Here is a 50648-nt window from a genome sequence, read left to right as displayed (position 1 = left end):
TCCTCCAGTTGTTCCAACAAGTACCAGTATCATACAGCCAACTTGTGGAACTCCATCAGGAAGTATAGCGATAGTAACCCAATCTGGTGTTGAATACAGTTTGGATGGAATAACGTATCAATCATCGAATACCTTTACAGGATTGGCACCTGCAGATTATACATTGTATGTAAGAAATTTTACTGACAATACATGTGTTACTTCCTCAGTCACCAATATAACAATTAATGCAGTGCCAGTAATATTAGTTCCAACAACTGCTAGTGTTATTCAACCAACATGTGCAACTCCATCAGGAAGTATTGCAATAACAACTCAGTCTGGTGTTGAATATAGTTTGGATGGAGTAACTTATCAGTCATCGAATACGTTTACAGGATTGGCACCTGCAGATTATACATTGTATGTAAGAAATCTTGCGGACAACACATGTCTAAATTTATCAATCTCACCAATAACAATTAATCAAATACCAAATCCTCCAGTTGTTCCAACAATGGTAAGTACACTTCAACCAACATGTGCTGTACCCTCTGGAACTATAGTAGTGGCTGCACAATCTGGTGTAGAGTATAGCTTGAATGGAACAACTTATCAAACTTCAAGTATGTTTTCTGGATTAGCTCCAAATGATTATATCTTATATGCAAGAAATATTACTGATAATACATGTTCTGTTCAAAGTACTTTAAGTGTAACAATCGATCCTCTTCCCCCATTACCGCTAACACCAACATTGGCACAAATTACACAGCCAACTTGTTTACAGCCTATGGGTAGAATTCAGATTACTGCACAAGCGAATGTCCAATATAGTTTAGGAAATGGATATCAAGATAATCCAGAGTTTTTAAATTTAGCACCTGGAAAATATACAATGAGTGTGCGATTTACAAATAGTATTGCTTGTATAAGTACTGGTTCTCAAATAACTATTAATCCTATTCCGCCACAAATTCAATTTCAAATTTCAGGAGAATGTGATTCTAAAGATTATGTTTTAACTGCAAGTCCAATTGCATCTTCGTATGATTCAAGCAATGTTGATTATCAATGGAAAGATAGTACTGGAGCTCTTATTGGAACAAATTCTAATGTTTTAAATGTATCTGATGTCATTGCATCTACCTCAGGGCAAGAGGTATTTCCTATTAAGTATAGTTTAACTGTAAAATCGATTGCAACTGGTTGCGAAACAACTGATAATGTTACAATTGAATCTATTTATTGTAATATCCAAAAAGGAATTTCTCCTGATGGTAATGGGTCAAATGACTATTTTGATTTAAGATTAATGGATGTAAAAAATTTAGAAATATTTGATAGATATGGTATTAAAGTTTACAATCAGACTAATTATACTGATCAATGGAAAGGTCAGTCCGACAAAGGAAATGAGCTTCCAAGCGCAACCTATTACTATGTGATACAATTCAATAATGGAGAAACAAAAACAGGTTGGATTTATTTAATCAGAGAAAAATAGTAATTAATAAATTTATAGGTTATGAAATTTTCATAGACTAATAAATCGAAAAATAAACAGATATGAACAAAATATTTTTGACGTCTCTTTTGGTTCTTATTACCTATATGGATGTAAAAGCGCAACAAGATCCACATTATACCCAATATATGTATAATATGAATGTAATTAATCCAGCGTATGCAGGATCAAAAGAAAATATTTCTTTTGGTCTTTTGTACCGAAAACAATGGGTAAATATAGAAGATGCTCCAACGACTTTTAGTTTTTCGGGACATACACCCGTAGGTAAAAATGTCGGTTTAGGGTTGTCGTTTATTTCTGATAAAATAGGTCCGGTTACGGAACAAAATGTATATGGCGATTTCTCTTATACTTTGAAATTAGGAGATGTACAACGATTAGCTTTTGGATTGAAAGCTGGTGCCTCTTTTCATAAAGTAGGACTTAGGGATATACAATCTAGTTTGCCAGATCCTTCTGAAGGTATTTTTGGAGAAGATATAAATGATGTGGCATTAAATTTAGGAACAGGTATTTTTTATTACACGGATAAATATTATGTATCATTATCGGTGCCTAATATGTTAAAAGCAGCACATTTGGATTATAATGGGCGCGAATACGGTTCAGATGTATCTCACTATTTTTTAACAGGAGGATATGTGTTTGACCTTAATTATGAGTTGAAATTTAAGCCTTCTTTTATGTTGAAGTCTGCATTTAATGTAAAACCTTCTCTCGATCTTTCTGCCAATTTTTTATACCAAGAAAAATTTGAAATAGGTGCTACATATAGATTAGAAGATAGTTTTGGAGCAATGATTAATTTTGCAATAACACCGGAATTAAGAGTAGGCTATGCTTACGATCATGTTATTTCGGATTTAAAAGTTACTGCGCCATCTTCTCATGAATTCATATTATTATATGATTTGTTTGTTCCTAAAAAAGTTTCACGTTCTCCAAGATTTTTCTAATATTAAATTTATAATTAATGAAAAAATATACCCTATTGTTCTTTTTTGTGCTTAATGTAATTTCCCTTACAGCACAAAATAAAGATACTAAGAATGCAGATGAGTTATTTGACAGATACGAATATGTTCAAGCGGTTAAAGAATATTTAGCTTTAGTTGAAAAAGAGAAAGCAGATTTATATGTGTATAAGCAACTTGGAGATAGTTATTATAACATGTATAATTTTGTTGAAGCTGAAAAATGGTATAAGCAAGCTGTAAAAACTAAACAGGATGCAGAAACATATTTTAAATATGCTCAGGTGTTAAAATCTAACGGTAAGTATGCAGAATCTGATGTTCAAATGAAAGTATTCGCAGTTATGTTACCAAATGATGAAAGAACCAAGGTATTCAATGAAAACCCAAATTATCTCTCTAAACTTGAACAGAAAGAAAAATTATTTATACTGGAGAAAATAAATATTAATTCTGAAAAATCTGATTTTGGAGCTATACTTTATAATAATGTGCTCTATTTTGCGAGTGCAAGAAATGAAAATGGAAAAATCTATGGATGGAATAACGAACCTTATTTGGATCTTTATCAATCAAATTATAAAGAAGAAAACGCGACTTATTCAGAGCCAACGCTAATTTCAGAATTAAACACACCTTACCATGAAGGTCCTTTGACGATGACTAAAGATGGGAATACAATTTATTTTTCCAGTGAAAGTTTTAAAGACAAGCTATTTGAAAAAGATAAAGCAAAAAAAATAAAATACGGACAGGTAAGTTTGTATAAAGCTGTTAAAGAAAATGATAAATGGACTGCGATTACTGCACTTCCATTCAATAGTAAAAGTTATTCTACCGGAAATCCATCTATTGACAAAGAAGGAAAATTTCTTTATTTCGCTTCAAATATGCCAGGATCAATTGGAGGAACTGATATCTGGAAAGTAGCAATAAATTTAGATGGGAGCTTTGGTTCACCCGAAAATTTAGGAAATAAAATAAATACAGTTGGGGATGAAAACTTTCCTTTTGTTACGGACGATTCTGTTTTGTATTTTTCTTCGAATGGTCTAACAGGTTTTGGCGGTTTAGATGTTTTTGCTATGGACTTGAATAAAAATGAGATTCCAAATAATATTGGAAATCCTGTAAATACAGAAAAAGATGATTTTGCATTTACATTTAACAAGGAAAAAAATATTGGATATTTGTCCAGTAATCGATCTGGTGTAGATCATATTTATAGTGCAGTGCCAGTTTGTAAAGGGCATATTTTAACTACAGTAAAAAATGCAAAAAACAATGCTATTTTAGCTGATTCCAGAGTAATTATTTTAGATGGAAATAATACTATTTTAGATACTAAAATATCTAATGAAAAAGGAGAAGTGTCATATGAAGTTGATTGTCAAAAACCATATTTATTAGAAGTTCACAAAGATGGATTTATTACTAAATCATTTCCGGTTTCTAAAATTGAAAAAGGGACTGTGAGTATTGATGCTGCTATAGATCCAATTGAGGTTATAGTAACTGAAAAAGAAATCATATTGAATCCTATATATTTCGAATACAATAAAAGCAATATAACTAAACAAGGAGCTACGGAACTCGATAAATTAGTTTATGTAATGTCACAAAATGATAAGTTGGTTATTTATGTTAAGTCTCATACAGATTCAAGAGGTAGTGATGTTTATAATTTAGATCTTTCTGATAGAAGAGCTAATGCTACTATACAGTATATCATTTCAAAAGGAATTAGTGCTGATAAAATATCAGGAAAAGGCTTTGGTGAATCTGAACCAAAAGTGGCTTGTGGAGATAATTGTACTGATGATGAGCATGCGTTAAACAGACGTTCAGAGTTTATGATTATTAAATAAAATTCAATCGGAATTTTAACAAAAAGAGGATGTTCAATTGAACATCCTCTTTTTGTTTATTGTTAAATTAGTTAAATTTTTATAGTTTATTAACCATGAATGGTTTCGTTTTTACCATAATTGGTAATGATGGAAGTTTCAAATTCAATCCATGCCGCCCATCGTTTGTCTACATCAATATTATCTGCATATTTTCGTGCAAAGCCCAAGAAAGTGGTATAATGTCCAGCTTCCGAAATCATAAGATCACGATAAAAAGTTGCTAATTCTGGGTCTTTTATGTTTTCGGATAGGACTTTAAAGCGTTCGCAACTTCTGGCTTCAATCATGGCAGAAAATAACAATCGATCGCATAAAGCATCTTTTCGACTACCATCTTTTTTCATGAATTTGAAAAGTTCATTTACATAATGGTCTTTACGCTCTCGTCCTAAAGTTAAACCTTTACTTTTTATTAAGTTATGAACCAATTGGAGGTGATCTAATTCTTCTTTTGCTATAATCAACATTTCGGTTACTAATTCCTCTAATTCAGAATTGTAAGTAACTAAACTTATCGCATTTGAGGCTGCTTTTTGTTCGCACCAAGCGTGATCGGTCAAGATTTCTTCAATATTTGATTCAACTATATTTACCCAACGTGGGTCTGTGGCTAATTTTAATCCTAACATCTTATTGGAATTTATTTAATGCAAAATTAGTCTTTTCTTACTGATTTTTCTTTGAAATGATGTAATTGCCATCTAAATAGTATTATTTTGCAATTGAAATATAATAATTATGAACCAGGTTCAAAAGCTTTTAATTATCGGTTTTGTTTGGCCAGAGCCCAATTCATCAGCTGCAGGGGGAAGGATGATGCAATTGATTTCACTTTTCAAAGAGCAAGGATTTAGCATAACGTTTGCAAGTCCAGCACAGAATAGTGATTTCATGGTCGATTTAGAAGTTTACGAAGTTGATAAAAAATCAATTGAGTTAAATAATTCTAGTTTTGACATCTTTGTAAAAGAACTAGATCCAACAGTAGTTTTATTTGACCGTTTTATGATGGAAGAACAATTTGGTTGGCGTGTTGCCGAAAATTGCCCTAATGCATTGCGATTATTAGATACTGAAGATTTACACTGTTTGCGTTTAGCACGACAAAAAGCATTTAAGGGAAATCGGTTATTTAGTGTGACAGATTTGTTTGTTGAAGATGTTGCTAAACGAGAAATTGCAAGTATTTTACGTTGTGATCTGTCTTTGATGATTTCTGAATTTGAAAAGGAACTGTTAGAATCCGTATTTAAAATTGATAAAGGGTTGTTGTATTATTTACCTTTTTTATTGGAACCAATCGTGATTGCCCAGCTTCAAGAATTACCTTCATTTGAAGAACGAAAAAACTTTATTTTTATTGGAAATTTTCTTCATGAACCTAATTGGAATGCAGTTCAGTATCTTAAAGAAACGATTTGGCCATTAATTAGAAAACAACTGCCAGAAGCTATTTTGCATATTTATGGAGCATATCCTTCGCAAAAAGTATTGCAATTTCATAATGTTAAAGAAGGGTTTTTAATTATGGGTCGAGCGAATGATGCACAAGAAGTTGTAAAAAATGCCAGATTAGTTTTGGCTCCTTTACGTTTTGGTGCTGGAATAAAAGGGAAATTATTGGAAGCGATGCAGTGCGGAACGCCAAGTGTTACTACAATTATTGGAGCTGAATCAATGCTTGGTGATTTACCTTGGAATGGTTTTGTTACGGATAATATAGCTGATTTTGCTGATGCGGCAGTGCGATTGTATCAAGATAAGATAATTTGGCTTAAAGCCCAACAAAACGGAATTACAATTGTCAATCGACGGTATTTGAAGGAATTATTCGAGGATGATTTTGTAAAAAAAGTTAAGATGCTACAAGCCGATTTACAAAAACATCGTTTGACTAACTTTATGGGAGCTATGTTACAACATCATACGTTGAACAGTACAAAGTATATGTCACGTTGGATAGAAGCAAAGAACAAATAAAAAATCCCGTCAAGTTCTAAAACAAGACGGGATTTGTATTCTTAAGACCAAGTTATTACGCAAGCATCGTAACTGGGTTTTCTATGAATTGTTTCAATGTTTGTAAAAATTGAGCTCCTGTAGCACCATCAATTGTTCTGTGATCGCAAGCTAAAGATAACATCATTGTATTTCCTACTACAATTTGACCATTTTTTACAACCGGTTTTTCTACAATAGCTCCTACTGAAAGGATTGCAGAGTTCGGTTGGTTGATGATAGAATTAAATTCAGTAATACCAAACATTCCAAGATTAGAAACGGTAAAAGTACTTCCTTCCATTTCAGTAGGTAATAATTTTTTGTTTTTAGCTCTTCCTGCAAGATCTCTTACGCTACCGCCAATTTGAGATAAACTCATAGCATCTGTAAATCGCAATACTGGAACTACAAGTCCGTCTTCAACAGCAACAGCAACTCCAATATTTACGTGATGGTTAATGATGATGACATCTTCTTTCCATTGTGAATTTATTTTTGGATGCTTTTTCAGTGCTAATGCACAAGCTTTTATCACCATGTCGTTAAAAGATACTTTTGTATCCGGAACGCTGTTAATGATTGTTCTTGATTTCATTGCTTCATCCATAGTTACCTCTATTACTAAGTTGTAATGTGGAGCTGTAAATAGAGATTCTGCTAGACGTTTAGCAATGATTTTTCGCATTTGCGAATTCTTGATTTCTTCTGTGAAAACTTCTCCTGCCGGAACAAAAGGTTTTGCAACAGCTACAGTTTCTGTTTTCGCTGGTGCAGCAGTTGTTGATGCCGCAGCCGAAACTTGTGGTGTGAAGTTTTCAATATCGCTTTTTACGATACGTCCGTTTTCACCAGAACCTTTCACTTGAGTCAGTTGTATTCCTTTATCACTTGCAATTTTCTTTGCTAATGGCGATGCTAAAATTCTTTGTCCGTCAGTAGATGCTTCTTGTACAATAGGATCTGCTGCTTTTTCAGCTGGTACTGATTTTGCTTCTTCAGTTGCAACAGGAGCTTGTGGAGCTCCTCCAGTTTTATAATTTTCAGCAATACCGCTAATGTCAGTTCCTTCAGGTCCAATAATGGCTAAAAGACTGTCAACAGGTGCAGTATTCCCTTCTTGAATTCCTATGTATAATAAAGTTCCTTCGTTGAAAGATTCAAATTCCATTGTTGCTTTATCCGTTTCGATTTCAGCAAGAATATCACCTTCGGAGACTTTATCACCTACTTTTTTCAACCAAGTAGCAACTGTACCTTCGGTCATAGTATCGCTCAATCGAGGCATTGTAACTACAATTACTCCTTTTGGTAAAGAAGCTGCAGGAGCAGTTGTTTCTTCTTTTTTAACTTCTGGAGCTGCTGCAGTTTCAGCAACGGCAGGTTTAGCTTCTTCAGTTGCGGGAGTTGCTTTTCCAGCTATTAAAGCTGAAACATCTTCACCTTCATTTCCTATTATTGCTAATAAAGAATCTACCGGTGCTGTTTCTCCTTCTGGAATACCAATATATAAAAGAGTTCCTTCATTAAAAGACTCAAATTCCATTGTTGCTTTATCGGTTTCAATTTCTGCAAGGATATCTCCTTCGCTGATTTTGTCACCTACTTTTTTTAGCCAAGTCGCTACCGTTCCTTCCGTCATCGTATCGCTCAAACGAGGCATTGTTATTATTGTTGCCATAATTGATTTATAGTTTATGAGGTAAAAATGGATAGTTTTCTTGATCGTATACTACGTCGTATAATTGTTGGATTTCAGGGTAAGGTGATTCTTCAGCGAATTTTACGCATTCTTCAACTAAATCTTTTACTCTTTGATCAATTGCTTCAATCTCTTCCTCAGTAGCATATTTCTGATCTTTAATTACATCTAAAACTTGTGTAATTGGATCTATTTTTTTGTATTCTTCTACTTCTTCTTTCGAACGGTATAATTGTGCATCAGACATGGAGTGTCCTCTGTAACGGTATGTTTTCATTTCAAGGAAAGTTGGTCCATCACCACGACGTGCTCTATCAATAGCTTCTGTCATTGCTTCAGCCACTTTTACAGGATTCATTCCGTCAACTGGTCCGCAAGGCATTTCGTATCCTAAACCTAGTTTCCAGATATCAGTATGGTTTGCAGTTCTTTCTACAGAGGTTCCCATAGCGTAACCGTTGTTTTCAACGATAAATACTACTGGAAGTTTCCATAACATAGCCATGTTGAACGCTTCGTGTAAAGAACCTTGACGAGCAGCTCCATCACCAAAATAGGTCATAGTAACACCACCTGTACCGTTGTATTTATCTCCAAATGCCAATCCGGCACCTACAGGTATTTGTCCACCTACAATTCCGTGTCCACCATAAAAACGGTGTTCTTTTGAGAAAATGTGCATAGAACCACCCATTCCTTTAGATGTTCCTGTAACTTTTCCCATTAGTTCAGCCATTACTCGTCTTGGATCAACACCCATTCCTATTGGTTGAACGTGATTTCTGTAAGCAGTAATCATTTTGTCTTTTGTCAAGTCCATGGCGTGTAATGCACCTGCCAGAACGGCTTCTTGACCATTATATAAGTGTAGAAATCCTCTAACTTTTTGTTGTATGTATAATGCTGCAAGTTTGTCCTCAAACTTTCTCCAAAGCAGCATGTCTTCATACCACTTTAAATAAACTTCTTTTGTAACTTCTTTCATCTGAATTAATTCTTTTGCTAAAGTGTTATTGTATTATCAATTGGTACCATAACGCAAAATAGTTTCCTCCCACAAATTTGCGAATCGCAAAAATAAGACATTCCAACTAAGAAGTAAAATTTATACGCTAGTTTTTGGTTTTTTTTACAAGAACTTTTTATCAAACATAAATGGGAGCAAGTTTTTTAGGGATGCAGATTTGTAAATAGCTCCTATTTCTCCCATAAAATAGATTTCTATAGGGGTGTCTTGTTTTATTTCATATTCTGCGATTGATTGTCTACAGGAGCCACAAGGAGGAATGGGGGTAGTCGTTTTATTTGTGTCTGAAGCAGCTGTTATGGCCATTTTTAAAATTTTTGCATCAGGATAAATTGCCCCTGCTTGAAAAATTGCCACACGTTCTGCACAAAGACCAGAAGGATATGCTGCATTTTCTTGATTTGAGCCGAGTATAATTTTTCCATTGTCTAAAAGAATAGCGGTGCCGACTCTGAATTTAGAATAAGGAGCATATGCTTTCTTTCTGACAGTTATAGCTTGTTCCATTAAATTTATTATGTCATTTGGCAAGTCTTCAACGGAATCAAAGACATTGAATTGTGTAGTAATGGTAATTTCTTTCATTCTTTTTACAGGAAAAAAAATCCAAATTTCAACGATATGAAATTTGGATTTGTTGTTATATTTAAAATTTACTTTATTTAATATTCATCATACTTGTCGCCAAAATTGAAAGTAAGTGAAAATCTAAGTGTGTTTTCCAAAGGGTTTTTTACTTTCGATGCAGAGAACAAATAGGAGACATCCACTTTTACAATTGTATATTTAAATCCTGCTCCAAGAGAGAAAAATTGTCTCGCTCCTTTTAAAGGACTTTCGTGAAAATATCCCATTCGCATGGCAAATGAATCTTGGTATAAATATTCAGCACCTGCTGCATAGGTGAATTCTTTTAATTCTTCTTTAAATCCATCTGGAGCATCACCAAATGATTTAAATACACCGGATACCCAACTAATAGAACGATAATCTTGTTGGTTTTGAGCTCTTTCCTCACTGGTAACTGTTCCGTCTCCATTTAAATCTGGGTTTTGTGGAGTGGGTACTAATAATTTATTGAATTCTAGATTTAAAGCTACTTTATTATAATCATCTAATATGAAATCAAAACCAGTTCCTATTTTTAAATTTGCGGGAAGAAAATTAGTGCTAAATTCATCATTGTCATAACTTATTTTTGGGCCTAAATTTTGAATGTTAAATCCTGCTCTCCACCTTCCGTTAAAGTCAGTATAAGCTATTTCTTCTGATTGATAGAATCCTGCCACATCAACTGCAAATGAACTTGCTGGTGTAGCATCACCATTGTCAGATGCCACTTTTAGACTGGAATGAATATAGCGTCCGGCAACAGCCATAGAGAAACGTTCACTTAATTTTAAAGAATATGATCCGTCAAGAGCAAATTCATTTGGAGAAACTATCCTTGGAACTTCATCTGGATTACCAGTTTCACGAAGTTCTATGTTACCTAAACCAAAGTATCTAAAGCTTCCTGCAAACGCGCTTCGCTCGTTCAGTTTGTTATAATAAGTTAATTGTCCTAATGAAATATCGTTTACTAAATCAGTAAGGTATGGGGTGTAACTCACAGAGAAGCCTTGCTTGTCTATTGCAAAAGCATATTTTGCTGGATTCCATTGTTGTGAAAAAGCGTCTGCGGATGATGCAACACCTATATCAGCCATACCTGCAGCTCTTGCATCAGCAGATACTAATAAAAATGGAACTCCTGTTGTTATGACTCTATCTTGTGCTTTAGCTAATGAAACTATAAATAAAAAGATAAAGACCGACGTAATTTTTTTCATTATTGTAAGAATATGGGTTAAACAAATATAGTATTTTATTAAAGTATTACAAGTTTTTCAAACTTTTCAACCTTTTTATTTGTCAAGTTCGATTTTACCGTGAGTTTGTAAATATAAACTCCTTTCCCAATTTTGCTGCCAAAATCATCTTTACCATCCCAAGTGATTTCTTTTGATAAAAAACCTTCGGTTAAAACAACCTGGTTTTTAGTCCAAACCACTTTTCCTGTTATCGTCATAACTTGAACCTGGACGTCTAACGCTTCATAAGGTCTGTTATGAGTAAACCAAAATTCAGTGTAATTCACAAATGGGTTGGGATAATTCAAGACATGAGTCAATGTTATCGTTTCATCACCAACTACTACAAACTGAATCTCAGTAATTATGGGGTTATTATACACATCCCATGCTTTGAAAGTTATAGTATGCAAGCCGACTGATAAATTACGTAGCGGAAACCGAAGTGTTCCACTAGTATAATCATCTAATTTTGTTTGATAATAATCATTTAAAATGTAAGGATTATTCACATCGCCATCTAATATTGCAACAATGTCATGACCAATTCCACTGGCTGTGTTTATACCATTTTCATCTTCAAGAAAAGCAAGTAGGAAAGGCGATTCATTAGTTGTGCCTCCCGAAACAAAAGTCTCGTCATTCATATATAACTTCACTCTTGGACTAATATTGTCCGCAACTGCATTTTCATTAATTCCTCCCACTTTTATACTGGTATTATAGCCCGTTTCATTTTCTAATATTTGATTTTTTTTGGCGTAAAAACTGATTCTTCCGTTGGCTAATGGAATTCTAATGTCTCGAGGAACAACAAAACTAAATTCAAATTTACCATTAGTGACAGATGCATTTCCTCTAAAAATGGTTTCACCCAAAACATTAAAATTTATCGGGGTACTATTTCCATCATTATTAAGTGTTGTTCTTGGAATGATTTTGTCAAAAATGGTTGTGGAGACTTCTCCATTGTAGTTTGTAAGCAGATTGTTGTTTTCGTCTGTAATTTCTCCAGTCAATTTAATTTTGGCTAATGATTTGAAATCATCAACGGGTTGAGAAATTGAAACGTCATTTACTTTAGTAAGACTTATTTTAGGTTTGGGTATAGCAAGCATTAATGCGGGATCGCCAATATAAAAAACTACATTAGTCGCTGAATTTGGATTGCTGTTTTTGGAAAGTCGCAATGTTTCAGCAATGGAAGTATATTGGTTAGAGCCAAATGACAATAAATTTTCAGAAAGAATATCATTGAAATTTTCCGCGTTATATTGGCCTATTGCCCGTATGGTTGTAATCATTGCAATGGCTCCGCCTTTGGGGTTCCAGTAGGTATATTCGCCAGCAGTTGGTCTGGAAGGATTGTCAAAACGGGAAAATTCACAAGTGATGGTTATAAATAAAGGATATTTGTATTGGTTACTTAAATTTTGGCCATCTGATTTTTCCCAAATGCGTTCGCTTGATAAACCATCTTCTCCGCCATGTCCTAAATAATTAAACACTAATGCTCCTTTTTCGAAAGCATTAAAAAGATCAGTTCTCGCTTTTGGATATCTAAAACCTCCTGCGGAAGCTTCTTGAACATAGGAATCCAATATTATTTTATTGACATTCAAAAATGGTTTTTCGGTAGCAATGATATCTGCTAAGTTGTTTTGACGGGTTTGAAGACTTGCGTCCGAAGATTTATCAGCATCGTCTGAAATTAAAACAAAATTATTTCTCCAGCTTCCGTATGATTTTAAATCATAGTATTCTATAACTTTATTTACCATTTCATCAGCTTGTGCAGCATCATTTATGAGCATTCTTCCAACTGCAATGTCAATTCCTCCAAAATAAGAAACTATATTTCCTTCATTAGCATCCATCAGCCCAAAAAAATCATCGGAAGCAAAGGAAGTTTCCCCCGAAGTATTGCTGTTTAAGGAATGATAAATAGGAACTACATTGGTGTTGTTTGTAATTCGGTTTTTGAAATCATAGGATGCATCGCCAAAAAGGTTTACATATTTTATTCTTTTATCAGCTGTCGATGCGTTTTCATAAATATATTTCACACAATTCCTAATAGCAGAAATGTCCTGTTTTCCTGATGAAAATTCTTTATAAATAGATTCAAGAGATATTACTTTTACATTTAGATTAGAATTGATACGATGGAAATTAGCTAATTTTTCAGCTTGTGTCGTTAGGGAATTTGGAGTTATAATTATATAATCAATATCTTGAAATTGGCCTTGATTATTTTTAAAAAGTGTTCCTTTTAAGTTTTGATTGGCAATTTTTGTTTTACTGTCTTTTAAAGGAGTATAATAGTCTGAAGCATCGACTGCAATGTATTTTCTGAGTTCGCCCAAATTAGCTTTGAAAGTAAAGGAACTTTGATTTGAATTTTCAATTTTGGTTACATTGAATAAATCGGTTACATCCCAAACTTGAGAAATTCCAGTTGCATTAGAAACGGAATAACTTACAATACCGGAACTAGAATTTGACAAGTCGTATTGAAAAATAAACTGTTTTCCATAACCTTGAAGTTTTCTTTTGGCGATAAGTCTAATGTAGTCTAAATATCCTTTTGAACCAGGAACGCTATTGTTGTTATAGGTTAGCTTTATTTTTACGTTTTCGGAACCACTAAAAGTTGTGTTTTTTGGTAAAATGGCTAAATTAAATTCGGTATCTGAATTCGTATTTAAAGATGGAAATGATATGTTTCCTATTTCTTGGCCATTTGCCGCTACCTTGAATGAAGTAGGAGTGAAAGCAGCAGAAGCAGTTGTTGCCATAATTTTTATTGGCGTTGTTGAATCGTAGTTTGGAAAATTAAACTCAAATTCTTGCTCTTGATTGATGTCAAACGATTCTCCGAACCATTGCCGACCAAGATGTGCAATATTTACAAGATCTAATTCATGGTATTGATGATCGTCAAATGTGTCTAATGTTAATGAGCTGTTTCCTGTAGGTTGGGTCATTTCAGGAATTCGTTTTCCATCGTCACCTTGAACGGTTATATAATAGTAGGACTTTGTATCATACAAGTTATTGAAGGTTTGACTTTCTTCATTCCAAGTATCTAATCCTTCGGCATAAAATAAAATATAATCATCGTTATTTAAAACACCGTCGCTTTCGCCAATAATTTGAATTGGATTTTCAGTTAAATCAGATGGATAATCAATATTATTTGACAAAGGCAACATTTTACCGCCGTTGCCGTAAATTTTTATTTTTTTTGGGTCAATACTGTTTGTGTTGAGTCCTAATTGCTGCAAAAAGCTTTTTGAAATTTTATAAACACCGGATTTTTCAACGTAAAATTGATACCAATCTCCGGAAGCTAAAATGGAATTAGAAATGATATTCGTGCTTTTGTTCGATTGAGAAATTCTCGAAGAATTGCTTTTTATACTGTAAGAAAATGATTTGATTCGTTTGTAACCCAAATCATCTTTTACGATTGGTGATAAAGAAAGAAAAGCTTGTCTAAGATTTCTTGAGTTGTTGATTTTTAATGAACTATTTGGGGTTTTTGGAATGTTTTCCAAATCCAATTCTCCAAGTTGAGAAGCTGTAATTGATTCGTATACTATGTTTGTAATTTGTAGGTCGTTTTCATCAAAAGAAGCTGATTCTGATATTTTAAGGGAATAGGTAATTGCTTTTTTTGAAAAATCAAAATAATAACTACTTCCGCTAAATTGAGGAACTGTCGCTTTGAAATCTCCAAAAAACATTTCCTTTTTTTCTAACCATTCGATGGTTACATCACCTTTAATTTGTGCAAAAGAAACGAAAGAAATTAGGGATAAATAAACCAGAATTATTTTTTTCATTATTTTTTAAACGTGATATAAAGTGAATTGTTATTAATGAGTAAAAATAAATCATTTAGTGTTATTGTAAATAATAAATATTATAAATTTGCGTTTCTATTGTATAATTTTCTGATAAAATTTAGAGAATTAAATTTATTAAAAAAGGATGTTGTCAGTTAATGGTTAATTATTATATTGCGGCACTTAAATTATTACCGACTAAAGAGTATGAAAGTAAACAAAATTATGACCTTGCGATTGATGATATCAATGATTTTGATATTAGGTTTGGCGAGTTGCAGTAAAAAATCCAGCTCAAAAAATGCATCAAGGGCTACTGGTTGGAATGTAGACAGTAAAAAAGGTTCTAGCAGTAAAAAGCAAGAAGCAGGACCAGGTTTGGTTTTTGTTGAAGGGGGTACATTTACTATGGGGAAAGTGGAAGATGATGTTATGCATGATTGGAATAATACTCCTACACAGCAACATGTTCAGTCTTTTTATATGGATGAAACTGAAGTTACAAACTTTATGTATTTAGAGTATTTAGATTGGTTGAAAAAAGTATTTCCTCCAACTGAAGAAAATTACAAAAATATATATGAAGGCGCTTCGCCAGATACTTTAGTTTGGAGAAATAGATTAGGTTATAATGAAACAATGACCAATAACTATTTAAGACATCCCTCTTATGCAAATTATCCTGTTGTAGGAGTTAATTGGATTCAAGCAGTTGAATTTAGTAAATGGAGAACGGATCGTGTGAATGAAGCAATTTTGGAAAAAAACGGATACCTTAAGAAAAACGCAAAAACTAATGATGTAAGTGCAGAAAGTTCTTTTAGTACTGAAACCTATTTGAATAGTCCTACATTGACTTATGGAGGTAATGAAGAAATTGTTTTAAAAGGAAGAAAAGGCGCTAGAAAAACACCAAAAGCAGGAAAAGACGGTAAGGTTACTGAAGAGAAAAATATATATGCACAACGTTCTTCTGGAATTATACTCCCAGAATACAGACTTCCTACTGAGGCAGAATGGGAATATGCAGCGGCAGCCGATGTTGGACAAAGAGAATACAATATTTACAAAGGTCAAAAGAAATATCCTTGGTCTGGTAGTTATACCCGTTCTGGAAAAAGACAAAGCAAAGGAGATCAATTGGCCAATTTCAAACAAGGTAATGGTGATTATGGTGGAATAGCAGGATGGTCTGATGATGGTGCTGATATTACTAATGCAGTAAAAAGTTATCCAGCTAATGATTTTGGTTTGTATGATATGGCAGGAAATGTTGCCGAATGGGTACAGGATGTTTATAGACCAATTATTGATAATGAATCGAATGACTTTAACTATTTTAGAGGAAATCAATACACTAAAAATAAAATTGGAGCTGATGGTAAAGTAGAAATTGTGACTAAAGAAAACATGGAGTATAAAACTTTAAGCAACGGTAAAAAAGTTGCAACTAGTTTTCCTGGTCAAATTGCTCAGGTTCCAGTTGATGAAAATGAAACCTATTTAAGAACAAATTTTGATAAAAGTGATAATATCAATTATAGAGACGGTGATAAGCAGTCTACCAGATATTATAATTTTGGATCTTCTGAATCGGATAACGAAAAACAAAAAGAAGAAAAAATCATGTACAATTCTCCAAAACACAATGTCACTACTGACAGTTTAGGGAAAATGGTTAGAAAGTATGATGTTTCCAGTAAAAGAACCACTTTGATAAATGATGATGTAAGAGTTTATAAAGGAGGATCTTGGAGAGACAGAGCGTATTGGTTAGATCCTGCTCAAAGAAGATATTTTCCACAAGATATGGCAACTGATTATATTGGATTTAGATGTGCGATGTCAAGAGTTGGACCTAAAGCAGATAAGAAGAAATCAGCAAGAAATTAATTTTTTTATATAATAGTAATAAAAGCCCTTTGATTAGGGCTTTTATTTTTTTAAATCGTTTTTAAATGGATATTAATTACATTCATAGTTTGTTTTTAAAATGTAAATCGGTTTCAATAGATACACGTAAAATTGAGTCAAACTCATTATTTGTCGCTATAAAAGGAGATCGTTTTGATGCTAATACATTTGCTGCGGAAGCATTAGAAAAAGGAGCATCTTATGTTATTATTGATAATAGCGAATACTTTATTGACCAAAGAACTATTTTGGTTGAAGATAGTTTAATAGCGCTACAAGAATTAGCTAAGTTTCATAGAGCTTATTTAAAGTTACCTATAATTGCTCTTACAGGTAGTAATGGAAAGACAACAACAAAAGAGCTCATTAATGTTGTTCTTTCAAAAAAATATAAAACCAAGGCAACAATTGGAAATTTGAATAACCATATTGGTGTGCCATTGACTTTGCTTTCTTTTAATTCAGAAACTGAAATTGGGATTGTAGAAATGGGGGCAAATCATAAAAAAGAAATTGAATTTCTTTGTGGATTAGCCAAACCGGATTATGGCTATATAACTAATTTTGGTAAAGCTCATTTAGAGGGTTTTGGTGGGGTAGCAGGTGTTATTGAAGGCAAAAGTGAGATGTATAACTATCTTTTTGAGAACGATAAGCTAGCTTTTATAAACTTAGAAGATCCAATTCAAGTTGAAAAAGCAAAAATATTGAAATCATTTTCTTTTGGCATAAATAAAGAAAATGCTAATGTGAATATAACGAGTGTAAAAGCGAATCCATTTGTAGAAATAAATTATTCTAATGGTACGGTCGTTTCTCATTTAATTGGATTATACAATGCCAATAATATTAATGCGGCACTTACTATAGGGAAATATTTTGAAGTTGAGGATAATGCTATTAAAGAGGCTTTAGAAAGTTATATTCCTGATAATAATAGATCGCAACTATTAACCAAAGGAACTAATCAAATTATTCTGGATGCTTATAATGCAAATCCTAGCAGTATGAGTGTTGCAATAGAGAATTTTATACAATTAGATAATGCAAAAAAAATTATGATACTGGGTGATATGTTTGAGTTAGGACAGGAAAGTCAGCAAGAGCATAGAGAACTTGTGACAAAGCTTTCTGATGAGGAAAAAATAAATTGTTATTTTATTGGTAAAGCATTTTATGATAATAAAGTTGATAAAATTAATTTTTGGTTTTACGAGACATTTGAGAATTTTTCAGATCATTTAAAAGAAATTAAAATTGAAAATAGTACTATTCTAATAAAAGGTTCCAGAGGAATGGCTTTAGAGCGGACTTTGGATTTTTTGTAACGGAAACTTCTATTTTTTAGAATTTAAAAGCCATCATTTTAATTTATGATGGCTTTTTTTAGTTCAATTTGTCTAGTCCTGAAATAGCGATACACAAAAAAGTATCCTATGGAATCATTACAAGAAGCACGCTATTTAAAGCGTACGCAAAAAGACTACACGATGTCTTTAAAATTAGAAATCGTTCAAGAAATAGAGCGAGGACAACTTACAGTTACTGAGGCAACAAAGAAGTACGGTATCCAATGTAGAAAGACAGTTGCACAATGGTTAATTAAATTTGGTAACTTTGATTGGGAGAACCAAATCCCGTCAAAGATGGAAAAATCACCAGAACAAAAGATTATGGAGCTTGAAGTTCAAGTCAAGCTTTTAGAAAAACAAAAAGCATTCTTGGAGCGACAAGCTTTTGTTGCAGACAAGAAAGCTATCCTGTTTGATATGATGATTGATTTAGCAGAAAAAGAGTATCAAATCGATATCCGAAAAAACTCTGTACCCGAACAATCGACCATTTCAAAGCAAAAGAACAACAAACAATAGTATTTACCTGTTATTTGTTCGGGATAGACAGACAGGTTTATTATCGAAGAATTCGAAGAAAAATAGTTAAGAAAGACAAAGCTGAACAGGTTGTTTTGATGGTTAATGCCATTAGAAAAACAATGCCTAGATTAGGCACTTGAAAACTGTATTATCTTTTGTCAGACAAACTCCTGTTGATAAAAATAGGCAGGGATAAATTCTTTGATATACTAAGAGCCAATCATTTATTAATTCAGCCAAAACGTTCTTATCATATAACAACCAACTCGCATCATCGCTTTAGAAAACACGAAAATCTAATTTTAGATTTAGAGATTAATAGACCCGAACAAGTCTGGGTATCCGATATTACATACATCGGAAAAAGAGATAATCCTCGCTACTTAAGTTTGATTACAGATGCCTATTCTAAGAAGATAATGGGCTATTATCTGGCTGATAACTTAAACACTCAAAGTAGTCTGATGGCTCTTAAACAAAGAAAATGTTTTAATTTGCCATTGATACATCATTCTGACAGAGGAATTCAATATTGTGCCAATGAATACCAAGAAGAGCTTGTTAAAAACAAGATTTTGTGCAGTATGACACAAAATTCAGATCCTTATGAAAATGCTGTTGCAGAAAGAATAAATGGAATTTTAAAACAAGAATTTAGGATTGATAAATACAATCAAGGAGTAAAAATAACAAACCAAATTATCAAGGAATCTGTTACTATTTATAATGAAATTAGACCTCATTATTCAAATTATATGCTGACTCCAAACCAAATGCATTCTCAAAACAAAACGAACATGAGAACTTATAAAACAAAAAACAGTAGCAAAAACGTTTTTACTACTGTTTAATATTTAATTTTAGCTAATAATCTGTATCGCTTTTTTAGGACGGGACAATTTAAATACTCATTAAAAATCCAATGAGGTTTTCTTTCTTGTTGAGTTCTAATTTTTTTCTTAATCGGTAACGTGCTAATTCAACACCTCCGTTTGAAATATTCATGATTTCGGCAATTTCTTTTGTTGACATGTTCATCAATAAATAGGTTGATAAATCTAATTCTCGTGGAGAAATTGTTGGATATTTTTCTTTCAATCTTTTTAGAAAATCAAAATGGACATTCTTAATGTGTTTTTCCAAATCTTTCCAGCTTTTGTCCGCATTTACTTCTTTCGTAATACTTTTGTTCAGTTTTGTAAATTGGAATTTTGTGGACTCATCAAAGGATTCTATATTAATATCTTTTAGTTTATAGATAATTCCATTCAGGATTTTATTTTTCTTTACAACTTGTAAAGAATTGTTTACTAGTTCCTTGTCTTTTGCTAAAATTTTAATTTGAAGTTTATCATTTTTTAATTTTTCAATTTCTTTTTCCAGCTCGTATTGTTCTTGCCTGATTTTTGATTCTTTTTCCAAATAGAGCCTTCTTTGTTCAATAGTTTCATAATATTTGTTTTTTCGTATTTTAGTTTTTATTCGTTTTCTAATAAAATATACAGAAGCTATGACAAGTGAAATATAAAATAAATACGCTAAAAAGTGTCTGTACCAAGGAGGAGAAATGCAGAAATTTAATGTGGTTTGTTCCGATTGTTTACCATAATTAGTTCTAGCTTTTAACTTCATAGTGTAATCGCCTTCTCTTAGATTGGTGTATTCTTTAATGACATTTGTAGACCAATTGCTCCATTGGTTATCAAAACCTTCCAGCTGATAAGAAAATTCAAGATTCTCAAGATTTTCATACGAAGGAGATGAAAAAGTAAATTTTACATGATTAGAAGCATATGGAATTTTATAATTATCCAATGCTTTTTGGCCATTTCCTAAAACTATGGTGTCTCCGGGGAATGAAAAGCCTCTTATATAGGCTTTTGGTTTTGCTTCGTAATTGGTTAATAAATTAGAATCATAATGAGCTAATCCATCCGTTAAACCAATGAATGTATCGTTAGGGCCAGTCGTGTTTATGGATAGATTATTGTATACTATATTACCAGTAAGTTTTGAAAAGGGAGACACAATATTTTTGTAATTACCCGTTTTGGTTTTCATTAAGACACCTAATGATTCATCAAAAATATACCAAATGTTTCCATATTTGTCTTGAGTTAAAGTGTTTATTTTTGGAATCTTAGTAAATAAATTACTCATTTTTTTATCTTCAAAAAATAAATTTTGTTCGTAGGAATAGTTATAAAAGTGATTGTTTGTTTGAAAATAGACCTTGTTTTCCAACTGTTGTATGTTTCCAATTCCTTTTACCGTTTCCGACAAATCTTGATATGTTTTTATAGATTCGAACCTTTTCAGGTCGTTACTTAATGTCATTCTATAGGCTAAGTTGTCTTTTTTTATCCAAATGTTTTTTCCTTCCATTTCAAATGATCCGGATGACTTAGAAAAGCCTTCAATTCTATTTTTAAATTGCCAGCCATTTAATGTTTTTTCAAATATTGAAAAGCCATTATAATTGGAACCAATTAAATAATTTGGATGATTGGGAATTTGCATAAATTTCCAATAGCCTATATTGTCCAATATTTTTATAGTTTTTGCACTCGCAATCAATAGTGCACCTGTGTTGTGTGAGCAAAATAATTGGTCGTCAATCACCTGTATGTTCCATGCTTGTCCGGTAGTTCCTTCTACTAGTTTAAAAGTATCTTCTTTGGTTGAATTATTCCAAGAATGATAAAAAACACCTTGATTAGTAGCTACGTAAAGATTTCCTTTATGCAATGCCGTACCATAAACGGTACTTAGATTATAACTAAATCCAAAATAAGTAAAAGGAGAATTTTCATTCACAAAAGAAATTCCGTTATCAAGACCTAACCAAAGGTTGTTTTTGCTGTCAACAAAAGAGGTGAGAACGGTATTGTTTTGCAACCCTTTCGTGCGGTTGATATGTTGAATAATTTTCCCATTTAAATCACATACAATCATCCCCTCTAAAACGGAATTGAGTACAATGAATTTATCTTTTATTGCTACACCACCAAGCGAACTATTCTTTCTAATGAAAACATTCGCTTCGGTATTCCAAGGAATCATTTTTTCATTGTCATATATATAAAGACCTTTATTTAAAGTGGCAATTAATAACTTGTTTTCAGGTAAAGAAAAAATACCCCAGATTTCTGTGTTATTTAAAATGGTGGAATTTTTTAGTTGGAATAGTTTTCCGTTTTTGTACTCCAATATTCCCATTGAAATATCTTGTATATAGAGGTGGTTTTTTACTTGAAATGAGAATTGGAATCTTTTAGGGGCCTCGAGAATTTTAATTTTTTTGTTTTTAAAGATGTACGTTCTTTCAAACGATTGAAAAATAACTTCGTCATTATGAATGTGTATTTTCCAGATAAAGTCCATCAGTTTGAAATTGGACATGTTTATCATTTTAGACAAAGAAAAATAAACCAATTTCCCTTTTGAATTAGATTTAAAATAGCCAAATTCACTATAACCTCCCACGAAAATTTTTCCAGAATTATCAATTTTTACACATCGTATAGCTGCAGAGTTTGGGATATTATATTTCCTCCATGATGAGCCATCAAATTGAAAAAGACCGCTATTATTAGCAAAATATAAATTGCCGTTTTTATCTTGGTCAATATCCCAATTTTGAGTTCCTCCTTTATAGTCGGATCTTTTATAATTTCTAATATCTGGTAGTCCTATGTTTTTGACCTGACTACAGATTGTTGTTGTTATTAATAAAATTAGAAAATGGAATTTTGTAAATCTCATGATTAAATTCTAAGTGTAATGAATTGATTATTATTTAAAAAGACTTCGGTTTCTACTCATGAACAATAAGAAGAAGTGCTAGTTTTAGTCAGATTTTGATAAAAAAATGGAAGTATTTATATATTCTATAAATGTAGTGGTTTTTTTTTAAATTAACATTTGTGTAACACTATAAAATTAAATTTAAATAATTTATAATTAGATACTTATGTTAATTTTGATGTGTTTTTGTCAAGTAATAAAAATGACTTTGATGTGTTTTTGTAAGGAAAGATAAATGAGAATATAGAAAAAATAAATATAATATTGCTGGAAATTACTAATTAATTAACCAAAATTTTTAGAAATATGAAATTTACAAAATTGCTTATTTTTTGTTTTTTATCTATTCTATTCTCAGTTTACGCACAAGCACAAGATGCTAATGTAAGCGGAAAAGTTTATGACGAAAACGGACTTCCCATCCCAGGAGTATCCATTTTAATTAAAGGAACTTCCAAAGCTACGGCTACGGATTTTGATGGAAATTATCAAATAAAGGCCACTTCAAAAGGGACTTTAGTATTTAGTTATTTAGGGTATACTTCCGTTCAGGAACCTATTAACGGAAGAAATAGAATTGATGTTAAACTTAATCCTTCATCAGAATCCTTACAGGAAGTTGTTGTTGTAGGATATGGTACTCAAAAGAAAAGTGTTGTTACGGGTGCAATATCCAGTGTTAAGGCTAAAGATCTTGAGAAAGTCCCTAATGGGCGTATTGAGCAAGCTTTACAAGGTAGAGTTTCGGGAGTTACCATTGCTGCGAGTTCTGGTCAGCCAGGTTCGTCATCTACAATTCGAATTAGAGGGGTGACTACTTTTGGTGAAGGTGGAAATGATCCTCTTTGGGTTGTTGATGGTGTTGTTGTTGATGCAGGTGGAATAGGATTTCTTAATCAATCTGATATTGAATCGATAGAGGTGTTGAAAGATGCCGCTTCTGCTGCAATTTACGGAACGCGTGCTGCAACTGGAGTTATTTTGGTTACAACCAAAAAAGGAAAATCTGGAAAAATCACTGTAAACTACAACGGATTCTCAGGAATTTCATCACCTGAAAAAACGTTGCATTTACTAAATGCAACGCAATATGGTGCCCTATTAAATGAGAAATCAGTTGCTGCTGGAGGTCCCGTTATATTTTCTAATTTATCAACTTTAGGTGTTGGAACGGATTGGCAAAAAGCAATTTTTAATACGAATGCTTTCCGCTATTCCCACGAATTAAGTATCAGTGGTGGAAGCGATGTTTCTAATTTTTATGCTTCTTTTGGACTTCAAGATCAACAAGGAATCGTTTCTACTGAAATTTCGAATTATACCAAAAAGAATTTCCGTTTAAACTCGACTCATAAAATATCTAAAGTATTTACTTTCGGACAGACTTTTGGATTTTCGAGACAAAAAACAGTTGGAATTGGCAATACAAATAGTGAATTTGGAGGGCCATTGAGTTCTGCAATTAATCTTGATCCGACTACTCCAATTATCGAAACAGATCCTGTTAAAGCAAATGGTGCTCCATATAGCACAAATCCTGTAATTAGAGATTCAAATGGGAATCCTTATGGAATTTCAAGCTTAGTTGGTCAAGAGATGAGCAATCCTTTGGCTTATGCCAAAACTAGACTAGGAGGGTATGGCATGTCTGATGATCTAGTTGGAAATGCGTATTTAGAAGCTGCAATAACAAAACATATCAAAGTGAGATCAACTCTTGGTGGAAAATTGTCTACCTGGGGAGGTCAAGGTTTTACACCTGTTTTTTACTTAAGTGCGACTTCAAGTGTGCTTAAAAACAGTTACAGTAAAAATGATAACAAAAGTTTTGCATGGAATATTGAAAATATTGTAACGTATGCAAATCAATTTGGCAACCATAATTTAACGGTATTGTTGGGACAAGGTTCTTATGTGGATAACATTGGAGGAGGTTCTGGATCTACTATGTTTGGATTGCCAATTACAGATTATCGTGATGCATCTTTCAACTTTGATATACCACAATCTGACAGAAGCAGTTATACATTCGATTTAACAGAACATAAATTGACTTCTTTGTTCTCACGTGTGAATTATGATTATAAAGAAAAGTATTTGTTTACAGGGATTATTCGTCGTGATGGTTCAAGTCGTTTTGGAGCCAATAATAAATTTGGTGTATTTCCATCATTTAATTTAGGATGGGTACTAACCAAAGAAGATTTTTGGAAAGAAAGCAATGTGCTTAATACTTTGAAAATCAGAGGGGGATATGGAGTTGTAGGAAATGATGCAATACCAAATTTCAGATATCTTTCCTTAGTTGAAGGAGGTTACAATTATTCTTTTGGAAACACAGGAGCAATAACTACTGGTTATGCTAACCTTACTCTTGATAATCCTGATTTGAGATGGGAGGAAACTTCTCAAACAAATATTGGTTTTGAATCAAGATTTTTCAATGATTTTAATCTTACAGTAGATTTATATAAGAAAACAACCAATGGAATTTTACGTCCAATTAATATACCTGGTTATGTTGGAGTTGGTGCAAATCCTACAGGGAACGTTGCTGACATGGATAATAAAGGTATTGAGGTTGAATTAGGATATAAGAAGAAATTTGGGGAAGTAAATTTCTCCGTTAATGGAAATGTTGCTTATTTGAAAAACACAGTTACTTATATTGCTGCTGATTCAAATTATATTACGGGAGATGCTTCTTTTCAGTCGATGGGGGCAGTGACCAGAACACAAGTTGGGCAATCCTATAACTCATTCTACGGATTTAAAACCGCGGGAATTTTTCAAAATCAGGCTGAAATAGCCGCTTATACAAATACTTCAGGTGGTTTAATTCAACCAAATGCACGTCCAGGTGATTTCCGTTGGGTTGATACCGATGGGAATGGTTCCATTGGAGATGATGACAAACAATTTTTAGGAAGTAATATTCCAAAATACACCTTTGGTTTGACTTTGAATTTAGATTATAAAAATTTCGACTTTATGGCCTTTACACAGGGTGCTGCAGGAAATAAAATTTTCCAAGGATTGCGTAGATTAGATGTTGGTAACGCTAACTATCAAACTATTGCATTAAGCAGATGGACAGGTGAAGGAACATCAAATGAATATCCTAGACTTACAAATGATGATACGAATGGCAATTTTGGTAAAATGTCCGATTTCTATTTAGAAAAAGGAGATTACCTGAGATTAAAATTAGTTCAGTTAGGGTATTCATTACCAAGTGATGTGATTAGTAAAATTGGAGCCAATAAAGTGCGCTTGTATTTAACTGCTGAAAATCTATTTACATTAACCAAATATACTGGATATGATCCTGAAATTGGTGGAGGTGTATTTGGAATAGACAAAGGAATCTATCCGCAAGCAAGAACATTTATGTTTGGAGCCAATTTACAATTTTAATAAAATCAAGAATTATGAAAACGATAAAATTTAAATATTTATTTATAGCAGCAGCAATGGTTTCCTTAGGTTCTTGTTCTGAGGAGTTTGTTAATGTTACACCAAAGGGTTCTTTTCTTTCCGATAATTATTATGCCAATGAAGGGCAGGCAACTGCGGCTCTTGTAGGGGTTTATGATCCAATCAGAAAAAATTCAGGCGGTTTTGAAAATATAATTTCCATGATGAACGCAGGTTCAGATGATTTCTATGCCGGTGGTGGTGGTTCTACTGATGGAGCAGGAATTCAAGCTTTCTCTACGCATACACTTACTTCGACAAATGTACCTGGTAGTTTTTGGAATGATCATTACCAAGGGATTTTTAGAGCAAATACCTTGCTTTTAAAATTGCCGGATGTTGCTATGGCTGATAATCTAAAAGCCAGATTTACTGCTGAATCGAAAGCGTTGCGAGCGATCTATTATTTTAATTTGGTTCGAATCTTTAAAAACGTTCCATTATTATTAGATCCATTGACCGCAACTAATATGTATGAGGCAGAGCAAGCTGCTCCTGAAGCTGTTTACGCCCAAATAGAAAAAGATTTATCAGAAGCAATAAATGTTTTGCCAACAAGTGTTCCGGCTGCTACAGAATCTGGACGCCTTACAAAAGGTGCTGCTCAGGCAATGTTAGGCAAAGTATATTTATTTGAAGGTAAAAAAACGGAGGCTGCTGCTGTTTTGGCTCAAGTAAACGGTACACCAGGTGCAACAAATCAATACGGAAATAAATTGTTATCTAACTTTAATGATTTATGGGTTGTTGCCAATAAATTTAATGCAGAGTCAATTCTAGAAGTATCTCACACAAGTGCCGGTAATTCTGATTGGGGATTCTGGGGAAGTGGTAGAGACGAAGGAAATTCATTGAATGTTATGGTGGGTCCTAGAAGTTACTCAAGACCATCTGGTTCCACAGCTGCAGATTTGCCGTCAGGATGGAGTTTCAATGTTATCACACAAGATTTATATGATGCCATTAAATTAGATCCAAGATTTGGGGCTACTGTATTTGATTTAAAAGCTTTAAAAGCGGCTGGTCAGGCAGATTATATTGGTGGATATCAAGATACAGGATATTTCTTGAATAAATTCCTTCCAAGAAAAACCGATGTTCGCACTGGCGGTGGAGCAGCAGAGTTAAATTACAGACAGAATACATATGTAATTAGACTTGCTGATACTTATTTGATGGAAGCTGAAGCATTAGGTTCAGGAGCAAGAGCACAAGCTTTACTTGATGCGGTTAGAGCGAGAGTTGGTTTGCCTTCTGTTCCAGTTACACTTGCAGCTATTAAAAATGAAAGAAGAATGGAACTTGCAGGCGAAGGGCTTAGATTCTTTGATTTAGTAAGATGGGGTGATGCAGCCACTAAATTAGCAAGTAGAGGTTTTGCAGCAGGGAAAGATGAAATTTTTCCAATACCAACAAGAGAGCTTCAAGGGACCAAATTGAAACAAAACCCAGGGTATAATTAATAAAAAATAAAATTGGTTCAAAATCCAAATTATTAATACTAAAAACAAATATTATGAATATAAAAATAGTTCTAAATAGAAGCATTTATTTAATGCTGTCTATTGTAACATTAAGTTCATTAGGAAGTTGTCAGTCTGAAGATTTCGCAGATAATGGATTGTTGGACGCTAATGTAGATCCCGCTTTTACAATAACACCTGTAGCAGGTTCTACCAATAGATTTACATTGACAGCACAAACAAAAAATGTGCTGGGCTCAAAATGGGATTTAGGAGATGGTGCAGGAATGCATCTTGGTAAAATGACAGAAACTATTTTCCTTCCTGATGCAGGTGCTTATACCATTACACATGGTGCTATCGGTAAAGGAGGTGTAGTTAATAACATTACTCAAAATGTTGTTGTTACTACTTCAGATCCAAATTCTGGAAATTTAGTGCAAGGAGCTAAATTTGAGACAGCTGATGATATTAGTAAATGGACCGTTTTAACAATAAGTGCATCTGGGACTGCTTGGGCTTTTGCTAATGGTAAAGCTAAAATTACAGGTGGCGGATGGAATCAGCAGGCAATCTATCAAGCAATAAATGTAGTATCTGGAAAAATATATAAAATTGATATGCTCGCAAGTTCTACAACTGGTGTTTCTAATACTTGGTTTGAAGTATATGCATCCCCTACTGCTCCAACCCAAAATAACGATTATTCAGCAGATGGTAAAAAAGCTGTAATTAATACCTGGGCAGGCTGTGGAGGTTCTCCATTTAATGGTAAATTGTCAAATGTAGGTTGTGATACTACTAATGAAGGAAAATTTACTGCAACTGTTACAGGAGTAATTTATCTAGTAATTAAATGTGGAGGCGAAGACTTAAAAGACGGAATCGCAATAGATAATGTAGAATTAAGAGGAGTTCAATAACTTTTTAACAAAAGAGACTATTTCACTTTTGAAGTAGTCTCTTTTTATATATAAATATATCAAAACAATGAGAAAATTACTTTTATTTTTAAATCTAATTATTCTTTATTCTTGCAATGGCAATAGTAGGGAGGATGAAATAGCAGTAGCGCCTTCAAATCTTGCGATTTCGGCAACAGTTATTGGGGCAAACGCACAAAATCCAAACGGGAATGGTACCGGAACTGTAAATTTTAGTTTAAGTGCAACTAATGCAACTTCTTATAAGATTTTACTTGGAAACGGAGAAACTAAAGAACTAACAAGTGGGGATTTTACTTATACCTATACAACATCAGGGACAAATACTTATGTTATATATGTATCTGCATACAATTCAGGACATTTTATTTCTTCGAAGCTTTCATTAACAGTTTTCGTGGGATCTTCTTTAGTTTGGTCAGATGAGTTTAACATTGACGGAGCACCTGATGCCTCCAAATGGAATTTTCAAGTATGGGATCCAGGTTATGTGAATGACGAACTTCAATCGTATACCAATCGTTCAGAAAACACAATTGTTGAAGGGGGAGTTTTGAAAATAAAAGCCATTAGGGAACAATATGGAAAGGGGGAATTTACTTCTGGAAGACTTGAATCCAATGGGAAATTTGATTTCACTTATGGAAAAATAGTAATCAGAGCAAAATTGCCTACTGGAGTTGGGACCTGGCCTGCAGTTTGGATGCTGGGAAGCAATATTGGCAGTGTTGGGTGGCCTGCATGTGGTGAAGTAGATATTTTAGAATCTGTTGGAAAAGAGTTGAATGTCAATCATTCATCATTGCACTCCCCCGGGCGTTCAGGAAATACTCCAGATACTGGAACTATAAATGTGCCTAATGATAATACCGAATTTCATATTTATACAGCAGATTGGAAAGCAGGTTCTATAAAGTTTTATGTGGATGACAAGTTGTTTTACACTTTTGTAAATTCAGATAAATTTCCATTCAACAAAAACTTTTACTTGATTGTAAATTTAGCAATGGGAGGTGTTTGGGGAGGTCCTGTCGATCCTAATTTTACTTCTTCAACTTTTGAGATAGATTATATTAGAGTGTATAATTAATGGTGTTTTTGTTTAGTTAGTAAGTTCTTCATTGTGAGCTTCTATATATAAGTTGGATAGAAGCTTCAGTGGAGAATAATAATTTAAAAATTAAAGAAATGAATCAGTCAAAAAAAATAATCTGTGCGGTATTTTTTCTTCTAATGAGTTTGTTTTCTCCTGCTCAAACATTAAAAGTAATGACGTATAATATTCGTTTGGATGTTGCAAGTGACGGAGAAAATGATTGGAACCATCGAAAAGATTATTTTTCATCGCAGATTCAATTTTACGAACCAGATGTTTTTGGAGTTCAAGAAGCAAGACCCAATCAGGTTATTGATATCGCAACGGCGCTATTGCAATATGATAATGTAGGTATTGGAAGAGAAGGAATTGGGAAAGGAGAATCTTCGAATATTTTTTATAAAAAAGGAAGATTTAGCGTTAAGGAAAGTAACACTTTTTGGCTATCTGAAACACCAAATGAAATTTCTATGGGATGGGATGCCGCCTGTAACCGAGTTTGTACCTATGCGCTGTTCAAAGATTTGAAAACAAAACAGTTGTTTTGGGTTTTTAATACGCATTTGGATCACATTGGCGAAGATGCGAGAACCAAAGGAATACAGCTTATTCTTTCGAAAATAAAGGAACTGAACACTAAAAAATATCCTGTAATTTTCATGGGGGATTTCAATTCAGAACCTAATGAAGATAGAATAATTGCACTGAAAAAAGTAATGGACGATTCTAGAGAAGTTTCACAAGAGAAGCCTTTTGGACCATCTGGAACATTTAATAATTTTATGCATAACGAACCAGTAACTAAATTGATAGATTATATTTTTATTTCTAAAGACAATATTTTAAAAGTTAAAAAATATGCAGTTTTAAGCGATTCGAAAAATGTAAGATATCCATCTGACCATTTGCCAGTTTATGTCGAAATAAACTTTAAATAATTAATATGAATACTATAAAATATACTATGAAAATTTTCTTTTTAATAACCTTATCAGTCATGCTGTCTAAATGTTCTCCGGCTAGTGACACTGTTAATCCGGCTCCAAAACCAACTCCGCCGGTAGCAGTAAATGAAGTTGACTTTTGGTTGACCAAAGGCAATCAGACCGTAAGCCTTAAAAAGCAAACGTCAATTTTAGCATTTGGGACTACTTATAATAATTATGCTACTGTTGAGGTTGATGATTCACAAACTTTTCAAAGTATTGATGGATTTGGATATACTTTAACTGGAGGGAGTGTACAGGTTATTAATTTATTAAATGCACAAAAAAGACAAGAATTATTGCAAGAGTTATTTGGTGCCAATGATAATTCAATTGCAATAAGTTATTTAAGAATCAGTATTGGTGCCTCAGATATGAATGCAACGCCATTTACTTATGATGATTTGCCAAGCGGACAAACTGATGTGAATTTAGATAATTTTAGTTTAGCTCCGGATAAAACGGATTTGATTCCTATGCTAAAAGAAATAGTGGCAATCAATCCAAAGATTAAAATTATGGCAACGCCATGGTCTCCGCCAATATGGATGAAAGACAATACTAATTTTGTAGGAGGAAGCTTGAAACCTCAGTATTATGGAGTTTATGCGCAGTATTTTGTGAAATACATCCAAAAAATGAAAGCCGAAGGAATCACTATTGATGCCATTACGCCACAAAATGAGCCATTGCATCCCGGAAATAATCCTAGTATGTTGATGCTTGCTTTACAACAGGCTGATTTTATAAAAAATTATTTAGGTCCTGCTTTTCAGACAGCAAATTTGACAACTAAAATTGTGGTATATGACCATAATTGCAACAAACCGGAATATCCAATAGCAGTGTTAAGCGACGCTTCAGCATATCCTTTTATTGATGGCTCAGCATTTCACTTGTATGAAGGAGATATAAGTGCCTTGTCAACAGTTCACAGTGCTTTTCCTAATAAAAACCTATATTTTACAGAACAATACACATCTTCTACCGGAAGTTTTGAAGGCGATTTGAAATGGCATGTAAAAAATGTAATAATTGGTTCCATGCGAAATTGGAGCAAAACAGCATTAGAATGGAACTTAGCCAATAATGCTTCTTTTGGACCCAATACTCCGGGCGGTTGTACTACTTGTAAAGGAGCATTGACGATAAACAGTAGTGATAATTTTACCAGAAATGTTGCGTATTATATTATTGCGCATGCATCTAAATTTGTATCTGCCGGTTCCGTTAGAATTGGAAGTAGTTTTACGGGTAATTTAAATAATGTGGCTTTTAAAACGCCAAATGGGAAAATAGTTTTAATTGTTGAAAATGATGGAAGTACTGCCGAAATTTTTAATATTAAATACAATGGAAATTGGGTTACAACTTCATTAGACGCAGGTTCGATAGGAACATTTATTTGGTAGAAGTACTTATATTTGGTAAAATAACATTACATAATATTTATAGAATGAAAAAAATTACAACAGTTGCACTTTTGGCAGTATCTTTTTTTGCTTTTGCTCAACAGAAGAGTAAAATACAATCAAAGCCTTTTTCAACAAATAATAAAACAGTTACCGTCTACACGACAGCTGACGGAACGGATTTAAGATTAACAAAAACAGATAATCTACAATTCACGGACTTAAAACAACCTTTAGAAACTCAACTGTGTGTTTTTGTGAATCCAAGTAAAACCTTTCAGACATTTTTAGGTATTGGCGGAGCAATTACGGATGCTAGTGCTGAGGTTTTTGCGAAATTAACTAAAGAAAATCAGAAAGAATTCTTGGAAGCTTATTATGATAAAGAAAAAGGAATTGGGTATTCAATAATCAGAACGAATATTCACAGTTGTGATTTTAGTTCAGGAAGTTATACTTATGTTGATGAAGGAGACGCAGCACTAAAGAGTTTCAATATTGAGCATGATAAAGAATTTAAAATTCCATTAATCAAAAAGGCAATTGCAGCAGCAGGAGGTAAGGCTACATTATACGTAACTCCATGGAGTCCGCCCGCTTTTATGAAGGACACTAAAAATATGTTGAGAGGTGGCAGATTATTACCTGAATTTTATCAGTCTTGGGCTAATTATTACGTGAAATTTATTAATAGCTACCAAAAAGAAGGAATTCCAGTTTGGGGATTGACGATTCAGAATGAGCCAATGGCGAAGCAAACTTGGGAATCCTGTATTTACACGGCCGAAGAAGAACGTGATTTCCTGAAGAATTATTTGGGACCAACATTGAAAAAAGCAGGACTTGGTGATAAAAAAATTACGGTTTGGGATCACAACAGAGATTTACTGGCACAAAGAGCGAGTACAATTCTTGATGACCCGGAAGCGAATAAATATGTTTGGGGAATTGGTTTTCATTGGTATGAAAACTGGAGTGGCGGAGATTCAATGTTTGAAAATGTTGGAAAAGTGCACGAAATGTATCCTGACAAAAACTTAATGTTCACGGAAGGTTGTGTTGAGAAATTTGATTTTAAAAAATTACAACTTTGGGCAAATGGGGAACGATATGGAGAATCCATGATTCATGACTTCAATAACGGAACAGTAGGCTGGACAGACTGGAATATTCTTTTGGATGAAAATGGAGGGCCAAATCATGTAGGTAATTTTTGCTTTTCGCCAATACATGGCAATACCAAAACAGGGGAATTAATCTATACGCCTTCCTATTATTTTATTGGTCATTTTTCTAAATTTATTGGTAAAAGCGCAAAAAGAATAAGTAGCGTTTCCAGTCAAAGCTATTTAATGACTACTTCTTTTTTAAATCAGGATGGTAAAGCAGTAACGGTGGTTATGAATAAAACCGATAAGAAACTGAAGTATAATTTGTGCATTGGAACAAAAGCTACCGAAATTTATATACTGCCTCATGCAATTCAAACATTAGTTTATTAAATGCCAAAAACGGTTTGTTTTAAAACCTTCTTTATGAAAAAAATAGTTTTAATAGTCTTTGGTTTCCTATCAGTTTCCTCCTTCGGACAAGGATTTTTACATAGAAATGGACAAAAAATTGTCGATGGAAATGACCAAAATGTGGTGTTACGCGGTTTGGGATTAGGCGGATGGATGGTTCAGGAAGGATACATGCTTCAAACTGGTTCGTTTGCAGGTTCGCAACATGCAATAAAGCATAAAATTACGGATTTAATTGGCGCTAAAATTACTGAAAAATTTTATGATGCCTATAAAGCAAATGGAATTACAAAAAGAGATATAGATTCATTGGCGGCTTGGGGCTTCAATTCCATTCGATTGCCGATGCATTATAACTTGTATACATTGCCTATTGAAAAAGAAACCGTTTCAGGTCAGAATACTTGGCTGGAAGAAGGTTTTAAAATGACGGATGATGTATTGAAATGGTGTGCTGCCAATAAAATATATTTGATTTTAGATTTACATGCAACTCCCGGAGGTCAGGGAAAAGATGCCAATATATCTGATTATGATGATTCAAAACCATCACTTTGGGAAAGTACGGCAAATCAGGATAAAATGGTGGCGCTTTGGAAAAAGTTAGCGCTACGTTACAAAGACAATCCTTGGATTGGAGCCTATGATATTATCAATGAACCCAATTGGAATTTCACGGGAACGAATCAAAATGGATGTGATGAAAAGTCTAATGCGCCATTAAGAGCGTTACAACTCAGAATCACAAAAACCATAAGAGAAGTGGATACCAATCATTTAATTTTCATAGAAGGGAATTGCTGGGGAAATAATTACAATGGCATGTTTCCGCTTTGGGACGATAACATGGCGTTGAGTTTTCACAAATACTGGAATGATAATGATGTGGCTTCTATACAAAATATGTTGAATTTTAGAACCCAATATAATGTCCCAATCTGGCTGGGTGAAAGTGGTGAGAATTCAAATGTTTGGTTTAAGGAAGCAATCGCTTTGGTAGAATCCAATAATATAGGTTGGGCTTTTTGGCCAATGAAAAAAATTGAAAATTTAGCTGGAGTAACTTCGGTTACAAAAACAACTGAATACGAGCAATTATTGCAATATTGGGTAACCGGAGGAAAAAAGCCAACAGTAGCTTTTGCAAAAAAAGCGCTAATGCAAATTGCCGAAAACTACAAAATGAAAAATCTGACTGTCAGATACGATGCAATCGATGCAATGTTCAGACAAGTACAAACAACTGATACTAAAAAATACAAAAACCATCCATTGCCTGGGAAAGTATTCGCGACTGAATATGATTTAGGCCAAAACGGATTCGCCTATTTTGATAAAGATGTTGCCAATTATGACGGGACTAAATTTACCAAATGGAATAAAGGTGGCGCCATGAGAAATGATGGTGTTGACATTGAATCGTGTACAGATAAAAGTACGAATGGTTTTCAAGTGGTGTTTATTGAAGACGGAGAATGGTTGCAATACACGGTTGAGGTGAAAGCCAAAACTACTTTTGATGTTGCCATTCGGTATTCGAGCGAGGTAGCTGGAGGGAAGCTTTTTCTTAAAGATGAAAACGGAATAATTTCTGAAACTGTTACGATTCCATCTTCTGGAGGAATAAATAATTGGCAAACGATGACTTTGAAAAATGTGGTTTTAAAACAAGGAACGAATAAAATCAGGGTCTATTTCGAAAAAGGAAATTTCAATTTGAACTTTTTAGAATTCAAAAAACCAAGCAAGTAAAAAAAAAATAAAATACCATTTCCTAATCTTTGGATTATGGGATAAATGAATTTGATTATAAAATAACACAGCACTTAGAAATGAAAAAAATAGTAACTACAACACTTTTATTGACCTGCTTTATTGCGTTTTCGCAGCAAAAAACGATTGACCAAAAAGTGGATGCTTTGCTAAAGCGCATGACTCTTGAAGAGAAAATAGGACAACTTAATCAATATACTGGAGACAATGCTGCGACGGGGCCTATAACCATAAATCCAAATAAACAATCCGAAATTAAAGCGGGTTTAATTGGTTCTATGTTGAATGTTTTGGGAACGCAACACACGAGACAATACCAAGAATTAGCGATGCAATCAAGATTGAAAATTCCGTTGTTATTTGGCCAAGATGTTATTCATGGATATAAAACTACTTTTCCAATTCCTTTGGCGGAAGCCGCAAGTTGGGATTTAGATGCGATGAAACTTTCGGCAAGAATTGCTGCGACCGAAGCGGCTGCAAGTGGAATCCATTGGACATTTGCGCCCATGGTGGATATTGCGCGTGATCCTCGTTGGGGACGTGTAATGGAAGGTGCGGGAGAGGACACGTACTTGGGTTCAAGAATTGCTTATGCTAGAGTGAAAGGTTTTCAAGGGAAATTGGGTGATGTCAATTCCGTGATGGCTTGCGTGAAACATTTTGCTGCTTATGGAGCTGCTGTTGGCGGGAGAGATTATAACTCGGTTGATATGAGTGAAAGAATGCTTTGGGAAACGTATTTGCCGCCTTTCAAAGCCGCTTTGGATGCGGGTGCCGCAACCTTTATGAATTCGTTCAATGACCTTAACGGAATTCCGGCAACAGGAAATAAATATTTGCAAAGAGACATCTTGAAAGGGAAATGGAATTTTCAGGGTTTTGTAGTTTCTGATTGGGGTTCAATAGGCGAAATGATTAATCACGGATATGTAAAAGACAGTAAAGAAGCCGCATTAGCTGCTATAACTGCAGGAAGTGATATGGATATGGAAAGCAATGCGTACCGATATAATTTGGCACAATTAGTACAGGAGAAAAAGGTTTCAATTGCGCTCATTGATGATGCGGTGAAAAGAATTTTACGCAAGAAATTTGAATTGGGATTATTCGAAGATCCTTATAAATATTCCAATCCAGAAAGAGAACAAGCAGCTTTAAATAATCCGGAACATAGAAAAGCAGCGAGAGAAGTTGCAGCAAAAAGTATCGTATTGTTGAAGAATGAGAAAAATATTTTGCCGATTTCAAAACAAACAAAAACAATTGCATTTATTGGTCCTTTGGTTAAAGAACGCAAGCAAAACATGGGTTTTTGGTCCGTAGAATTGCCAGAAGTGGATTATGATAAGCAAGTTATTTCACAATGGGAAGGTTTGCAAAATAAGGTTGGGAATACCGCTAAATTGCTTTACGCCAAAGGTTGTGAAATTGAAGGGGAGAACAAAGATGGTTTTGCTGAAGCAATCGCTGTTGCGAATCAAGCTGATGTGGTGATTTTAAGTATTGGCGAAAGAAGAGATATGAGCGGTGAAGCTAAAAGTCGCAGTAATCTTCGTTTGCCTGGTGTTCAGGAAGAGTTGATAAAAGCGATTCAAGCTACTGGAAAACCGGTTGTGGTTTTAATTAACGCAGGAAGACCGCTTATTTTTAATTGGACTGCTGATAATGTTCCTGCAATTCTGTATACTTGGTGGTTGGGAAGCGAGGCAGGAAATGCCATTGCCGATGTTTTGTTTGGCGATTACAATCCCTCGGGGAAATTACCAATGTCTTTCCCAAGAGAAGAAGGACAAATCCCTATCTATTACAATCATTTTAATACAGGAAGACCAGCTAAAAACGAAACGGAATCCAATTATGTTTCGGCATATACAGACTTAAAAAACAGTCCTAAATTTCCTTTTGGTTATGGATTGAGTTATACTTCTTTTGAATATTCAAATTTGAAATTGTCTAAAAACAAAATTAAAAGTACTGAGAATATTGAAGTTTCATTAAATGTAACCAATTCAGGAAAAATGGCAGGAGAAGAAGTAGTTCAGTTGTATTTAAGAGACAAAGTAGGGTCTGTAGTGCGACCAATTATTGAACTGAAAGATTTTCAAAAGATAAAACTGAATGCTGGAGAAACTAAAACAGTCAAATTTAGTATTGACAAAGAAAAATTATCTTTTTATAATGCTGCATTGAAATGGGGTTCTGAGCCTGGAGATTTTGATATAATGATTGGATCGTCCTCTGCTGATATTCGTTTGAAAGACTCGTTTGAATTGATGAAGCAATAATCACAGAAAGAATAGGGATTTGTTTTTTTAGATAAAACAAGCTTTTATAGGTAAATGATTATGATTACTAAGGGGTTCTATTTCTTAAATCCTTTAATTTTGTATAAATAAAATGGATTTTTTTTTCTATTTTAATAGTAGTTGGGGCTTTATTGCTCAAAATTAATATATTTGATGCAGTATTTTTTAAATGAACCGCACTTGCTAGAATGTTGAAATTGATGTAGGTATGAATAAAAAAAGTATTGACTCTGAATCAATTTTCCTTATGAACTTGTAGTTATAGTATTAAATATAGGAAAATACATTTGATAACGAGGGAATTTAAAAAAGAGGTTGACTTATAAAACGACCTCTTTTAAATTCTGTTTCAATACTTTTTTAACAACAATTAATCAACAATTTTCATAAATGCTTTTTTAATTTTGGTTAACAGCTTTCAATATTATATTCATCTTTAGCTTGTGAATTTTTCTCAAGAAAAATAAATTTTATTTATTGGTACCTCTGGTAACATCGCTTCTAAAAATGAAGCTGTTTTTTTCTCCTCTTCAGTCCACAAAGAACTTTTTTAATTATATTTTCAGAACTAAATTTTAGTTTTATGTCTATATTTTAGACATAGGATTGAGCTCTTAACTGGCTATAATTAGTAGCGGGTTTTTTTCGTAATATTTAATTTAGCTCTTTTTTGGGAGCTATTTATTGTTTTGATAATCCTTGTGTTATTTTGACGCAATGTACATTTTTTTTTGATTTGCAATACATTTTTCATGGTTTTTTTAAAATTGATTTTTGTGGGAGTATGTCTTAATTATTGAATAGGTTTGTTTTTTATTTAAATCATTTCCTAAGCCTTTAAAGTAGAGAATTGTAGGATGCGTTTTTAAAACGAGATATTCATTTATTTTTCTTTAAAAAAATAAACTAAATTGCGGTTCTTAATAGGGTATAAATTTAATGCTAAAAAAAACATGTTAAAAAGCATAATAGATAACAGGGAAAATTACCAGCCAGGTTTGTCAATAGATTGTGTGATTTTTGGATTTCATGATAACCAGCTCAAAGTATTATTAATAAAAACAAAACACAGTGAAGAATGGGCTTTGCCAGGTGGTTTTGTACCTGTTGATGAAGATATTGATCAAGCGGCAGTTAGTATTTTGCATGGTAGAACGGGGTTGGAAGGGATTTTTTTGAGGCAGTTTTCTACTTTTGGCACTGTCAAAAGAAATCAAGATCATTTTAGTAATAAAGTTTTAGAATTTTATGAAATACCTTTAGAGGAAGGGAAATGGTATGCGAGCAGGTTTGTAACCATAGGATATTATGCTCTAGTCGATTTTTTGCAGACGGTTCCACAGCCAGAGGGGAAAAATGAAATTGTCGAATGGATTGATCATGATGCGGTACCAGATTTGATTTTAGATCATAAAGAAATTTTGGACAAGGCATTAGAGACTTTGCGAATGGAATTGAATCTAATACCGGTAGGGTATAATTTACTTCCTGAAAAATTTACGATACCTGAATTACAAAAATTATATGAAACTATATTAGGCAGAAAGCTCGATCGAAGAAATTTTCTTCGCAAAATAACTGCCATTGGAATACTTACAAAACTCGATGAAAAGAAGAGCAATGTCGCTCATAAAGCGCCAAATTTATATAGTTTTGACCGAGATAAATACAATGAAGTTGTAAGGAATGGGTTGCATCAAGGGTGGTAGTTTTTAGATTTAGTTTCTTACATTGTTTTATAAATTAATATCGGAGAAATTTAAGGATTTTTTTATGGTTTGTTCTTCTTACTACGGTACAATGCATGATATTCAATCAATCAATTAATTACACTCCGGGATTATATATTTAGTTTACAGCTTAAAAACAACAAAGAGATGATGAAATCCTATTCATTAAAAGAGCTTAAATTTTTAATTGTTCTTTGTTTCTTTACAACTACAATTGGAATAAGTCAAGAAAAAAATATTTTTAAAGATTTAAATCAAATCATTGAAAATTCCTCGAAATACGATCAAAAAAAAATAGCTGAAATTGATGGCATTAGAAATATTTTAAAGAATACTAAAAAAAGTGACTTGTTAGTTCGGTATGATTTAAATGAAAAAATGTTTTACCAATTTAAATTTTTTAAACGTGATTCGGCATTCTATTATGGTATTCAATCTAAGAATCTGGCATTAACTATAAATGATAAGTCACTTATAGCTAATGCCAATATGCATCTGGCTGATATTTGTGTTTCATCTGGAATGTACAAAGAAGCTTTAGATTTTTTAGAGCCTTTAAAACGCAATGAATCCAACGGAAATTATGGAACCCTTTATTATGGAGTATTAGGACGTTGTTATAGCGATATGGCGGAATATAGTAACATTCCCTATTTTCAAAAAGAATATATTGATTTAGCTCGAAAATATAGAGAAAAAGCACTTTCATTAACTAAAGAGAGTGATTTTTTTCACTTCTTTTTAAAAGCATTTAACAAGTCAAAGGACAAACGTTTAAAGGAAGCAATTGTTGAATTTAATTTGCTTTTGAAGGGAAATTATAAAGCTCACGACAAAGCTTTGGTTCACTATGTGTTAGGAGATATTTATGAGCAATTAGGAAAAGATGACGAGGCCATTATCCATTTTACGGATGCTGTGATTTTTGATATTGAAACAGCTACCAAAGAATCATTAGCAATTATAAAACTGTCAGAACTTTTATTTAAAAAAGGAGATCTGAAAAATGCTTCAATACTGATTCAAAAGGCAAATGAAGATGCTTTTTTTTACGGAGCGCAACAACGTAAAATACAAGTTGGGGCAATTCTACCGCTTATTGAACAAGAGATTCTCCAAATTGTCGAAAAGGAAAAACAACGTATTTATTGGCAATATATCATTGTAAGTTCTTTTTTGGTTCTTGCTATTTGTTTTGCTGTAATTATATACTTTCAATATCGAAAATTAAATAAAGCGAAGAAAATTATTGCTGATGCGCATCAAAATTTAAAAAGTATCAACAAGCAATTAAGAAATGTGAATGAAAAAATTAAATCGCGAAATGTAGAAATAAAGCAGGTTAATAAACAGCTTTTGGAGGCTAATAAAATTAAAGAAGAATATTTAGGATTATTTTTCACACAATACGATGCTGTTTTTGAAAAATTTAATTCTTTCATGGGTAGCATAAAAAAGCAAATTGACGACGAAAATTATGAAAAAGTGAAGCATACTATTTCTAGTTATAATCTAAAGCGTGAAAAAGAGAAACTTCTCGAAAATTTTGACACTGCATTTATCAATCTTTTTCCAAATTTTATCGATGAATTCAATTCTTTAATGAAAGAGGAACACAAAATTAAACTGCAAAAGGAACAATTTCTAACTAAAGAATTAAGAATTTACGCATTAATTCGATTAGGAATTACACATAATGAAATTATAGCGCAAATTTTAGGATATTCTATCAATTCAATTTATGCCTATAAAACTAAAATCCGGAATAATTCCATAATAAATAAGGATGATTTTGATCAAAAATTACTCAAAAACACGACTTTAAAGCTATAAAAAATACCTTTTTTCTATATGATGTTTGGGTTGTTTAAAATAGTAAAGTCAATTAAATCAATACTTTATATGTAAAGTTAATGTAAAATTAACCGTTTTTTTCTATACGTTTTTTTTGAGAAGTTTTCTCAAGTTGTTATTTATGCAATTTTGTAATGAAAGTGTTTCACATCGACACAATCAAAACCTATAATAACTAACTAAAATTAATGTATTATGAAAATTACTTCATCAAATAGGGCAAAACCAGCTCTGTTTTTCTTAATTTTTCTTCTTGTTCCTTTCTTACTAGTGGCTCAAAATGGAAAAATTAAAATCTCAGGTAAAGTATTGGATGAATCCAACCAACCATTACCAGGAGCAACAGTTATACTAAAAAATTCAAATCAAAGTGTCATTACCGATTTTGACGGAAAATTTGATTTTTTAGTACCCGAACAAAACGTAGTGTTTAGGGTTTCCTTTATAGGATACAAGACTAAAGAAGTAAACACAAATGGTAAAACTACTTTAGATATAAAGTTAGAACTAGAATCCGAATCTTTAAATACTGTTGTCGTAATTGGCTATGGTGAGGTGAAATCGAAGGATTTAACAGGTTCGATTTCTACAATTAAATTGGCTGATTTAAGTAAACAACCAGTAGCTAATGTTGGAGATGCAATTCAGGGAAGAGCTGCAGGAGTTCAGGTAATAACTTCTGGAAAGCCTGGAGACAATCCAACTTTTAGAATAAGAGGTACAGGGACAATTGGCAATAATGATCCTTTGATTGTTGTGGATGGCATGCCATTAAGCGGTGGGCTGAACCAAGTAAACATGAATGATGTGGAAAGTTTGCAAATACTTAAGGATGCTTCTTCTACAGCAATTTATGGATCAAGAGGTTCAAACGGAGTTGTCATTATTACTACTAAAAGAGGAACTCTTGGAAAATCTTCATTATCATTTGATGTTTCTACAGGAATATCTGAAGCTACTAATGTCCTTAAGGTGTTAAATGCTTCTCAATTTGCCAGTTTGCATAATGATATTTTGAATAATGCCGGATTAACACCTAATCCTGATTTTCAAAATCCTGAATCTTTAGGAAATGGCACTAATTGGGTAGATGCTTTTTTTAAAACAGGTGTTCAAAACAATTATACCATGTCTTATTCTGCTGGAAATGAAAAGACAAAAGTGTATACCTCATTAAACATTTTTGATCAAAAGGGAATTATTATCAATACAGATTACAAAAGGTACATTCTACAATTCAATAGTGACACCAAAGTCTCTGATAATTTAAAATTTGGGAATAGTTTAAAATTAAATCATGACATAAAATCTCAAGGAGACTATAATATTCAAAATGCTTTAATATCACTACCAACTCAGCCTATTTATAGAGCCAACGGAAATTTCTCAGGCCCTATTGGACAAGCTATTTATTCAGGAGATGTTGATAATCCGATTGGAAAAGCTACTATAATTGATAATTCGACTAAGGGATATAATATCCAGGGTAATCTGTTTGGAGAACTTACTTTTTTAAAAAATTTCAAATTCAAAACCATTGCAGGTGCTGAAGCTAATTTTTGGAAAACCAGAACTTGGTCACCTACTTATAGTTGGGATACTAAAGTAGGGCAAAATGCTTTTTTGTCTGAGTCTTCAAATCAATCAATCACTTTGCTATTTGATAACACATTAACTTTTCAGAAAAAATTTGATAGTGGTATTAACGTAACGGGGGTAATAGGAACTAGTGCACAGCAAAACAAATTTGAGTTTATCAGTGGATCGATCCAAAATTTCCCTAGTGAAAGTACTCAAACATTGAATAATGGAATATCTCAAAGTTCATTACATGGTAGTGGTTCTGAATGGGCTATTTTCTCCACTTTTGCCAGAGCAAATTTTGATTATAAAAGTAAATATTATGTTACTGCTACCGTTCGTAGAGATGGTTCTTCTCGATTTGGTGCAGGAAATAAATACGGTACATTCCCTTCTGCTTCATTAGCTTGGAGAATTTCAAATGAAGATTTTTTTAAATCAAAAAGCGTAAACGATTTGAAATTACGTTTGGGGTATGGAATTACAGGAAATCAAGAAATCGGTAATTATTCCTTTTCTTCAAACTATAATACCTATCTATATAATTTTAATGGTAGTTATGTTAGCGCTGCTGTACCAAGTGTTTTGCCTAATTCTAATGTAAAATGGGAAGCTCAAGAGCAATATAATATTGGTGTCGATGCCTCTCTCTTTAATGAGAGAGTTAATATAACCTTAGATGCTTATATCAAAAACACTAACGATATGTTAGTACCACAATCAGTACCAGTTACTTCGGGTTATTCCGACATCTTTGTACCTTATATTAATGCTGGAAAAATTCAAAATAAAGGTATTGAGTTAGTCATTAATACCAAGAACATTCAGAAAGATAAATTTAGCTGGAATTCAGACTTCGTTTTTTCAATGAACAGGAATAAAGTAATTGATTTAAATGGTGATGCACCATTGATTACGGGAGGTTTAGGATTAAACTATAATGTATCCCGAATTCAAGAAGGATATCCAATAAATGTGTTTTATGGATTTGTTCAAGAGGGCATTTTTCAATCCCAAGCAGCCGTAGATAATCATGCTGTACAAGTTCAAGGAACTTCATCCAGTAACAGCACTTCAGCTGGAGATGTTAGATTTAAAGATTTAAATAATGACGGTTTAATTACAGATGCAGACCGAACTTTCATTGGAAACCCTAATCCTGATTTTGTAGCTTCATTAAATAATACATTCACTTATGATGATTTTAGTTTGAGTGTTTATCTGCAAGGGGTTTATGGTAATGATGTTTTTAATGCCAATAGACTTTACAATGAGGCAATGTCAATCACGACTAATCAATCAACAGCTGTTTTAGGAAGATGGACAGGTCCAGGAACTAGCAATACCATGCCTAGGGCCATTTATGGTGATCCAAATAATAACAATAGAGCATCCTCACGATACATTGAAGACGGTTCGTATATAAGAATCAAAAACGTGACCCTTTCGTATAAAATCCCAACAGATTCTATGAAAAAGAAGTTTTTTGATTATGCAAAAGTTTATTTATCAGGTCAGAATTTATTCACCTTCACGAAATACAATGGTTTTGATCCTGAAGTTTCAACTAATGGTATTGATAATAATATATATCCAGTTACAAGAATTGTATCTCTTGGTTTAAATGTTGGATTTTAAAAAATAGAAAAGATGAAATTTATAAAAAAAATAGTTTTGGTATCCGCAATTTTTGCTTGTACCCAATGTTCTAGTGACTTTTTAGATAAAGCACCATTAGACACCATTAATACTTCGAATTACCCAACTAATGCTGCAGAATTGGTAACATTAGTTAATGGTGCTTACCAACCTTTACAATGGCCTAAATTATATAATTTGAGAATGTGGACTACTGATATTATGGCCGGGAATAGTATTGTAGGAGCTGGTGGCGGAACGGATGGTATTGAGACACAAGATATGTCTAATTTTGTAACCAGTACAGATAATCAAGGTGTATTAGATATTTGGAGAGGACCATGGCCAGGTATTTTAAGATCAAATATTGTATTGAGTGTTGCCCCTAATCTAGACATAGATGAGACCGTTAAAAACAGATCTATGGGAGAGGCTTATTTTTTAAGAGCACATTATTATTTTATTTTAGTACGTTTTTTTGGAGATTTACCTTTAATAACGACTCCGCAAAGTTCGGACTCAGAGTTATATCCAGCTAGAGTATCTAAAGCCTTAATTTATGAACAAATTATAGCTGATTTAGAAAAAGCCGCTGAATTATTACCTAACAAAAGTGAGTATTCAGGAAGCAATATCGGTAGAGCAAACAAAGGAGCAGCTCTTGGAGAATTGGCAGAAGTCTACCTTACCCTTGGAAATAATTGGCAAAAAGTAGTTGATTTAACCACTCAGGTTGAGGGACTAGGTTTTGGTTTGAATACGAATTATGCAGACAATTTTAATCCATCAACAGAAAATTCTAAAGAATCATTATTTGAAGTACAATATGAGAGTAACGGCGGTTACAGTTTTTGGAATAATGAAAATCAAGCTTCTTGGGCAAGTCCATTTATGGGACCAAGAGGTGGTAATTTTGTAGGAGGAGGATTTGGATGGAATCAGCCTACACAAGAGTTTGTAGATTCATATGAAACTAACGATTCTAGAAAGAATATTACTGTATTTTATGATGGAGCACCTGCATTTGATGGAAAAACGTATCAAACCAGTTATTCAACAACAGGATTCAATGTTAGAAAGTTTTTAGTACCACTAAGTGTTTCTAGCTCCTACGACAATAGTCCTTTAAACTTTCCAATACTGCGTTTTTCAAATATTCTATTAATGAAAGCGGAGGCTTTGAATGAATTAGGACAAACACTCCAAGCAGAAACTCCATTGAATAAAGTACGCAATAGGGCAGGTTTGCCAAATATTACATCTGGTTTAAGTAAAGAAGCTTTTAAAACTGCCGTATTCAAAGAAAGAAGAATGGAATTGGCTTTTGAGGGACAAAGGTGGTTTGACCTGATACGAGTGAATCAAGGGCAATATGGACTTGATTTTCTTCATTCAATTGGAAAAACAAATGCAACCTCAAAACATTTATTATTCCCGATTCCTCAAATAGAAAGAGATAGAAATCCAAAATTAACCCAAAATCCTGGTTATTAATAAATAGCGTTATGAAAAAAAATAATTTTATAAAAATACTTTCTATTCTTGGTGCTTTATTTTTAGCATTAATGAATACTTCCTGTGAAGATTTACTGAGCGATTCTATTGTTAATAATAATGATAAATTAACGCTTAAAGTTTCAACTTCAGAACTGGTTTTGGACGAGCGAAAACCGAATGATAATCTAACTTTTAATTGGACAACAGGTACCAATAATGGAACCAGTGCTTCTATTAGTTATGTATTGCAAATTGATAAGGAAGGGAACAATTTTGCCACTCCTCTGGAATATGAGATGGGAACCAATAATTTTTCGTTTTCGATCAATTCGGCGACGCTGAATTTTATTATGTTGAATACTTTTGGTGTTCAGCCTGGGGCTGTTCAAAAATTTGAGGCAAGAATAACTGCTAAGGTAGCCAATTCAAGTGCTACTGCTCAAGTGGCAACAACAACTTTTTCAATTACACCGTATTTACCGGTTTCAAAAGAGCTGTATATGGTGGGTAGTGCCACTGCTGTCGGTTGGGATGTATCCAATGCGATACAGTTAACACCCTCAACTTCATCGCCAGGAAAATTTATTTTTCTAGGGACTTTGAGTTCTGGATCTTTTAAACTTCCCGTTAGCAGAGATGGCTGTTGGTGTCAGGATTTCTATACCAAAAGTGCATCGGCGGATAATATGATGGTACACAATATTGGAGGTAGCGGACGAGATTTACAATGGCAAATAACCCAAGGAGGACAGTATAAAATAACGGCTGATTTGTTGAATCTGACTATTACCATTGAGGCCATAACCGGACCTTCATTTACACAAATTTGGATGGTTGGTGATGCGTCTCCAAGTGGTTGGACTGTCGATTCGCCTCAGGCATTTACCCAAAGTCAGGATAATCCATCTGTATTTACGTATGAAGCCAACTTCGTGGAAGGGGAATTTAAAATTCTTGCGGGTTCTTTAGGAAACTGGTGTGGAGAATGGTTCAGACCGTTAACGAATGGACAGGCTTTATCATCAACAGCTGTTGCCCAAAATTCCGGTTGTGACGTGGATAATAAATGGAAAATAACGGCAGCAGAGGTAGGTAGATATAAAATAACATTGAATACGCAAACGAATGCCATTAAAATCCAAAAAGTCAATTTATACATCATAGGTGACGGTGGTCCAAATGGATGGAATATTGGAAGTCCCTCAGCAATGAGTTTCAGTAACGGTAATTTTGTTTATAACGGACCTTTGGGAGACAGTAACGCTACGGGAGAGTTTAAAATTTCAAAATTCTATGGCGATTGGTGTGATGGTGATTGGATCAATGCTGCAACAGCAAATCAATCTTTATCGAACGGAAACTATATTATTACCCATGGCTGTAATGGCCCGGATAATAAATGGAAATTACAAACAGGGGATGCCGGTTTATACCAAATTTCTATCAATCTTGATACGCAATCGATGGCTATTACGCATCAATAAAACAATTTTAGCCCGGGTTATTAAAGTAATAACCGGGCTATTTTTAAAACTAAATGTCAAACGATGAAACGAAAAAATGCAAGTATATTAAAGTCACTATTGTTGGCTTTACTCTTTATCAACTGCGATAATAATGATAAGAGTTTTAATTATACGCCCGAACAAACTACTACAGCAGCACAAGTGGTAATTAAAACCGATAAGGCAAAATATGCTCCCGGAGACCAAGTTACATTTAGTGTGGATAAGGTGTCTGAAAATAGTATTGTCAGATATAAATACTTAAACACAGTATTGTCAGAACAGCCTTTGACTAGTACGAATTGGATCTGGACTCCACCTTCTGATGATTATAAAGGCTATCTGGTTGAATTGTATAAAACAGTTAATGGTGTTGAGGTTATTGTAGGAACGGTTGGTGTTGATGTATCTTCTGATTGGGCTAAATTTCCACGTTATGGTTTTCTTTCCCATTTTGATAATATGAGCGATAGCCAAATGACTACAAATATTGATGTTCTTAAAGATTATCATATTAATGGATTGCAGTTTTATGATTGGTCAGAGAAACATCATAAACCTTTGGCGGGTACAGTGACCAATCCATCAGATAACTGGCTTGATATTGCAAAAAGACCAACCTACAAATCAACAGTGCAAGGTTATATAAACAAAGCACATCAGTCTGGTATTAGAGCGATGTCGTATAATTTGTGTTACGGTGCATTAAATGATGCTGCGGCAGATGGAGTGCTAAATCAGTGGTATATGTTTAAAGATGCATCACATACCCAGAAAGCGGTTATGGATGCCGGTAGTTTTCTAAAAAGCCCTATTTATTTATTAGATCCGTCGAATACAAATTGGCAACAGTATATAGCAGCAAAAAATTCAGATCTTTATGCTGTATATGATTTTGATGGGTATCATATTGACCAGCTGGGTGATTGGGGAACGGTTTATAATTATGATGGAGGGGTAATTAATCTGGCTGCTGCTTTTAATCCATTTATTAAATCAATGAAAGCGGCTCATCCATCAAAAAAATTAGTTTTCAATGCGGTAAATCAATTTGGACAACAAGGAAGTATTGCGACTGCTCCAGTTGATTTTCTATATTCAGAAGTTTGGGGACCAAATGATGGATTTAAAGATTTAGCCACAATTATTCAAGCAAATAATACCTATTCCGACAATAAATTGAATACTGTTTTGGCTGCTTATATGAATTATAACAAAGCCAATAGTGCTGGTTTTTTTAACACTCCTAGTGTGTTATTGACAGATGCCGTAATCTTTGCTTTTGGTGGTTCTCATTTGGAATTAGGAGAGCATATGTTGGGAAAAGAATATTTTCCTAATAATAATTTACAAATGGATGGAGAGTTGAAAAAAAATCTTCCGGAATACTATGATTTCCTGGTTGCTTATCAAAATTTATTACGTGATGGAGGCGTCTTCAATAATCCGGTTTTAATTTCAGGAGATGGAAAAGTAAGTCTGAATAGTTGGCCTCCTGTTTCCTCAAGTGTTTCTGTAGTAGGAAAAAAAGTGGGTAACAAACAAATTGTTCATCTGATTAACTTTTCTAATGCAAACAGTTTAAACTGGAGAGATACCAATGGAGAGCAAGTGGTACCAGATATAAAGAAGAATTTAACCTTGAATCTGCAAAATAATCAAACAATTTCTAAAGTTTGGTATGCTTCACCAGATTTGGATGGAGGTGCTTCAAAAGAACTTAGTTTTAGTCAAGTTGGTAGTTATCTGGTATTCAAGATCCCATCGCTGCAATATTGGGGAATGATAGTAGTTGAGTACAAATAAGATTAATAGTTTGTTCTTATACTGCTTGTCTTCTTCGATTAGTTGAATTGTATTCCCTTTTGTAAAAACGTCCCATTATTTAAATTTTAATTGGTTTGTAATTTGTTTAAATAAATTTGTAGATGAGGATTAGTGGATACATTTGAAAATTATCACTTCAACAATAGAAAAGAAAAAGATAGGCAGTTTTTTTTATCAACCCAGATTCAGTAATAGATTTCTATTGCTGCATCTGGGTTATAAATTAACGGATGATTTGTTTTTAAATTTATCTTTGTTAATTAGTGTCTCAATTAAATTTAATCCTATTAAAAGACGTTTAAAATAGAAATACCAATAATAACTACTCATGAAAATAAAAATTAATTTTTTAGCGATTTTGGGAATAGTCGTTGCTGCTATAGTTGCTTCGTGTAAAAGTGATTCGCCTCTATTATATAAATCCCAAAATTTCACTTTATACAATAATAAAGTGGTTCAAGGTAAAAATGTTGCCGAAGTACTCTCACCAACATCGATTAAATCAAATTATAAAAGTACCGAAAATGAGACCTACTCAAATCTGATTTCATTCAAGTTCAGTATCAATGAAAAAGACAATGACTTAGCTCAAGGAGTAAACCGTCAAATTTTGGTTACCAATCAAAAAAAATCTCCTGTATATGTTTTCGGACAGCCACAATCAGATAAAATTGATTCCCCAAAAGGGATTTTACCAGCAGATACTGATTTTACTTTTAAATTAGACATGAGAGCCGTTTTTCAACAATTCAAAGAGAAAGGATTTTATCAATGTCAGGATGGATCCAAAATTGCCCAAGCCGATTTCAAAGGTGTTTATATTGCCGGAGGGGCTTTGCCACTTACCTGGGATTTTGTAAACTTGGAAGAACGTGGACTTAAAATGACCGATGCCGATAGTGACGGTATTTTTGAAATTACGTTAAAACTAAATCCATTAATTCCAGTCAAGGACAAAACATGGAAATTGGCCCAAAATATTTCGGCTAAAGCGACTTATACTTCACAACAACCTATTGTGGATGCCTTGTATAATCTTTCGTTGGAAGAAGCTAAATTGGCTATTGAGCCCGACAGTACTTTTAGAACCGGAGCAAAATGGGCGGGTGTTTGGACAAGAGATATCAGTTACAGTATTATTTTGGCATTTGCTTATCTAGAACCGGAAGTGGCAAAAATAAGTTTGTTGAAAAAAGTGAAAAGAGACCGAATTATTCAGGATACCGGTTCTGGAGGTGCATGGCCAGTTTCTTCTGACCGAACCATTTGGGCATCAGCTGCATGGGAAGTTTATAAAACAACAGGGGATAAGGAATGGTTGAAAAAGGCCTATGGAATCATTAAAAATTCAGCGGCGGATGATTATAAAACGATTCGTTCCACCCAAACCAGCATGTATTCCGGAGAGTCTTCTTTTCTGGACTGGAGAGAGCAAACCTATCCGAAATGGATGTCGAACATGGATATTTATGTGTCACAAAATTTAGGTACTAATGTGGCGCATTATCAAACGCATCAAATTTTATCCAAGATGGCAGCCATTTTAGGAGAGCCTCACCAAGAGTATGATGCGATTGCTTCGCAGATAAAGAAAGGAATAAACGAAGAATTAT

At 33.5% G+C, this 50648-nt stretch carries 31 protein-coding genes (1 of these 31 cut by a window edge); 24 read left to right on the top strand and 7 right to left on the bottom strand.

The features are described from left to right. From ACM55H_RS10940 to ACM55H_RS10930, 3 genes are all read left to right on the top strand, one after another. A partial coding sequence (locus tag ACM55H_RS10940) for a gliding motility-associated C-terminal domain-containing protein (RefSeq protein ID WP_416836517.1) occupies nt 1-1486 on the top strand: 1486 nt, incomplete at its 5' end. Nucleotides 1487-1548: 62 nt separating this feature from the next. After that, nucleotides 1549-2466, top strand: coding sequence for a PorP/SprF family type IX secretion system membrane protein (locus ACM55H_RS10935; protein ID WP_416836516.1), 918 nt, complete (start codon nt 1549-1551; stop codon nt 2464-2466). Between the two features lie 17 nt (nt 2467-2483). Further along, nucleotides 2484-4352, top strand: a complete 1869-nt coding sequence (locus ACM55H_RS10930; protein ID WP_416836515.1) for an OmpA family protein — start codon at nt 2484-2486, stop codon at nt 4350-4352. A gap of 89 nt (nt 4353-4441) precedes the next feature. Here ACM55H_RS10930 and ACM55H_RS10925 read toward each other — a convergent pair whose 3' ends face one another. After that, nucleotides 4442-5023 (bottom strand): MiaE family protein, encoded by a 582-nt coding sequence (locus tag ACM55H_RS10925; protein ID WP_143388478.1) that lies wholly within the window; start codon nt 5021-5023, stop codon nt 4442-4444. A 109-nt stretch (nt 5024-5132) separates the two neighbouring features. On the opposite strand from ACM55H_RS10925, the gene ACM55H_RS10920 reads away from it, so the two are divergent. Next, entirely contained in the window at nt 5133-6374 is a 1242-nt protein-coding gene (locus ACM55H_RS10920) for a glycosyltransferase (protein WP_416836514.1), read from the top strand. Between the two features lie 55 nt (nt 6375-6429). On the opposite strand, the gene ACM55H_RS10915 is transcribed toward ACM55H_RS10920, so the two are convergent. The 5 genes from ACM55H_RS10915 to porU form a co-directional block, all read right to left on the bottom strand. Beyond that, entirely contained in the window at nt 6430-8073 is a 1644-nt protein-coding gene (locus ACM55H_RS10915) for a pyruvate dehydrogenase complex dihydrolipoamide acetyltransferase (RefSeq protein WP_416836513.1), read from the bottom strand. Nucleotides 8074-8080: 7 nt separating this feature from the next. Further along, nucleotides 8081-9079 carry a pyruvate dehydrogenase (acetyl-transferring) E1 component subunit alpha gene (pdhA, locus tag ACM55H_RS10910; RefSeq protein ID WP_035668263.1) on the bottom strand — a complete coding sequence of 333 codons (999 nt, stop codon included), beginning with the start codon at nt 9077-9079 and terminating at the stop codon, nt 8081-8083. Nucleotides 9080-9223: 144 nt separating this feature from the next. Further along, nucleotides 9224-9706 carry a cytidine deaminase gene (gene cdd / locus ACM55H_RS10905; RefSeq protein ID WP_416836512.1) on the bottom strand — a complete coding sequence of 161 codons (483 nt, stop codon included), beginning with the start codon at nt 9704-9706 and terminating at the stop codon, nt 9224-9226. 77 nt (nt 9707-9783) lie between these two features. Beyond that, nucleotides 9784-10953, bottom strand: coding sequence for a type IX secretion system outer membrane channel protein PorV (porV, locus tag ACM55H_RS10900; RefSeq protein WP_416836511.1), 1170 nt, complete (start codon nt 10951-10953; stop codon nt 9784-9786). Between the two features lie 38 nt (nt 10954-10991). Continuing rightward, on the bottom strand, nt 10992-14822 hold the full coding sequence (porU, locus tag ACM55H_RS10895; RefSeq protein ID WP_416836510.1) for a type IX secretion system sortase PorU: 3831 nt from the start codon (nt 14820-14822) through the stop codon (nt 10992-10994). Nucleotides 14823-15032: 210 nt separating this feature from the next. Here porU and gldJ point away from each other — a divergent pair, with 210 nt between their 5' ends. The 4 genes from gldJ (at nt 15033) to ACM55H_RS10875 (ending at nt 19464) form a co-directional block, all read left to right on the top strand. Continuing rightward, a complete protein-coding gene (gldJ, locus tag ACM55H_RS10890) occupies nt 15033-16718 on the top strand; it encodes a gliding motility lipoprotein GldJ (protein ID WP_416836509.1) in 1686 nt (561 codons plus the stop codon). A gap of 65 nt (nt 16719-16783) precedes the next feature. After that, nucleotides 16784-18067: a UDP-N-acetylmuramoyl-tripeptide--D-alanyl-D-alanine ligase gene (locus ACM55H_RS10885; protein WP_416836508.1), complete on the top strand. Its 1284-nt coding sequence runs from the start codon at nt 16784-16786 to the stop codon at nt 18065-18067. Nucleotides 18068-18175: 108 nt separating this feature from the next. Beyond that, on the top strand, nt 18176-18610 hold the full coding sequence (locus ACM55H_RS10880; RefSeq protein ID WP_416836507.1) for a transposase: 435 nt from the start codon (nt 18176-18178) through the stop codon (nt 18608-18610). A 158-nt stretch (nt 18611-18768) separates the two neighbouring features. Continuing rightward, a complete protein-coding gene (locus ACM55H_RS10875) occupies nt 18769-19464 on the top strand; it encodes an IS3 family transposase (RefSeq protein ID WP_416836506.1) in 696 nt (231 codons plus the stop codon). Between the two features lie 49 nt (nt 19465-19513). Here the strand turns inward: ACM55H_RS10875 and ACM55H_RS10870 are convergent, their stop codons facing one another. Further along, nucleotides 19514-22378, bottom strand: coding sequence for a triple tyrosine motif-containing protein (locus ACM55H_RS10870; protein ID WP_416836505.1), 2865 nt, complete (start codon nt 22376-22378; stop codon nt 19514-19516). Between the two features lie 348 nt (nt 22379-22726). On the opposite strand from ACM55H_RS10870, the gene ACM55H_RS10865 reads away from it, so the two are divergent. The 16 genes from ACM55H_RS10865 to ACM55H_RS10790 form a co-directional block, all read left to right on the top strand. Then, nucleotides 22727-25837, top strand: coding sequence for a SusC/RagA family TonB-linked outer membrane protein (locus tag ACM55H_RS10865; RefSeq protein WP_416836504.1), 3111 nt, complete (start codon nt 22727-22729; stop codon nt 25835-25837). Nucleotides 25838-25851: 14 nt separating this feature from the next. Beyond that, nucleotides 25852-27360 (top strand): RagB/SusD family nutrient uptake outer membrane protein, encoded by a 1509-nt coding sequence (locus ACM55H_RS10860; protein ID WP_416836503.1) that lies wholly within the window; start codon nt 25852-25854, stop codon nt 27358-27360. A gap of 53 nt (nt 27361-27413) precedes the next feature. Continuing rightward, nucleotides 27414-28283: a hypothetical protein gene (locus tag ACM55H_RS10855; protein ID WP_416836502.1), complete on the top strand. Its 870-nt coding sequence runs from the start codon at nt 27414-27416 to the stop codon at nt 28281-28283. Between the two features lie 67 nt (nt 28284-28350). Continuing rightward, complete coding sequence (locus tag ACM55H_RS10850) at nt 28351-29394, top strand: glycoside hydrolase family 16 protein (protein WP_416836500.1); 1044 nt, start codon at nt 28351-28353, stop codon at nt 29392-29394. Between the two features lie 98 nt (nt 29395-29492). Beyond that, on the top strand, nt 29493-30338 hold the full coding sequence (locus tag ACM55H_RS10845; protein WP_416836499.1) for an endonuclease/exonuclease/phosphatase family protein: 846 nt from the start codon (nt 29493-29495) through the stop codon (nt 30336-30338). A gap of 5 nt (nt 30339-30343) precedes the next feature. Next, a complete protein-coding gene (locus tag ACM55H_RS10840) occupies nt 30344-31798 on the top strand; it encodes a glycoside hydrolase family 30 protein (RefSeq protein ID WP_416836498.1) in 1455 nt (484 codons plus the stop codon). Nucleotides 31799-31842: 44 nt separating this feature from the next. Next, nucleotides 31843-33300: a glycoside hydrolase family 30 protein gene (locus ACM55H_RS10835; protein WP_416836497.1), complete on the top strand. Its 1458-nt coding sequence runs from the start codon at nt 31843-31845 to the stop codon at nt 33298-33300. Nucleotides 33301-33333: 33 nt separating this feature from the next. Beyond that, nucleotides 33334-35073 (top strand): cellulase family glycosylhydrolase, encoded by a 1740-nt coding sequence (locus ACM55H_RS10830; protein WP_416836496.1) that lies wholly within the window; start codon nt 33334-33336, stop codon nt 35071-35073. 80 nt (nt 35074-35153) lie between these two features. After that, the gene (gene bglX, locus ACM55H_RS10825) at nt 35154-37382 is read left to right on the top strand and encodes a beta-glucosidase BglX (protein WP_416836495.1); all 2229 of its coding nucleotides are present in this window, start codon (nt 35154-35156) and stop codon (nt 37380-37382) included. Between the two features lie 974 nt (nt 37383-38356). Continuing rightward, entirely contained in the window at nt 38357-39112 is a 756-nt protein-coding gene (locus ACM55H_RS10820) for an NUDIX hydrolase (protein WP_416836494.1), read from the top strand. A gap of 168 nt (nt 39113-39280) precedes the next feature. Then, nucleotides 39281-40966: a DUF6377 domain-containing protein gene (locus ACM55H_RS10815; protein ID WP_416836493.1), complete on the top strand. Its 1686-nt coding sequence runs from the start codon at nt 39281-39283 to the stop codon at nt 40964-40966. Between the two features lie 216 nt (nt 40967-41182). Continuing rightward, entirely contained in the window at nt 41183-44206 is a 3024-nt protein-coding gene (locus ACM55H_RS10810) for a SusC/RagA family TonB-linked outer membrane protein (protein ID WP_416836492.1), read from the top strand. 12 nt (nt 44207-44218) lie between these two features. Next, complete coding sequence (locus ACM55H_RS10805) at nt 44219-45700, top strand: RagB/SusD family nutrient uptake outer membrane protein (protein WP_416836491.1); 1482 nt, start codon at nt 44219-44221, stop codon at nt 45698-45700. An 11-nt stretch (nt 45701-45711) separates the two neighbouring features. Then, on the top strand, nt 45712-47187 hold the full coding sequence (locus ACM55H_RS10800; RefSeq protein ID WP_416836490.1) for a SusE domain-containing protein: 1476 nt from the start codon (nt 45712-45714) through the stop codon (nt 47185-47187). Between the two features lie 63 nt (nt 47188-47250). Further along, nucleotides 47251-49014, top strand: coding sequence for an endo-dextranase (locus ACM55H_RS10795; protein ID WP_416836489.1), 1764 nt, complete (start codon nt 47251-47253; stop codon nt 49012-49014). A gap of 349 nt (nt 49015-49363) precedes the next feature. Continuing rightward, nucleotides 49364-50648 carry the start of an alpha-L-rhamnosidase-related protein gene (locus ACM55H_RS10790; RefSeq protein WP_416836488.1) on the top strand. Its footprint extends 1379 nt past the window's final position, so only the first 1285 of its 2664 coding nucleotides appear in the window; the start codon lies at nt 49364-49366; its stop codon lies off the right edge, out of view.

The sequence above is a fragment of the Flavobacterium cryoconiti genome (genome assembly GCF_048158645.1).
Classification (GTDB): Bacteria; Bacteroidota; Bacteroidia; order Flavobacteriales; family Flavobacteriaceae; genus Flavobacterium; species Flavobacterium cryoconiti.
This window is presented reverse-complemented; position numbering and strand designations above follow the sequence as displayed.

What these genes read in the sequence shown, in the direction of transcription:
- ACM55H_RS10870 (WP_416836505.1), bottom strand. Translation starts at nt 22,378, where the DNA reads ATGAGATTTACAAAATTCCATTTTCTAATTTTATTAATAACAACAACA.
- ACM55H_RS10915 (WP_416836513.1), bottom strand. Translation starts at nt 8,073, where the DNA reads ATGGCAACAATAATAACAATGCCTCGTTTGAGCGATACGATGACGGAA.
- ACM55H_RS10920 (WP_416836514.1), top strand. Translation starts at nt 5,133, where the DNA reads ATGAACCAGGTTCAAAAGCTTTTAATTATCGGTTTTGTTTGGCCAGAG.
- ACM55H_RS10885 (WP_416836508.1), top strand. Translation starts at nt 16,784, where the DNA reads ATGGATATTAATTACATTCATAGTTTGTTTTTAAAATGTAAATCGGTT.
- ACM55H_RS10830 (WP_416836496.1), top strand. Translation starts at nt 33,334, where the DNA reads ATGAAAAAAATAGTTTTAATAGTCTTTGGTTTCCTATCAGTTTCCTCC.
- ACM55H_RS10795 (WP_416836489.1), top strand. Translation starts at nt 47,251, where the DNA reads ATGAAACGAAAAAATGCAAGTATATTAAAGTCACTATTGTTGGCTTTA.
- ACM55H_RS10880 (WP_416836507.1), top strand. Translation starts at nt 18,176, where the DNA reads ATGGAATCATTACAAGAAGCACGCTATTTAAAGCGTACGCAAAAAGAC.
- porV (WP_416836511.1), bottom strand. Translation starts at nt 10,953, where the DNA reads ATGAAAAAAATTACGTCGGTCTTTATCTTTTTATTTATAGTTTCATTA.
- ACM55H_RS10800 (WP_416836490.1), top strand. Translation starts at nt 45,712, where the DNA reads ATGAAAAAAAATAATTTTATAAAAATACTTTCTATTCTTGGTGCTTTA.
- ACM55H_RS10810 (WP_416836492.1), top strand. Translation starts at nt 41,183, where the DNA reads ATGAAAATTACTTCATCAAATAGGGCAAAACCAGCTCTGTTTTTCTTA.
- ACM55H_RS10820 (WP_416836494.1), top strand. Translation starts at nt 38,357, where the DNA reads ATGTTAAAAAGCATAATAGATAACAGGGAAAATTACCAGCCAGGTTTG.
- bglX (WP_416836495.1), top strand. Translation starts at nt 35,154, where the DNA reads ATGAAAAAAATAGTAACTACAACACTTTTATTGACCTGCTTTATTGCG.
- gldJ (WP_416836509.1), top strand. Translation starts at nt 15,033, where the DNA reads ATGAAAGTAAACAAAATTATGACCTTGCGATTGATGATATCAATGATT.
- ACM55H_RS10860 (WP_416836503.1), top strand. Translation starts at nt 25,852, where the DNA reads ATGAAAACGATAAAATTTAAATATTTATTTATAGCAGCAGCAATGGTT.
- ACM55H_RS10835 (WP_416836497.1), top strand. Translation starts at nt 31,843, where the DNA reads ATGAAAAAAATTACAACAGTTGCACTTTTGGCAGTATCTTTTTTTGCT.
- pdhA (WP_035668263.1), bottom strand. Translation starts at nt 9,079, where the DNA reads ATGAAAGAAGTTACAAAAGAAGTTTATTTAAAGTGGTATGAAGACATG.
- ACM55H_RS10935 (WP_416836516.1), top strand. Translation starts at nt 1,549, where the DNA reads ATGAACAAAATATTTTTGACGTCTCTTTTGGTTCTTATTACCTATATG.
- ACM55H_RS10855 (WP_416836502.1), top strand. Translation starts at nt 27,414, where the DNA reads ATGAATATAAAAATAGTTCTAAATAGAAGCATTTATTTAATGCTGTCT.
- ACM55H_RS10840 (WP_416836498.1), top strand. Translation starts at nt 30,344, where the DNA reads ATGAATACTATAAAATATACTATGAAAATTTTCTTTTTAATAACCTTA.
- ACM55H_RS10845 (WP_416836499.1), top strand. Translation starts at nt 29,493, where the DNA reads ATGAATCAGTCAAAAAAAATAATCTGTGCGGTATTTTTTCTTCTAATG.
- ACM55H_RS10850 (WP_416836500.1), top strand. Translation starts at nt 28,351, where the DNA reads ATGAGAAAATTACTTTTATTTTTAAATCTAATTATTCTTTATTCTTGC.
- ACM55H_RS10925 (WP_143388478.1), bottom strand. Translation starts at nt 5,023, where the DNA reads ATGTTAGGATTAAAATTAGCCACAGACCCACGTTGGGTAAATATAGTT.
- porU (WP_416836510.1), bottom strand. Translation starts at nt 14,822, where the DNA reads ATGAAAAAAATAATTCTGGTTTATTTATCCCTAATTTCTTTCGTTTCT.
- ACM55H_RS10865 (WP_416836504.1), top strand. Translation starts at nt 22,727, where the DNA reads ATGAAATTTACAAAATTGCTTATTTTTTGTTTTTTATCTATTCTATTC.
- ACM55H_RS10930 (WP_416836515.1), top strand. Translation starts at nt 2,484, where the DNA reads ATGAAAAAATATACCCTATTGTTCTTTTTTGTGCTTAATGTAATTTCC.
- ACM55H_RS10815 (WP_416836493.1), top strand. Translation starts at nt 39,281, where the DNA reads ATGATGAAATCCTATTCATTAAAAGAGCTTAAATTTTTAATTGTTCTT.
- cdd (WP_416836512.1), bottom strand. Translation starts at nt 9,706, where the DNA reads ATGAAAGAAATTACCATTACTACACAATTCAATGTCTTTGATTCCGTT.
- ACM55H_RS10805 (WP_416836491.1), top strand. Translation starts at nt 44,219, where the DNA reads ATGAAATTTATAAAAAAAATAGTTTTGGTATCCGCAATTTTTGCTTGT.